The 55,746-nt window shown below is 65.1% G+C and carries 56 protein-coding genes (2 of these 56 only partly in view); 49 read left to right on the top strand and 7 right to left on the bottom strand.

Annotated elements, in window-relative coordinates; genetic code table 11:
• The 9 genes from BUB09_RS02815 to rlmH all read left to right on the top strand — a co-directional run.
• Positions 1-2,018, top strand: partial view of a M3 family metallopeptidase gene (locus BUB09_RS02815; protein ID WP_072893758.1) — the 3' portion only. It extends 55 nt beyond the left edge of the window; the window shows 2,018 of its 2,073 coding nt (coding positions 56-2,073); its start codon lies off the left edge, out of view; its stop codon occupies positions 2,016-2,018.
• Between the two features lie 41 nt (positions 2,019-2,059).
• Entirely contained in the window at positions 2,060-3,613 is a 1,554-nt protein-coding gene (locus BUB09_RS02810) for a glycerol-3-phosphate dehydrogenase/oxidase (RefSeq protein ID WP_084083106.1), read from the top strand.
• Between the two features lie 248 nt (positions 3,614-3,861).
• On the top strand, positions 3,862-6,054 hold the full coding sequence (locus BUB09_RS02805) for a hypothetical protein (RefSeq protein WP_072893755.1): 2,193 nt from the start codon (positions 3,862-3,864) through the stop codon (positions 6,052-6,054).
• 50 nt (positions 6,055-6,104) lie between these two features.
• Complete coding sequence (locus tag BUB09_RS02800) at positions 6,105-7,934, top strand: DUF1302 domain-containing protein (RefSeq protein ID WP_072893752.1); 1,830 nt, start codon at positions 6,105-6,107, stop codon at positions 7,932-7,934.
• A gap of 186 nt (positions 7,935-8,120) precedes the next feature.
• The gene (gene holA, locus BUB09_RS02795) at positions 8,121-9,167 is read left to right on the top strand and encodes a DNA polymerase III subunit delta (protein WP_072893749.1); all 1,047 of its coding nucleotides are present in this window, start codon (positions 8,121-8,123) and stop codon (positions 9,165-9,167) included.
• Positions 9,164-10,459, top strand: coding sequence for a glutamate-5-semialdehyde dehydrogenase (locus tag BUB09_RS02790; protein WP_072893746.1), 1,296 nt, complete (start codon positions 9,164-9,166; stop codon positions 10,457-10,459). The genes holA and BUB09_RS02790 overlap by 4 nt, the downstream gene beginning before the upstream one ends.
• Before the next feature lie 20 nt (positions 10,460-10,479).
• Positions 10,480-11,184: a nicotinate-nucleotide adenylyltransferase gene (gene nadD, locus BUB09_RS02785; protein ID WP_072893743.1), complete on the top strand. Its 705-nt coding sequence runs from the start codon at positions 10,480-10,482 to the stop codon at positions 11,182-11,184.
• The gene (gene rsfS / locus BUB09_RS02780) at positions 11,162-11,512 is read left to right on the top strand and encodes a ribosome silencing factor (protein WP_072893740.1); all 351 of its coding nucleotides are present in this window, start codon (positions 11,162-11,164) and stop codon (positions 11,510-11,512) included. The genes nadD and rsfS overlap by 23 nt, the downstream gene beginning before the upstream one ends.
• A 15-nt stretch (positions 11,513-11,527) precedes the next feature.
• Positions 11,528-11,998 (top strand): 23S rRNA (pseudouridine(1915)-N(3))-methyltransferase RlmH, encoded by a 471-nt coding sequence (gene rlmH / locus BUB09_RS02775; RefSeq protein WP_072893738.1) that lies wholly within the window; start codon positions 11,528-11,530, stop codon positions 11,996-11,998.
• 7 nt (positions 11,999-12,005) lie between these two features.
• Here the strand turns inward: rlmH and BUB09_RS02770 are convergent, their stop codons facing one another.
• Positions 12,006-13,004, bottom strand: a complete 999-nt coding sequence (locus BUB09_RS02770) for a helix-turn-helix transcriptional regulator (RefSeq protein WP_072893736.1) — start codon at positions 13,002-13,004, stop codon at positions 12,006-12,008.
• A 142-nt stretch (positions 13,005-13,146) separates the two neighbouring features.
• Here BUB09_RS02770 and BUB09_RS02765 point away from each other — a divergent pair, with 142 nt between their 5' ends.
• The 3 genes from BUB09_RS02765 to BUB09_RS02755 all read left to right on the top strand — a co-directional run bounded on the left by BUB09_RS02765 (position 13,147) and on the right by BUB09_RS02755 (position 15,093).
• Positions 13,147-13,767 carry a DUF1134 domain-containing protein gene (locus BUB09_RS02765; RefSeq protein ID WP_072893735.1) on the top strand — a complete coding sequence of 207 codons (621 nt, stop codon included), beginning with the start codon at positions 13,147-13,149 and terminating at the stop codon, positions 13,765-13,767.
• A 179-nt stretch (positions 13,768-13,946) separates the two neighbouring features.
• Positions 13,947-14,657: a Bax inhibitor-1/YccA family protein gene (locus tag BUB09_RS02760; protein ID WP_072893732.1), complete on the top strand. Its 711-nt coding sequence runs from the start codon at positions 13,947-13,949 to the stop codon at positions 14,655-14,657.
• A gap of 85 nt (positions 14,658-14,742) precedes the next feature.
• The gene (locus tag BUB09_RS02755) at positions 14,743-15,093 is read left to right on the top strand and encodes a DMT family protein (protein ID WP_072893731.1); all 351 of its coding nucleotides are present in this window, start codon (positions 14,743-14,745) and stop codon (positions 15,091-15,093) included.
• Positions 15,094-15,117: 24 nt separating this feature from the next.
• On the opposite strand, the gene BUB09_RS02750 is transcribed toward BUB09_RS02755, so the two are convergent.
• Together BUB09_RS02750 and BUB09_RS02745 are read right to left on the bottom strand one after the other, a co-directional pair.
• The gene (locus BUB09_RS02750) at positions 15,118-15,900 is read right to left on the bottom strand and encodes a TatD family hydrolase (RefSeq protein WP_072893728.1); all 783 of its coding nucleotides are present in this window, start codon (positions 15,898-15,900) and stop codon (positions 15,118-15,120) included.
• Positions 15,897-17,627 carry a DCC1-like thiol-disulfide oxidoreductase family protein gene (locus BUB09_RS02745; RefSeq protein WP_072893725.1) on the bottom strand — a complete coding sequence of 577 codons (1,731 nt, stop codon included), beginning with the start codon at positions 17,625-17,627 and terminating at the stop codon, positions 15,897-15,899. The genes BUB09_RS02750 and BUB09_RS02745 overlap by 4 nt, the downstream gene beginning before the upstream one ends.
• 149 nt (positions 17,628-17,776) lie before the next feature.
• On the opposite strand from BUB09_RS02745, the gene BUB09_RS02740 reads away from it, so the two are divergent.
• From BUB09_RS02740 to BUB09_RS02700, 9 genes are all read left to right on the top strand, one after another.
• Positions 17,777-18,379, top strand: coding sequence for a TetR/AcrR family transcriptional regulator (locus BUB09_RS02740; protein WP_072893723.1), 603 nt, complete (start codon positions 17,777-17,779; stop codon positions 18,377-18,379).
• Between the two features lie 60 nt (positions 18,380-18,439).
• A complete protein-coding gene (locus BUB09_RS02735) occupies positions 18,440-19,345 on the top strand; it encodes a metal-dependent hydrolase (RefSeq protein ID WP_072893721.1) in 906 nt (301 codons plus the stop codon).
• Entirely contained in the window at positions 19,342-19,839 is a 498-nt protein-coding gene (locus tag BUB09_RS02730) for a styrene oxide isomerase (RefSeq protein ID WP_072893719.1), read from the top strand. The genes BUB09_RS02735 and BUB09_RS02730 overlap by 4 nt, the downstream gene beginning before the upstream one ends.
• A gap of 44 nt (positions 19,840-19,883) precedes the next feature.
• A complete protein-coding gene (locus tag BUB09_RS02725) occupies positions 19,884-20,573 on the top strand; it encodes an alpha/beta hydrolase (protein WP_072893716.1) in 690 nt (229 codons plus the stop codon).
• A gap of 108 nt (positions 20,574-20,681) precedes the next feature.
• Positions 20,682-21,341: a hypothetical protein gene (locus tag BUB09_RS02720; RefSeq protein ID WP_084083103.1), complete on the top strand. Its 660-nt coding sequence runs from the start codon at positions 20,682-20,684 to the stop codon at positions 21,339-21,341.
• Positions 21,342-21,368: 27 nt separating this feature from the next.
• Positions 21,369-21,815 (top strand): tellurite resistance TerB family protein, encoded by a 447-nt coding sequence (locus BUB09_RS02715; RefSeq protein WP_072893710.1) that lies wholly within the window; start codon positions 21,369-21,371, stop codon positions 21,813-21,815.
• Positions 21,808-25,491: a response regulator gene (locus tag BUB09_RS02710; protein ID WP_175550087.1), complete on the top strand. Its 3,684-nt coding sequence runs from the start codon at positions 21,808-21,810 to the stop codon at positions 25,489-25,491. Before BUB09_RS02715 ends, BUB09_RS02710 begins: the two co-directional genes overlap by 8 nt.
• Before the next feature lie 14 nt (positions 25,492-25,505).
• Positions 25,506-26,339, top strand: coding sequence for a CheR family methyltransferase (locus tag BUB09_RS02705; protein ID WP_072893707.1), 834 nt, complete (start codon positions 25,506-25,508; stop codon positions 26,337-26,339).
• A 98-nt stretch (positions 26,340-26,437) separates the two neighbouring features.
• Positions 26,438-27,496, top strand: a complete 1,059-nt coding sequence (locus BUB09_RS02700; protein ID WP_072894075.1) for a diguanylate cyclase domain-containing protein — start codon at positions 26,438-26,440, stop codon at positions 27,494-27,496.
• A gap of 50 nt (positions 27,497-27,546) precedes the next feature.
• Here BUB09_RS02700 and ygfZ read toward each other — a convergent pair whose 3' ends face one another.
• Complete coding sequence (ygfZ, locus tag BUB09_RS02695; RefSeq protein WP_072893704.1) at positions 27,547-28,476, bottom strand: CAF17-like 4Fe-4S cluster assembly/insertion protein YgfZ; 930 nt, start codon at positions 28,474-28,476, stop codon at positions 27,547-27,549.
• 140 nt (positions 28,477-28,616) lie between these two features.
• Between ygfZ and BUB09_RS16875 the strand changes: the two genes are divergently transcribed.
• The 8 genes from BUB09_RS16875 to BUB09_RS02655 all read left to right on the top strand — a co-directional run bounded on the left by BUB09_RS16875 (position 28,617) and on the right by BUB09_RS02655 (position 34,108).
• Positions 28,617-28,901, top strand: coding sequence for a DUF1674 domain-containing protein (locus BUB09_RS16875; RefSeq protein WP_217650210.1), 285 nt, complete (start codon positions 28,617-28,619; stop codon positions 28,899-28,901).
• Between the two features lie 96 nt (positions 28,902-28,997).
• Positions 28,998-29,399, top strand: coding sequence for a succinate dehydrogenase, cytochrome b556 subunit (gene sdhC, locus BUB09_RS02685; protein ID WP_072893700.1), 402 nt, complete (start codon positions 28,998-29,000; stop codon positions 29,397-29,399).
• A 15-nt stretch (positions 29,400-29,414) separates the two neighbouring features.
• Positions 29,415-29,792 carry a succinate dehydrogenase, hydrophobic membrane anchor protein gene (sdhD, locus tag BUB09_RS02680; protein ID WP_072893697.1) on the top strand — a complete coding sequence of 126 codons (378 nt, stop codon included), beginning with the start codon at positions 29,415-29,417 and terminating at the stop codon, positions 29,790-29,792.
• 35 nt (positions 29,793-29,827) lie between these two features.
• Positions 29,828-31,645, top strand: a complete 1,818-nt coding sequence (gene sdhA, locus BUB09_RS02675; RefSeq protein ID WP_072893695.1) for a succinate dehydrogenase flavoprotein subunit — start codon at positions 29,828-29,830, stop codon at positions 31,643-31,645.
• Between the two features lie 57 nt (positions 31,646-31,702).
• Positions 31,703-32,488: a succinate dehydrogenase iron-sulfur subunit gene (locus BUB09_RS02670; RefSeq protein WP_072893693.1), complete on the top strand. Its 786-nt coding sequence runs from the start codon at positions 31,703-31,705 to the stop codon at positions 32,486-32,488.
• A 339-nt stretch (positions 32,489-32,827) separates the two neighbouring features.
• Positions 32,828-33,067: an FAD assembly factor SdhE gene (locus BUB09_RS02665; RefSeq protein ID WP_072893690.1), complete on the top strand. Its 240-nt coding sequence runs from the start codon at positions 32,828-32,830 to the stop codon at positions 33,065-33,067.
• Positions 33,036-33,527, top strand: coding sequence for a protein YgfX (locus BUB09_RS02660; protein ID WP_139250074.1), 492 nt, complete (start codon positions 33,036-33,038; stop codon positions 33,525-33,527). Before BUB09_RS02665 ends, BUB09_RS02660 begins: the two co-directional genes overlap by 32 nt.
• A 104-nt stretch (positions 33,528-33,631) precedes the next feature.
• Positions 33,632-34,108 (top strand): lipocalin family protein, encoded by a 477-nt coding sequence (locus tag BUB09_RS02655; protein WP_245793069.1) that lies wholly within the window; start codon positions 33,632-33,634, stop codon positions 34,106-34,108.
• A 4-nt stretch (positions 34,109-34,112) separates the two neighbouring features.
• Here the strand turns inward: BUB09_RS02655 and BUB09_RS02650 are convergent, their stop codons facing one another.
• Together BUB09_RS02650 and nadB are read right to left on the bottom strand one after the other, a co-directional pair.
• Positions 34,113-35,039, bottom strand: coding sequence for a TIGR01777 family oxidoreductase (locus BUB09_RS02650; protein WP_072893681.1), 927 nt, complete (start codon positions 35,037-35,039; stop codon positions 34,113-34,115).
• Position 35,040: 1 nt separating this feature from the next.
• Positions 35,041-36,705 (bottom strand): L-aspartate oxidase, encoded by a 1,665-nt coding sequence (gene nadB / locus BUB09_RS02645; protein ID WP_072893678.1) that lies wholly within the window; start codon positions 36,703-36,705, stop codon positions 35,041-35,043.
• Positions 36,706-36,801: 96 nt separating this feature from the next.
• Here nadB and rpoE point away from each other — a divergent pair, with 96 nt between their 5' ends.
• The 13 genes from rpoE to acpS all read left to right on the top strand — a co-directional run bounded on the left by rpoE (position 36,802) and on the right by acpS (position 47,835).
• Positions 36,802-37,374 (top strand): RNA polymerase sigma factor RpoE, encoded by a 573-nt coding sequence (gene rpoE / locus BUB09_RS02640; protein WP_072893675.1) that lies wholly within the window; start codon positions 36,802-36,804, stop codon positions 37,372-37,374.
• A gap of 135 nt (positions 37,375-37,509) precedes the next feature.
• Positions 37,510-38,139 (top strand): sigma-E factor negative regulatory protein, encoded by a 630-nt coding sequence (locus BUB09_RS02635; protein WP_072893672.1) that lies wholly within the window; start codon positions 37,510-37,512, stop codon positions 38,137-38,139.
• Between the two features lie 191 nt (positions 38,140-38,330).
• Entirely contained in the window at positions 38,331-39,875 is a 1,545-nt protein-coding gene (locus BUB09_RS02630) for a Do family serine endopeptidase (RefSeq protein WP_072893670.1), read from the top strand.
• Positions 39,875-40,132 carry a glutaredoxin family protein gene (locus tag BUB09_RS02625; RefSeq protein WP_072893667.1) on the top strand — a complete coding sequence of 86 codons (258 nt, stop codon included), beginning with the start codon at positions 39,875-39,877 and terminating at the stop codon, positions 40,130-40,132. Before BUB09_RS02630 ends, BUB09_RS02625 begins: the two co-directional genes overlap by 1 nt.
• Before the next feature lie 106 nt (positions 40,133-40,238).
• Positions 40,239-42,053 carry a translation elongation factor 4 gene (gene lepA / locus BUB09_RS02620; RefSeq protein ID WP_072893664.1) on the top strand — a complete coding sequence of 605 codons (1,815 nt, stop codon included), beginning with the start codon at positions 40,239-40,241 and terminating at the stop codon, positions 42,051-42,053.
• A gap of 36 nt (positions 42,054-42,089) precedes the next feature.
• Positions 42,090-42,926 (top strand): signal peptidase I, encoded by an 837-nt coding sequence (gene lepB / locus BUB09_RS02615; protein ID WP_072893661.1) that lies wholly within the window; start codon positions 42,090-42,092, stop codon positions 42,924-42,926.
• Positions 42,927-42,939: 13 nt separating this feature from the next.
• The gene (locus tag BUB09_RS02610) at positions 42,940-43,326 is read left to right on the top strand and encodes a DUF4845 domain-containing protein (protein WP_072893658.1); all 387 of its coding nucleotides are present in this window, start codon (positions 42,940-42,942) and stop codon (positions 43,324-43,326) included.
• An 11-nt stretch (positions 43,327-43,337) separates the two neighbouring features.
• A complete protein-coding gene (rnc, locus tag BUB09_RS02605; RefSeq protein ID WP_072893656.1) occupies positions 43,338-44,024 on the top strand; it encodes a ribonuclease III in 687 nt (228 codons plus the stop codon).
• 53 nt (positions 44,025-44,077) lie between these two features.
• Positions 44,078-44,965, top strand: a complete 888-nt coding sequence (gene era / locus BUB09_RS02600) for a GTPase Era (protein ID WP_072893654.1) — start codon at positions 44,078-44,080, stop codon at positions 44,963-44,965.
• Between the two features lie 24 nt (positions 44,966-44,989).
• The gene (gene recO, locus BUB09_RS02595) at positions 44,990-45,691 is read left to right on the top strand and encodes a DNA repair protein RecO (protein WP_072893651.1); all 702 of its coding nucleotides are present in this window, start codon (positions 44,990-44,992) and stop codon (positions 45,689-45,691) included.
• Between the two features lie 119 nt (positions 45,692-45,810).
• Entirely contained in the window at positions 45,811-46,551 is a 741-nt protein-coding gene (locus BUB09_RS02590) for a hypothetical protein (RefSeq protein WP_072893648.1), read from the top strand.
• An 84-nt stretch (positions 46,552-46,635) separates the two neighbouring features.
• Entirely contained in the window at positions 46,636-47,373 is a 738-nt protein-coding gene (locus tag BUB09_RS02585) for a pyridoxine 5'-phosphate synthase (protein ID WP_072893645.1), read from the top strand.
• Complete coding sequence (acpS, locus tag BUB09_RS02580) at positions 47,374-47,835, top strand: holo-ACP synthase (RefSeq protein ID WP_217650209.1); 462 nt, start codon at positions 47,374-47,376, stop codon at positions 47,833-47,835.
• 17 nt (positions 47,836-47,852) lie between these two features.
• On the opposite strand, the gene BUB09_RS02575 is transcribed toward acpS, so the two are convergent.
• On the bottom strand, positions 47,853-50,168 hold the full coding sequence (locus BUB09_RS02575) for an ATP-binding protein (protein WP_072893642.1): 2,316 nt from the start codon (positions 50,166-50,168) through the stop codon (positions 47,853-47,855).
• A 55-nt stretch (positions 50,169-50,223) separates the two neighbouring features.
• Here BUB09_RS02575 and cysM point away from each other — a divergent pair, with 55 nt between their 5' ends.
• The 7 genes from cysM to BUB09_RS02540 form a co-directional block, all read left to right on the top strand.
• Positions 50,224-51,114 (top strand): cysteine synthase CysM, encoded by an 891-nt coding sequence (gene cysM / locus BUB09_RS02570; protein ID WP_072893639.1) that lies wholly within the window; start codon positions 50,224-50,226, stop codon positions 51,112-51,114.
• Positions 51,115-51,145: 31 nt separating this feature from the next.
• Positions 51,146-51,946, top strand: coding sequence for a 3'-5' exonuclease (locus tag BUB09_RS02565; protein ID WP_072893636.1), 801 nt, complete (start codon positions 51,146-51,148; stop codon positions 51,944-51,946).
• Positions 51,946-53,268 carry a 23S rRNA (uracil(1939)-C(5))-methyltransferase RlmD gene (gene rlmD / locus BUB09_RS02560; protein ID WP_072893633.1) on the top strand — a complete coding sequence of 441 codons (1,323 nt, stop codon included), beginning with the start codon at positions 51,946-51,948 and terminating at the stop codon, positions 53,266-53,268. The genes BUB09_RS02565 and rlmD overlap by 1 nt, the downstream gene beginning before the upstream one ends.
• Positions 53,269-53,315: 47 nt before the next feature.
• On the top strand, positions 53,316-53,789 hold the full coding sequence (locus BUB09_RS02555; protein ID WP_072893630.1) for a CYTH domain-containing protein: 474 nt from the start codon (positions 53,316-53,318) through the stop codon (positions 53,787-53,789).
• Positions 53,770-54,261 (top strand): L,D-transpeptidase, encoded by a 492-nt coding sequence (locus BUB09_RS02550; protein WP_072893627.1) that lies wholly within the window; start codon positions 53,770-53,772, stop codon positions 54,259-54,261. The genes BUB09_RS02555 and BUB09_RS02550 overlap by 20 nt, the downstream gene beginning before the upstream one ends.
• Before the next feature lie 84 nt (positions 54,262-54,345).
• The gene (gene nagZ, locus BUB09_RS02545) at positions 54,346-55,323 is read left to right on the top strand and encodes a beta-N-acetylhexosaminidase (RefSeq protein ID WP_245793067.1); all 978 of its coding nucleotides are present in this window, start codon (positions 54,346-54,348) and stop codon (positions 55,321-55,323) included.
• Positions 55,320-55,746: the 5' portion of a hypoxanthine-guanine phosphoribosyltransferase gene (locus tag BUB09_RS02540; protein ID WP_072893625.1), read on the top strand. The gene runs 170 nt beyond the window's last position; 427 of the gene's 597 nt are visible here — the first part of the coding sequence; the start codon lies at positions 55,320-55,322; its stop codon lies beyond the right edge, outside the window. Before nagZ ends, BUB09_RS02540 begins: the two co-directional genes overlap by 4 nt.

Raw genomic sequence — 55,746 nt, 5'->3', positions numbered from 1 at the left:
AGTTGCCCGACTTCGCCGCGCTGGCCCCCGAGCAGGCCGAGCCGGCGATCGACCAGTTGATCGCCGCCAATCGCGCCGCGCTGTCCGAGTTGCTGGAACGCCAGGCCCAGCCCAGCTGGACAACGCTGATCGAGCCGCTGGAACAGATGGGCGAGGCGCTGAGCCAGGCGTGGGGGCCGGTGTCGCATCTGTTCGGCGTCCGCGCCACCGCGGGTTGGCGTGCGGCGTTCAACGCCTGTCTGCCAAAGATGACCGAATACGGCCTGGAGCTGTCGCAGTCGGCGCCGCTGTGTGCTGCCTATCGCGCCATCGAGCAACGCGCCGATTTCGCCGAGCTGTCGCCGGTTCGACAGAAAGTGATCCGCGATGCCCTGCGCGACTTCCGGCTGTCGGGCATCGACCTGCCCGCCGAGCAGCAGGCGCGGTACAAGGAGATCGCGATGCGTCTATCCGAAGTGCAGACGCGCTTCGAAGAACACTTGATGGACGCGATCCAGGCCTACGGCAAGCTGGTCACCGACGAAGCGCTGCTCGACGGCATGACCGAGGCCGGCAAGCAGCAGGCGCGCGAGAAAGCGGCTGCAAAAGGACAGGACGGCTGGCGCTTGACGCTGGACTATCCGAGCTACGACGCCGTGATCACCTACGCGCGCAACCGCGCGCTGCGTGAAGAGCTGTACACCGCGTTCACGACGCGCGCCTCCGATCAAGGCCCGCTTGCGGGCCAATACGACAACGGTCCGTTGATGGCCGAGATTCTGGCCCTGCGCGCCGAGGAAGCGAAGTTGCTGGGCTTTGCGCATTACGCCGACCTGTCACTGGCCACCAAGATGGCCGACAGCGCCGATGAGGTCGAGCGCTTCTTGCTCGATCTGGCGCGGCGCGCCCGTCCGCGTGCATTGGCCGAGCTGGATGAGTTGCGCGCTTATGCCCGCCAGCTCGATGGTCTCGACGACCTGCAGCCTTGGGATATCGCGTACTACTCCGAGAAGCTCAAGGAATCCACGCTAGGCCTGTCCGACGAAGAGCTGCGTCCCTACTTCTCGCTGCCCTTGGTGCTCGAAGGCTTGTTCGGCGTGATTCATCGCCTGTACGGACTGCGCGCCGAGCGTATCAACGGCGCATCCGTCTGGCATGCCGACGTTGCGTTGTATGGCTTGAAGAACGAGCAGGGTGACATCGTCGGCCGCTTTTATCTCGATCCGTTCGCCCGGGACGAGAAGCGCGGCGGTGCTTGGATGGACGAGTGCCACAACCGTCGCCGCACCCCGCACGGGCTGCAGACGCCGGTGGCGTATCTAGTCTGCAATTTCCGTCCGCCGGTCGGCGATCAGCCGGCTTTGCTGACGCACGACGAAGTGGTGACGCTGTTTCATGAGTTCGGTCACGGGCTGCACTTGCTGCTGACGCAAGTCGACGAAGCGGCGCTGGCCGGTATTCATGGCGTGGAATGGGACGCCGTTGAACTGCCGAGCCAGTTCATGGAGAACTGGTGCTATCACGAGGCGACGTTGCGTGGCTTTGCGCGCCACTGGCAGACCGGCGCCGCTTTGCCGGACGCACTGTTGCAGAAGCTGCTGGCCAGTCGCGTGTTCCAGACCGGCTTGTCGACGGTCCGCCAAGTTGAATTCGCGCTGTTTGATCTGCGTCTGCACCGCGACTACGACGCGGCGCGCGGTGCTCGCGTGCTGGAAACGCTCGATGCCGTTCGCGACGAAGTGTCGGTGCTGCGCCCGCCGAGCTTCAATCGCATGCCGATGAGCTTCTCGCACATCTTTGCCGGCGGCTATGCGGCGGGCTACTACAGCTACAAGTGGGCCGAAGTGTTGTCGGCGGACGCATTCGCCGCTTTTGAAGAAAGTGGTTTTGCAGCGGAGACCGGCCGTCGATTCCGCGACACCATCCTGGCCAACGGTGGCTCTCGTGAGGCGCGCGTGCTATTCCGCGAGTTCCGCGGTCGTGATCCTCAGGTCGACGCTCTGTTGCGCCACAACGGCTTGCTCGCGGACGCCGCCTGACGTCCCCGCGCAACGCGCTCGACGCAGGAGAACATCGCCGCATGGCCGCTGCCTATCCTTTGGTCCGTGACATCGCGGCGTTGCGTAACGGCGCGCCCTTCGATCTGCTGGTGATCGGCGGTGGCATCTACGGCGCATGGACCGCTTATGACGCCGCACAGCGCGGCTTGCGTGTGGCGCTGATCGAGAAGAACGACTGGGGCAGCGGCACGTCGAGCGCATCGAGCAAGCTGATTCACGGCGGCTTGCGATACCTGGAGCATTTCGAGTTCAAGCTGGTGCGACATGCGCTGGCCGAGCGCCGCGTGCTCACCGACATCGCGCCTCATCTGGTTCGACCGCTGCGTTTCATGGTGCCGGTCTGGAAAGGCGCGCGTGCGGGCCGCTTGAAGCTGACGGCCGGTCTGATGCTGTACGACCTGCTCGCCGGACGTGATCAACCGGTCGAGCCGCATCGCCGCTACTCGCGTCACGCACTGCTGCAGCGGCACGCGTACTTGAACGACGCAGGCTTGCAGGGCGGTCTGTCGTACGGCGATTGTCAGGAGGACGATGCGCGGATGACGCTGGCCGTGGTCGCTGCGGCGCAGGCGGCCGGCGTGGTCGTGGCCAACCGTATCGCCGCGACGAGTCTGTTGAAGACCGGCAAGGACGTGGTCGGCGCATCGGTACGGGATTCCGAGTCCGGGCAGGAGTTTGATATCGGCGCTGCATCGGTCGTCGTGGCGGCCGGCCCGTGGTCGCATGCGCTGATCGGCCGCGAGGCGCCGCGCGTCAAGCTGGTCAAAGGCGTGCATCTGGTGATGCCGCCGATCCCAGGATGTACCGATGCCTTCTTGCTGACCGCGCCGCAGGACGGGCGTGTGTACTTTCTGATTCCTTGGTACGGCTGCACGCTGCTCGGCACGACCGAATCCGAGGTTGGCGATCCGCAGCAGGCGATCGTCAAGGATGACGACGTGCGCTATCTGCTCGACGCGGTTCGTCATGCGATGCCGCAACTTAATTGGTCATCGAAGGATGTGCTGGGCAGCTTTGCCGGTGTCCGCACACTGCAAGCCGATGATCAAGACAGCCTGTCGGCGGTGACTCGAGAATTCGTCGTGCTACGGCCTGCGCCTGGCCTGGTGGTTCCGGTGGGTGGCAAGTACACGACGGCGCGTGTTGACGCGGTCGATATCGTGGATGCGGTTTATCAAGTGCTCGGCCGCAGTCGCGTGGCATCGAGAACACACGAGCAGCCGTTGCCCGGTGCGCCGCCGGCGCAGGACTTCGATGCCTGGCTGATCGGCGCGATAGCGCGCCTTCGGCAGCACGGCGTTGTCGACGAGCCGACGGCGCGTCAGTTGGCGCTGCGTCATGGCACCCGCATCGAGCGCCTGATCGAGTTGTTGCAAGAGAATCCAGCGTGGTCGGGCGCCGTGCTGCCGCAGAGCCCGTTCATCGATGCCGAAGTCGTGTTGGCGGCTCGTGACGAGATGACCTTGTCGCTCGACGATTTGTTGCGCCGCCGCATGCCGATAACGCTGTTGCGCACGCCCTCCGAGGCACAACAAGCGCGAATCGCAACGCTATTTGCCAGCGCCGTGTCGTAGCGAATCGACCGACGGCGTCGATCAGTCGATGAAGTGCGGTGGCAGCAAAGCTTGCGCCGCACAATCGAGATTTCCCCTGCTCGATCTGATTGTGCGTAGCATCATGACGCGCCAGTCGTGAGTGATTTTTTTCAGTTGCCGACAGTAGGCTTACCTCTGAGACTGCGCGACAGATTCACATAAGCGGCCGCACGTTCGTGCGACCTAAATGGACAGGACGTCCTAAATAGCGATCGAGGAGAGGCTCAATGTTGGTACGAAACGCTTTGACCGCGTTTGCGGTGCTGTGCGGTTCGCTCGCGGTGACCGCTTGCGGACGAGGTGGCGATGATGGGGCGGGTGATGTGGTCGGCAGCGGCGTGTTTTCGCTGTTCGATCCGGTCGCCGCCAGCGCCACGGTCCCATTCCCGTTTGATGGTTTCTTCTCCGGCTCGACCGATGGGACGCTGAACATTCCCAACGGCAGCAATGCACCGTTCGTCACGCAGGCGAATCTGCAAGACGGTTTTTCCACCTCGGCTTCGGCATTCACCGACCTGCTCGGCAAGCTCGACTACAGCTCGCTCGCGCAAGGCATGCTCGTGGTCAATAGCGCCACGGGTACGGTGTTGGTACCCGGCGTCGACTATCGCGTGCAGCCTTCGGTTGCGACGTCACGCAATCCCTTGTCGGGTCAGGTCGAGCCGATCAGCGCATTCCGTTCGCGCGTGCTGATCGAGCCGCTCAAGCCGCTGGCGCCGGCGACGCGTTATGTCGTCGTGCTGACCAACCGCGTCAAGTCGGAAAGCGGGCAGGCTGCCAAGCCCAGCGAGTTGTTCCGTGTCGTTCGATCGGCAACGCCGGTCGACCAGCAGACCGTGCCGGTACTGAGCGCATTGACGCCGACGCAGAAGGCAACGCTCGAGACGCTGCGCAGCACCTTGATCCGCCCGATCGTCGAACAGCTTGCCGGCTTCGGCTTGGCGGAGACCGACGTTGTGCTGACGTGGAGCTTCACCACGCAGTCGATCACCAACACGCTGGAGCGGCTGCAAGCCAATGCAGCGGCCACACAGGTCGCAGCGCGTAACACCGGCGCCACGCTCGCCACGTTCAATCCGGCGTTACCGCCGATTGCTAACGTCTACTTCGGCACGGCGAGCCTGCCGTACTACCTCGGTGTTGGCGACAGCCCCGCATCTGCCGCGCCGCTGACGCAGTTCTGGCTGGCCGATGCGACGCGTCCGGACACCAGCAAGAGCTTCCTCGGCCGCGTGCCCTGCGGCGCGTTCGTCACCGCTGGCACGGGCCTATCGGCGCCAGTGTCGACCACGGGTTGCTTCCCCGATCCGGTCAAGCGCACCGATGTGACGGTGCCGGTGATCATCACGCTGCCCAACGCCAACAGCGGCCGCACGATGCCGGCCAATGGTTGGCCGGTCGTGATCTTCCAGCACGGCATTACCGGCAATCGCTCGCTGGCCCTGGCACTGGCGCCGGCGCTGTCGCTGGCCGGCTTTGCCGTCGTGTCGATCGACTTGCCGCTGCATGGCGTGCCGGACAGCAGTCCGCTGCACATCAACGGCGTCAACGAGCGCACGTTCAATCTGGACTTGGTCAACAACACCACGTCGGCGCCCGGTCCGGACGGCGTCGCTGATCCGTCGGGTACGCACTTCATCAACTTGTCCAGCTTGATCACCAGCCGGGACAACGTGCGTCAGGCGGTGTCGGATCTGATCGTGATGTCCAAGTCGGTCGGCGGCACGATTCTGGTCAGCACCGGTGGTGCGCCGGACGGCAACAAGCTCGATGGTTCTCAGATCCGCTTGGTTGGCCATTCACTCGGCGGCATCGTCGGCGGCACCTTGCTGGGCGTGAACACCGAAATCGGCGCCGCCACGTTGGCGATGCCCGGTGGCGGTATCGCCAAGCTGCTCGACGCATCGGTGGCGTTTGGCCCCCGGATCTCGGCCGGTCTTGCGGCAAGCGGCCTGATCGAAGGCAGCGACGACTACGAGACCTTCCAGCGCTTCGCGCAGACGCTGCTCGATTCCGGTGACCCGATCAACTACGCCGCAGCGGCCAGCGCCAAGCATCCGATCCACATGATCGAAGTCGTCGGCAGCGACACTTCGCCGGCCGACCAGGTCGTGCCCAACGACGCGCCAGCAGGCCCGGCGACGGCATCCAACGACAAGGTCACGATCACCGGCTTCCTGTCGGGTACCGATCCGCTGTTCCAGACGATGGGTCTGACGCCGCAGGTGTTCACCGGCACCGCCAACGTGCTGCTCGGTGCCGCGGCTCGCAGCAATGTCGTTCAGTTCACCACCGGCGATCACGGCTCGATCCTGAGTCCGACAGCGTCGGCAGCGGCGACGACCGAAATGCAGCGTGAAACTGCGAGCTTTCTGGCCAGCAATGGCCTGTGCCTTCCGATCGGAGGGTCGTGCCCATGACGCATGCACACCCGACGACCGACGACTCCCGCACTCAAAAGGACAGGCACATGAACGGCATCAATCTGATCCGCAAGACCGCGCTGGCCGTGGCGGCTGCGAGCTTTGGCTGCATCTGGGCGCCGCTGGCGCAAGCATTGGAGTTCGAACCCGGACACGGCGTCGAACTGCGCGTCGACAGCAAGCTGACGGCCGGTGCCGCGTGGCGCATGGGCAGGCCGGACGAGCGCAACATCGGCATCAGCAACGGTGGCGAGGCGTATTCGACCAACAACGACGACGGCAACTTGGCTTGGGATCGTGGCGACATGGTCGCCTCGGTGCTCAAGCTGACCAGTGACGCGACACTGACGTACGGCAACTACGGCGTGTTTGTTCGCGGCAGCTACCTGTACGACCACACGCAGAAGAACAAGCGCTACTTCAACCCGGACAACTACGGCCGTCCGGGCAAAGAAGCGCCGACGTCCGAGTACCAGCAGCGCACCCAGGACGTGCGCAATCATCTGGGTAACGACTTCGACTTGCTCGACGCGTACGTCTACGGCAGCAATCAGGTGTTCGATCGCACGCTGACCTACAAGCTCGGTCGGCAGATCCTGAACTGGGGCGAGTCGACGCTGGTGCAAAACGGCTTGAACAGTTTGGTCGCCGCTGACGCCAACCAGCTGCGCGTGCCCGGCTTCGAAATCGACGAAGTGGTGCGCCCCGCCGGCATGCTGTTCATCGGCTACGACCTGATCGAGAACGTCAGCGCCGAAGCCTTCTACCAGTTCGAGTGGCGCCGCACGGACCCGGATGTTGCCGGCGGCTATCTGTCGACCAACGACTTCGCCAGTATCGGCGGCACGCGCGCCAACATTTCGTTCGCGATCCCCGGCGAGAACGACATCGGCAGCACGATCCCACGCGTCGCCGACCGCAATCCGTCTGACGGCGGCCAGTACGGTGGTGCGCTGCGCTTCTACATCCCGCAGCTCAACGGCATCGACATGGCGTTGTACGCGGCGAATTATCACAGCCGCACGCCGCTGATCAGCGGTACATCCGGCGCCGAACCACTGCGCCCGTTCGGCAGTAACTATTTCGTCGAGTACCCCGAAGACATCCGCATGTACGGCATGTCGTTCAGCTCGACCTTGCCGCTGGGCCTGGCGCTGCAGGGTGAGTACAGCTACAAGGTCGGACAGCCGCTGCAGATCGACGACGTCGAAATCCTGTTGACCGGTCTGGGCATTCCGAGCCAGCTCAACCCGGTGCTCGGCGGGGCCTCGGGCAGCCAGCCGCTGCGCGGTTATCGCCGTCACGACGTGTCGCAGTTCGACTTCTCGATCAGCCGGCTGCTCGGCCCGACGCCATGGCTGTTCAACGACCAGACGATCCTGGTCGCCGAATTCGCCTACGACTACATCCACGGTCTGCCGTCGGCCAACGAGCTGCGTTACGACGCACCCGGCACGTTCTTGCCGGGTTACGACCCGGCAACCGACGGTCCGTCGCGTGCCGGCTTCGTGGTCAATCGCGGCAAGGTCAACCCGAACGATCCGGACGGTCGCGATGATCTGCCGTTCGAAACCAACAGCTACGCCACGTCTGCATCGTATGGCTACAAGCTGCTGGCACGTCTGAGCTACAACAACGCCATCGGCGCTGTGGCGCTGAACCCGACGATCCGCTTCGACCACGACTTGCACGGCTATACGCCGACGCCGATCGGTAACTTCGTCGAAGGCCGGCGCCTGGTCAGTGTCTCGGTGGGCTGGACATACCACGCGGCTTGGAGCGGCAGCGTCGGCTACGTCAACTACTTCGGTGGCAATCGGCAGAACCTGCTGGCCGACCGCGACTACCTGGACGCGAGCATCGCTTACTCGTTCTAAGGCGGTCACAAGGTTGCGACGCCGGCGGACCGGGCCCCATCAGCCCGGCCCGCTGGTGCCCAACCCCTTGTCGCAGGGCCTCTCATCCTGCGTACGGCCGGGCCTGTGTCCGGCCGTATTTTTGCGTTTGTCGTCCGGCGCCGCCGGGCGGGTGCCAGGAGTCGGCCGGTCTGGGACAATGCGGGTATGAAGCTCAATCCCGCGCAGGTCTCCGCCCATCTGTCCCGAACGCTCGCGCCGGTCTACGTCGTTGCCGGCGACGAGCCGTTGTTGATCCAGGAAACGCTGGACCAGATCCGTGCCGCCGCGCGCCAGCGCGGCTATAGCGAGCGCGAGGTGCTCGACGTCGACCGCAGCTTCGATTGGTCGCGCGTCAGCCAGGCCTGCGGCAGCCTGTCGTTGTTTGCCAGCCTGCGCATCGTCGAGCTCCGGATGCCCAACGGCGCGCCGGGCACCGAGGGCGCTGCCGTGCTGCAAAAGCTGGCCGAACAGCCGCCGCAGGATGTGCTGTTTCTGGTCGTTTGCGGACCCCTGGAGACCAAGCAACGAAATTCCGCGTGGTTCGCCGCGCTCGAAGGCGCTGGCGCCAGCGTCTATGCCTGGCCGATCGCCAGCGGCGAGTTTGCCGGCTGGCTCGATGAGCGCATCCGTGCGGCCGGACTGATCGCTGACGCCGATGCACTGCAACTGCTGGCCGAGCGGACCGAGGGCAACACGCTGGCGGCAGCGCAGGACATCGCCAAGTTGTCGCTGCTGTTTCCCGGCAGGACGATCGGCGTCGACCAGGTGCGTGAGGCCGTTGCCGACAGTGCCCGCTTCGACGCGTTCGATCTGACCGAGCGCATGCTGGCTGGCGATGCCAGCGGCGTCGTCCGCAGCCTGTCGCATTTGCGCGAGGAGGGCGTCGAGGTGCTCGAACTGCTTGGTGCGCTGACCTACGGCCTGCGCCAATGGGCCAACGTGCAGACCGCCTTCGCCAGCAGTGGCGATGTACAGCGTGCCTGCGAGGCCGCTTATGTGCCGCGCCCGCGGCAGGCGCCGTACCACAAGGCGCTGCGCCGCACCCGGCTCCCGCAGATCTACGGCTGGATGCGCAAGACTGCGCTGATCGACCAACTCGCCAAGTCCACCGGGGGCAAGGAACAGGCCTGGGAAGAGTTGCTAACATTGCTCATGGCCGCCGCTGGCGCGGCGCCCCGTCTCACCACCACAGGCAGCAGTCAACGAGCATGAACGCGCAGGTCGCCAACAAGGCAGGCAAAACCTCACCGGAAGAGGTGCTGAACTACATGCGCGAACGCGGTGAGCGGGCTCGAGGTGCGGCCCGTCACGTAGCGCGTGCCGATACCGGCACCAAGAACGCCGCCTTGTTTGCGTTGGCCCAGCTGCTGCTCGATGAACGCAAGGCGATCCTCGCCGCGAACGCCGAAGATATGCGTGCCGGTCGCGCGGCCAAGCTCGACGCGGCGATGCTTGAGCGACTGGAACTCAACGACGCCCGCATCGATGCGATGGCCGACGGTGTGCGCCAAGTGGCGGCCTTGCCCGACCCGATCGGCGAGATGACCGATATGAAGCTGCGTCCCTCCGGTATTCAGGTCGGACGGATGCGCGTGCCGCTGGGCGTGGTGGGCATCATCTATGAGTCGCGCCCGAATGTGACGGCCGACGCGGCCAGCCTGTGCCTGAAGTCCGGTAATGCCGCGATTCTGCGCGGCGGCTCCGAGGCGATGAACAGCAACCAGGCGATCGCGCGCTGCATCCAGCGCGCACTGCGTGATGCCGGCCTGCCCGAAGATGCGGTGCAAGTGCTGACGATCACCGATCGCAGTGCTGTCGGCGCGATGGTGTCGATGCCCGAGTACATCGACGTGGTGATCCCGCGCGGTGGCAAGGGGCTGGTCGCCGCGGTATCAAACGGGGCGCGAGTGCCGGTGATCAAGCATCTCGACGGCGTCTGCCATGTGTTCATCGACGCCGATGCGGATTTGGACAAGGCGATCCCGATCTGCGTCAACGCCAAGACGCAGCGCTACGGTACCTGCAACACGATGGAAACGCTGCTGGTCGATGCGCCGATTGCCGACCGCGTGCTGCCGAAGCTGGCGCAGATTTATCGTGAAGCCGGCGTCGAATTGCGCGGCTGCGAGCGCACGCGCCGCTTGGTGTCCGAAGCGCGGCCCGCGACCGATGCCGACTGGAGCGAGGAATACCTCGCGCCGGTGCTGGCCGTGAAGATCGTCGACGGGCTTGATGCGGCGATCGACCACATCTCCCGCTACGGATCGGCTCACACCGATGCGATCGTCACCGAAAACTACACCCGCGCGCGCCGCTTCCTGCGCGAAGTCGATTCGTCGTCGGTCATGGTCAATGCCTCGACCCGGTTCGCCGACGGCTACGAATACGGACTGGGTGCCGAAATCGGCATCAGCACCGACAAGTTCCACGCTCGTGGCCCGGTCGGGCTCGAAGGCCTGACGTCGCAGAAGTGGGTTGTGCTCGGTGATGGCAACGTACGTTGAGCGGGCGATGACCGCAGGGCCTGGCCGCTGATGACGGCCACCGGCCCGGAGCGGCTGCGCTGAACACCGCGCTCGGCATTTTTGGCGGTACGTTCGCGCCGCTGCACAACGGGCATCTGCGTCTGGCGCTGGAACTCAAGGAGCGTCTAGGCCTTGCGCTCGTGCACGTGATTCCGAGCGCGCAGCCTCCGCATCGCGACCGCCCGCAAGTCAGCGCCGAACGGCGTATGGACTGGGTCCGCTTGGCCTTGCAGCACGAGCCGTCGTTGGTAGCCGACGATCGCGAACTGCGTCGGTCCGGCCCCAGCTACACCTACGACACGCTGGCGAGTTTGCGAGACGAGCATCCGACGCGACCATTGGTGTTGTTGCTCGGCGACGATGCCGCCAACCAGTTTCACACCTGGCACCGCTGGCGCGAGATCAGCGATCTGGCGCATCTGGTGTTCGTCGAGCGTCCGTATGAGCCGCCAGCGCCGGCACCCGAGCTGGTTGCGCATCTGCGAGGGCGTCGGGCTGCGCAGATCGATCAATTGCATATGCAGCCGGCCGGCCTGTGGCTGTCGGCCCACATTCCGCCGCTGGCGATTTCTTCCACCCGCGTCCGCCGTCTGCTCAAGGCGGGCCGTTCCGTCCGCGGGCTCGTTCCCGAGTCCGTGATCGCTTCATTCACCCATAAGGACATCAGCCTTCTCACACACGATGAAGAACCCGCCATTGACTGACCTCGCCCGCAGCGCCCTTGAAGACCTCAAGGCCATCGACCTGAAGATTCTCGACGTCCGTGGGCTGACCACGATCACCGACGTGATGATGATCTGCACGGGAACATCGAACCGACATGTCGTGTCGCTGGCACGCCATGTCTATGACACGGTGCGCGAAGCCGGCCATCCGGTTCTCGGCATCGAAGGCCTCGACGAAGGCGAATGGGCATTGGTCGATCTCGGCGATGTCGTCGTGCATGTGATGCAGACGCAGACGCGCGCGTTCTACCAGCTCGAAAAGCTGTGGGACATGAGCGAGCCGCGTTCGCGCGTTGCCAACGGCTGAGCGGCTCCGCCCGGCATGCGTCTGCGCTTGATCGCAGTCGGTGGCCGCATGCCGGACTGGGTGCAGGCCGGATTCGACGACTACGTCAAACGCTTGCCGCGCGAAGTGCGGCTCGACTTGGTCGAGATTCCGCTGGCGGTGCGCGGCAAGAACGCTGACATTCCCCGGGCACGCCAGCAGGAGGGCGAGCGCGTGCTCAAGGCCGTGGCCGACGGCATGCGCACCGTTGCGCTGGACGAGCGCGGCGCCGCTTGGAGCAGCACTGATCTGGCCGAGCAGCTGCGACGCTGGCAACTCGACGGCCGCGATGTGGCACTGCTGATCGGCGGGCCCGACGGCCACGCGCCCGACGTGATCCGGCGCGCCGACCAGAAATGGTCGCTGTCACCGCTGACCTTGCCGCACGCGCTGGTGCGCGTGCTGATCGCCGAGCAGATCTACCGCGCGACGACGCTGCTGGCCGGGCATCCCTACCATCGCGCCTGAGCGGCGTTCAGGACGGGCGGTCGCTCGGGTGGACCAAGGTGGCCAGTTCGGTGCGGCTGCAGACGCCGAGCTTGCGATAGACCCGGTACAGATGATTGGCAACCGTCGACGGCGCGACACCGATTTTCTTGGCGGCCTGCTTGAACGACAGGCCCTGTGCCACGGCGTTGACCACTTCGCGCTCGCGGACGGTCAGCCGGTCCAGCGGGCCCGCCGTCCAGATATGAATCAAGTACAGATCACCCAAGGCTTCGCACTTGACGCCAAGCCCGCCGATCAAGCCGCTGCTACCGACTTCGGGTAGTGCGAACGGCAGCGCTTGCGGCCGCTGCGGATCGGGGTAGTGGGTTTCGAGCAGATCGAGAAAGCGCGGCTGCGCTTCGTGGAACTGGCCTGCGCTGTCCACAACGGCGGCACCGCTGCCCGGCGGCCGATCGCTGCGATGCAACTCATGGACGAAGAACACATGCGATGCGGCGTTGAACAAATGGAACGTGATGCGCCGCTGCCATTCCTTTTCCTGATCGGTGAACTGCTCGTCCGGATTGCGACGGTACAGCGTGACCAGGCTGTAGAGCCCGCTGCGTCGCTCCAGATGGCCGGTCGATAGAATCCGCTCGATCCCGAGCGGCTGGAACACGCGCCGGTAGACCTCAGTCTGATGGAACGCCTCGTCCGACAGCACGCTGGCCATATCCACCGGCCGCTCCAGGTTGGCCATGATCCTCGGCAGCAAGGGGTTGATCTGGTGGGTGGCTTCCAACTGTGACGGAAACTCTTCCGGCAGACCGACGACGGTGCGCGTGTAGAACCGACCGAGCGCAGCGCTACCGCTTCCCCATAGCGCTCCATCGTGTGGGATCACCCGCGCCAGCGTCTCCAGCGCCCAAGCGCGATAACGCTCCGGCGGAACCGCGAGCCCGGATCGATACAGACGGGCGATATAGCGATCAACGACCAGGTCGGCGGGGTCCGTGGCTTGAGGCGTCTGCGCGGCTGCCTGCACCGGATCTCCTTCTGTTGTCGGCGGTGCGACAATGTAACAGCGCACTGGCGGCTGTATGAAGCCTTACCAGCGCTGCCGCATGTTCAGTCGGCGCTCATCCGTCGAGGAAAGACTGAGCCACCTTTTTTTGGGAGCTTCTTCAATGAGACAGCTGATGCTGGCCGTGATGTCGACGGTGTTGGTGTGCGCGGCCGTGGTGGCCGGTGCGCAGTCGGATCCGGTTCCGGTCGAATCACCGTCGGACGAGCCGTCCCGTGCCGCTGGCCAGCCGGTCAGCCAGGACACCTACAGCGCCGAGGAGATCGTATCCAAGGGCCGCGACTTCTTCGGCGCCACGACCGAGGGTCTGGCCAAGGCCATCGAGAAGGTCTTTGCCGAGCAGGGCCAACCCAACGCCTACATCCTGGGTGAAGAGGGCAGCGGCGCCATCATCGTCGGCTTGCGCTACGGCAAGGGCACGCTGAACTACAAGGGCGGCGGCGGTCTGCCGTTGTTCTGGCAGGGACCGTCGGCCGGCTGGGATTTCGGCGGCAACGCGAGCAAGGTGTTCACGCTGGTCTACAACCTGCGCACCACCGACCAGATGCTGCAGCGTTTTCCCGGTGTGGACGGCAGCCTGTATGTCGTTGGCGGCATCGGGGTGAACTATCAGCGCAGCGGCGAGATTACGCTGGCCCCAATCCGCACCGGCGTCGGTTTGCGCGCGGGCGCCAGCATCGGCTATCTGCACTACACGCTGAAGCGGTCGCTGATCCCGTTCTAACCCGCCGTCGATCGCCCGCGTCTACTGTCGCAGCGCGGGCGTCTTGATGAACTGCGAGCTGCCACCATGGTCTATGGGTCTCGGCAGTACGGCGCTGTGCCGGCTGCTAGACTGCCGCTGAGTCCGGACCTCGAGCGTCCGGCCCCATCTGCCACTTGGCCAGCTTTGGAGACGATGTCATGAAGCAACTACCGACCCAGTACCGTAGTCCGTCCACGATCGGTGGATTCGGGCAAGGCGTTTCGGCCATTTCGGCCCACAAGGTTCTGCGTCAAACCTATCTGCTGCTGTCGATGACGCTGCTGTTCAGCGCGGCGATGGCCGGGGTGTCGATGGCGATCGGCGCGCCCTATGGGCTCAGCCTGGTCTGCTCGCTGGTGTCGATGGGGCTGTTGTGGTTTGTTGTGCCGCGCACCGCCAACTCGGAAGCGGGCATCTGGGTCGTGTTCGCTGTCACCGGCCTGCTCGGCTTTGGTCTGGGGCCGATCCTGAATCGTTATATGGCGATGGCCAACGGCACGCAGACGGTGATGACCGCGCTCGGCCTGACCGGTGCGATCTTCCTTGGCTTGTCCGCCTACGCGGTCAAGACGCGTCGCGACTTCAGCTTCATGCGCGGCTTCCTGGTCGGCGGCATCATTCTGGCGTTCGTGCTCAGCATCGGCCTGCTGGTGGCCTCGCTGTTCGGCGTCTACCTGCAGCCGCTGTCGCTGGCGATCTCGGCGATGTTCGCGCTGCTGATGTGCGGCATGATCCTGTATCAGACCGGCGACATCATCAACGGCGGCGAAACCAACTACGTGCTCGCGACCGTGTCCCTGTATCTATCGATCTACAACCTGTTCGTCAGCTTGCTGCAGCTGCTCGGATACGCCAACAGCGACGATTGATCGCCTGCCGCTGGTGACGAGGCCCCGCTACGGCGGGGCCTTTTGTTTGCGGCGTCGACTGCCTCACGTCAACACGGAGCTCACGATGAACTGGTCCATCGTCGGTCAGACGGCCGGCCTGCTGGTGCTGTCCAATATCTTCATGACGATGGCCTGGTACGGCCATCTGAAGGACCTGCGCGACAAGCCCTGGTTGATCGCGGCGCTGATCAGCTGGGGCATCGCGCTGTTCGAATACCTGCTGCAAGTACCAGCGAACCGAATCGGTTACGGCACCTTGAGCCTGCCGCAGCTGAAGATCATGCAGGAGGTGATCACGCTGCTGGTGTTCGTGCCGTTTCTGGTTGTGGTGATGAAGCAGCCGCTGCGCCTGGATTTTCTGTGGGCGGCGCTGTGCATGGTCGGCGCGGTCTACTTCGTGTTCCGCGGCATCTGACCGGCCTCGTGCCGGCCGGGTCGGTTACAAGCGAAAGAACCGGACCGCGTTGGCCGTCGTCGATGCGGCCAGTGTCGCGTCGTCGACGCCGCGTGCTGCTGCAATCGTGCGCAGCACGTAGGGCAGGTAGGCGGGTTCGTTGCGTCGGTGCGCAACCTTGGGTGCGGTTCGCGGCAACAAATACGGCGCGTCGGTTTCGATCAGCAGCCGTGTTTCAGGAATGTCGCGAACCGATTCAAGTAGATGCCGGCCGCGGCGCTCATCGCAGATCCATCCGGTGATGCCGATATGGCAGTCGAGCGCCAGGTAATCGGCCTGGGCCTGGGCGGTGTCGGTGAAGCAGTGGACCACGGCGTCCACCAGTGACGGCCGATACTCGCGCAGGATCGCGACGAAGTCGTCGTGCGCGTCGCGCTGATGCAGAAACACCGGTTTGCGCAGCGCAACGGCCAGATCGAGCTGAGCGGTGAAGGCTCGACGTTGGTCGTCACGCGGCGACAGGTCACGAAAGTAATCGAGGCCGCATTCGCCGACGGCGACGACGCCCGGTTGCTGCGCCAGCGACATCAGCGTTGCTGACAGCTCGGGCTGCCATTCGCTGGCGTGATGCGGATGCAGGCCGGCCGTGCCATATAGAAAGCCGGGATGTGCCAGAGCCAGCGCCGCGGCGGCTTCACTGCTGGCCAGCGAGCTGCCGGTGACGACGATACGACCCAATCCAGCATCGCGCGCTCTTTGCAGCACCGCGTCGCGATCGTGGTCAAAACTTTCATGGGCCAGATTGGCGCCGATGTCGACCAGCGTCATGGAGCAGGGCAGTCGTAGCGGCCGAGCACGCGCTGTTCGGCTGCGTTGCCGGGGATCGAGATCAGCTTGAGATCGACGATGCGGTCGCGCGACTCGGCTGGCAGCGGCGCGTTCCAGCGCTGGCACAGCCGCTCGGCCCAGCGCGCCCTCGCGGCGTCGAGCCCCGGCTCGGTCATGTGCTGACGCCAGGTCTGCCATCGCAGGCTGTCGTCGTCGGCGGGCAAGCGCAAATCGAAGCGCAATGCGTCGCGGCGGCGCAATGCATCGACTTCGCGGCCATCAGCGAGATGGGCCGCAGCGATCCAGTAGTCTCCGCTGGGTGCGGACGCCGGCCAGTAGCCATCCCAGCGCTGATCGAGCCGCAGCAGTTGCAGCGGTGTGCCGAGCAGCGGCCGCAGCGGCGTTGATGTGGTGCTCAAATCGAACAGGTTCCAGACCAGCAACAGCGTCGCGATCAGCCCAGCAGTGCGCTGTAGGCCAATGCCCGGCGAAAACCGCAGGGGCCGTTCGGGCAACCAGCGCTCGGCGCGTCGGGCCCACAGCGGTCGTTGGCGGGCGACCGCTTCGTAGGCCGCGTCGGCCCATCGTTCGATGAACGGGACCCGCAGCGCGCCGCGCGCCCATCCAAGCAGCGGCGAGCGCTGCATCAGACGTAACAGCGCCACGCCTTTCAGGTGCGCACTGTCGTCATGGTCGATCACGACCCAGGATTGTTGTGCGCGCATCAGCGAATCGGCGCGGCGGTTCTGCTGTGCCGGCAGCAACTGCGCATGCGGCAGCGCCAGCATCACGGCGATCACCCGCACGCACTTGAAGCAGAACGCACAGTCACCGTCGTAGTACACGCGCAATTCGCCTTGGCCACTGTCGCGGCGCAGCCGGGCTTCGCGCTGATCCCAGAAGCGCGGGCCAACCAAGGCGAGCAGGCTCACGGCCTGAACCAGCGGCAGCAGACCCGTGCGCTGCGTCAGCGCCGTCAACACGGTGACGGCCAGCAGTTGCAGCAGCAGGACGATCCGCATGCCGTGTACAAAACGGCCGTCACGCCACGTCAGCAGCAAGCCGGCGCTGAGTACCGCGTAACGCTCGAACAGGCCGAGCGCATCGGCGAGTTCGGGATAGCCCTGCAGCCATAGGCCGACGCTGGTCAGGCCGGCCGACGGCGGTGGCTTGAGCCAGGCACCGACGGCGAACACCGTCAGCACCTGCAGCAGCAGTGCGGCGCTGGCCCATGACGTGTGCCGGTGATCGGCGGGTATCGCCGATGGACTCAGTGCGCGGTCGAGACTCCAGCGTGCTGCCGTCGGGAGGAACCAACACCACAGCAGCAGAGCGGCGATCAGCAGATCGGCGCTGCCGACGACGTGATCGTTGCGATGGATCAGTGACACCGTCAGCGCCCACGCCAGCAGATTGGCGCTGCGCGCGTTCCAGCCCAGCGCCATCGCCACAGCCGCGCCTGCCAGCAGCATTTGCAGCACGGCGGCGTAGACCCAGCTGCCGTTGGCCAAGTGCAGCGACAGTGCGACAGCGGGTGCTTCCAGCGTCTGCAGCGACCGGGGCCAGACACCGGCGTCGGTGACGAAGTCGCCCAGGGTGGCCAGCTGCATCAAGGTTTGGAGCAGCAGAACCAGGCCCAGCCCGGCGCGCAGCGCGGCCAGCGAACGCAGGTCGAGCGCGAACGCACGGCCAAGGCGGTCGGTCCAGGGGCGGGAAGGGGGTGTCATGCCAGCCGAATGCTACATCAGCGCCCATTGCCATTGGGCGGTGATGTCATGGGTGCCGTTCCCCGGACTCGGCGGGCAGCAGCTCCGATGTGGGTGTGTTGACGCTGTTAACTTAATGGTGTCAACTCGACGTCATGGCCCGTACCGCAATGACCCAACCCGAAGTCGAGCTGCGTCGCGACGAGATTCTCGAAGCGGCGCTGGCGCTGTTCGAGCACGGGGGGATCGAGGCCGTCAGTTTTCGGCGGATCGCAGCCCAACTCGGGTGCAGCTACACGGCGCCGTATCGTTACTTCGCCAGCAAACATGAGCTGCTGACCGCGCTGCGCGCGCAAGCGTTTCGCTGGATCGAGCGCCACATGGCGGCGGCGATCGCCTCGCAAGGCAGCCCGATCGAGCAACTGCGCAAATTGGCGCGCGCCTACATCGAGGCTGCGCTCGACCAGCCTGATCGTTATGCGCTGATGTTCTTCGACATCGGCGAAGACGACCGCGAGCCGCCGGCCGAACTGGTCGAAGCCAAACGCGCCGCGCTGGACGTCTGCACGCAGGTCGTCCGCGCTGCCGAGGCGGCCGGGCAGCTGAGCTTGCGCGTCGACGCGCTCAGCGCCAGCCATTTGTTCTGGTGCGGCGCTCACGGATTGGTGTCGTTGCAGGTCGGTGGCCAGTTCATGATGGGCCGCGACATCGCCACGCTGACGCCCATGATGATCGACACGCTGATCGCCGGCCTGGCGGATGTCTCGCGCTGAGCCCGTGTCGTCAGCACCGCTGGACCACAGCGCTACCGCGCATTGTTGCAGGGGGAACCGATGAACCCGTCCGAGTCCTTGTCACGCTCCGCGATCGTCCCGCGTCGCATTGCCTTCGAGTTTCCTGACGACATCGCGCCCCACTGGATACCCGGTGAGGCGGAGTTGTCGCAGATGATCAACGGTGCGTCGCTGGTGATGCCGTATCTGGAGCCTTTTCTGATCCGCACCATCCGCCAGGCGCTGCCGCAGCTGAGCGATCCGGGCCTGGTCGCCGACGCTCAGGCCTTCATGGCACAGGAAGGGCAACACTTCCGGGCGCATCGCCGCTTCAATGAGGTGCTCAAGAGCAAGGGCTACCCCGAACTGGCACAGATCGAAGATGCAATGACCGCCGCGTATGCCCGGCTCGACCGCTTGCCGCTGTCGCGCAAGCTGGCTTACGCGGCCGGGTTCGAGTCGATGACCATCGGCCTGACCCAGTGGCTGGTCGGCCAGCGGCACCGCTTGTTTGCGGGCGCCGACTCGCGCATCGCCTCGTTTGTGCTGTGGCACATGGTCGAGGAGACCGAGCACAAGACGGTGGCGTTCGACGTCTACCAAGCGGTTCAGGGCGGCTACTGGCTGCGCGTGCTCGGCGTGCTGCACGGCTCGCTGGACGTGATGCGGTTTTCGCGACGCGCCTATCACCAGCTGCTGCGCACCGACGGCCTATGGAACAACTTGCGCTCACGGCTGCGCCTGGCCTGGCAGCTCGGGCGCTTCCTCGCGCACACGACGCCATCGCTGCTGGCGGCGATGGTGCCGGGACACAATCCTCGTCAGGTGCGAGACCAGCCCTGGACCGTCGAATGGCTGCGCCGCTCGATCGCGCTCGGCGACGCCGCGCCGGTCCCCTTGATCGACACCGCCGATCCGGCGATGCCGGTACCGTTTCCGATGGTCGAACCGAGCCGCGTGTCATGACGGCGACGACGAGCCTCAAACCGATTCAGCGTCGGCTGATCGGTAACGGTGCGGCGCTGATCTTCGTCGCCGGCACGATCGGCTTCGGCTTTCTGTTCTTCCTGCTCGGCGAGATTCGCTTGTGGCCGTTCCCCGGCACGATCTCCTTGCAGTTGCCGGGGTCGGTCAAAGCCTGGCGCATGGCGCACCTCGAAGGCGTCATCAACGGCTTGATCCTGTGGCTGACCGCGCTGCTGCTGCCGCTGCTACCGTTTTCGCAGGTCGCCAGTCGCCGCGTCGCCAACGGCATGATCGCCGTCGGTTGGCTGTTTACGCTCGCCTCGCTGATCGATGCCCTGTTTCCGAATAGCCGCGGGCTGGCGATGGGCGGACCCTGGACCAACAGCCTGGCCTTCCTGATGTTCTACGTCGGCGTGCTGATCGTGATGGCGGTGATGGCCATCATTGCGTGGAAGACGCTGGTCGCAAAGGCGCCCGACAACGCCAACGACTGACCCGCTACGGTCGCGGCGGTGGCCATCGCTAGTAGAATCCGGCGATGGACACCGCCCATCCCGACCGCGCTCACCCCGACCTGCCGGCGCCCGGCGCCGCCCTGGATCTGCTGCTGCCGGGTGAGGCCGGCGATCTGGACGTGATCCTCGCCGCACCGCGCGAGCCGGCCCGTGGCATCGCGGTGATCTGCCATCCGCACCCGCTGTATGGCGGTGCAATGAACAACAAGGTCACGTACACGCTGGCCGCGATCGCGCTCAAAGCCGGCTTTTATGCGCTGCGATTCAACTTCCGCGGCGTCGGCCGCAGCCAGGGCGCCCACGATGAAGGTCGTGGCGAAATGCGCGACACGCTGGCGATGGCGAACTGGCTGCGTGAGCGTGTGCCCTCGTCATTTCCGCTGTTGCTGGCGGGTTTTTCGTTCGGCGGTTACGTCAGCGTGATGGCGGCCGATCAAGCCGATCCGGCGCTTCTGATATCGGTGGCCCCGCCGTTCGGAGGCCGCTTTGCCTACAGCGTGAGGCCGCCGCAGCCGCGTTGCCCGTGGCTGGTGATCCACAGTCGTGACGACGACGTCGTCGCCTTCGACGCCACGGCCGAGGCACTCGGCCAGTACCCGACGCCGCCCGAGTTGCACGTGGTCGACGGCGCGGGGCATTTCTTCAACGGTCGTCTCGGCGACATCCAACAAGCGGCTGCGGACTTTTTGCAACGCCACCCGCCGACGCGCTGAGCTATTCTGCCGCCGCTGCCCACGTCCGTTCACCCTGTCGCTGCATCGCCCGGAGACCCCATGAAACGTCTGTTACTTGCTGCTTGCTGCATGGCTGCCACCCCCGCCATGGCGATTGACTTCGATATCGAAGTGCCCGACCAGAACGCGTTCGATGCCGTCTCCAAGGACCTGGTCGATGCCTACAGCTACAAGGCACTGGGTCCGGCCGAAGCCACCGGCATCACCGGCGTCGGCGTCGGTACATTCGCCACCTACATGTCCGCCGACGAAGACGCGTGGCAGCGGCTGACCGGCGAGGATGTGTCGGAGCTGGGCCTGGTCGGTCTGCGTGCGCACAAGGGGCTGCCGTTCGGCGTCGATGTCGGCGCGTTCTACGGCTGGGTACCGACCGCCGACGCCAGCGTCTACGGCGGCGAGATTCGTTATGCGTTTCTCGAAGGTGGCGTTGCGACGCCGGGCGTCGCCATACGCGGTGCTTTCACGCAGTCGACGGGCGTCGACGACATCAAGCTGACCACCTACAGCGTCGACGGCACGGTGTCGAAGGGCTTTGCCTTCCTGACGCCTTACGCCGGCGCCGGCTACGTCTGGGGCGACGTCAAGGTCCAGGGCGGTTTCGAAGATCTGCTCGACGATGCCAGCGTCAGTCATGCTCGCGTGTTTGCCGGTCTGCGCCTGTCGGCCGGATTCCTCGAGATCACGCCTGAGTACGAGCGTATCGGCGACAACGACGTGTTCAATCTGCGCCTCGGCTTTTCGATCTGACATCCGGCGCACAGGGGCCGAATCCATATGTGGCGCAAGCTGCTGAAACAATTTGAAACGCCCCCGGTCGATCACGCGGCGCGCCAGCGTGTTGCCGTTGCGGTATTGCTGCTGGAGTGCGCACGCGCCGACTTCGAGCACAGCGAATCCGAAATCGCGGCCGTGCGTGAGTCGCTGGCGGCCTATCTCGGCGTTACCGGTGCCGGCCTCGATCAGCTGTTGACCGAGGCCGGTGAGCAAGCGCGTCAGTCCGTCTCACTGCACGATTTCGTGCAGCGGCTGAATCAGTCGATGCAGCCGTCGGACAAGGTCGAGCTGTTCCGGATGCTGTGGCGCGTGGCTTATGCCGACGGCCGCCTCGACGCTCACGAAGAGCACTTGCTGCGTCGATTGTCGGATCTGCTGTTCCTGCCGCACGCCGATTTCATCGCGACCAAACTTCAGGCCGAGGCGCGACAGACGCCGCATGGCTGAGGCGCCTTCGCCGGATCCGATGCACGCCGCGGCACCTGCCGCGCCGCGCTCGGCGCTGCGTCGCTGGTTCGTCAATCTGTCGCTGCTGGCCAAAGTCAGGCTGATCATTCTTGGCCTGTTGGTGCTGTTCCTGGCCGCTTGTGCCGGCTTTCTGTCGGTGCAGCAGCGGGAGAAGGTTGCGCGTTCTCTGACGGTTCATACGTATCAAGTGCTGTCGGGTGCCGAACGCGCCGAAGGTGCGTTGCTCAATATGCGGCGCTTCCTGCGCGATGGTCTGCTCGGCGCGGACCCTTCGAAGATCGATGGCTACCAAAGCGAAAGCGAACGCTACGATACGCTGGTTGCCGAGCTGCGTGAGCTGCTGTCCGACAGCCCGCTGCAGCTGCAGCGACTTGATCGAGTCGATCAGCTCAAAGCCAGCTGGGACGACCGATTCGCGCGGCCCGCAGCCGATCATCTGCGTTCATTGATGCCGCAGTCGGATGGCCTGTCGCCCGAACAACTGAGGGAGATGGTCAACGGCGGCAATGTGCCGCTGGATCAACTGCAGGCCGAGCTCGCTCAGATTCGTGCGGTCGAGCAGGGCCTGCTGGCCAACCGCGTTGCTCAGCTCGACATGGCCGCAACGCTGGGCGTCGATCTTGTGCTCTCGGCGGCTTTGCTTGGCTTGCTCGGCTCGCTATACGCGTTGGTAATCGCACGTCGAGTGTTGGCCGAGCCGCTGGCGCAATTGACACATCTGATTCCGCACATCTCGGCAGGCGGACACATCGACGACGTGCCCTATCGATGGCGTCGCGACGAAGTCGGCGAGTTCGCGCGCTCGTTGTCGGAGCTGTCCAAGCTGGTCACCGAGCGCAGCGGCGACGACTGGATCAAAACTCGTCTGGGCAATCTCGCCGGCCTGCTGCAGCTGGCCGATACCCACGAGGCTTTCGGCGATGCGCTGCTGCGGACGCTGTGCCCACCGCTGGCGGCTGGTTTTGGCGTGGCCTACCGCTGGGATGCCGATAGTGGCGAGCTTCACGCTTGCGCCGGTTACGGCGTTCCCGCGTCGGAGTTGTTGCAGCGCCGCTTCAAGCCGGGGCAGGGCTTGGTCGGACAGTGCCTGCTGGAATGCAGGACGCTGGAGCTGTCACCGGTACCAGATCACTATCTGCGCATCGTGTCGGGCTTGGGGTCGGTGCAGTCGCATTCGATCCGATTTGCACCGCTGTACTCGCGCGGCGAATACGTCGGCGCGATCGAGCTGGCCCTGCTCGATCCGCTGAACGCACAGCAGAGCGACTTGCTTGAACGTGTATTGGCGCCGACGGCGCTGGCGTGGCAGACCTTGGCGCGCAGCTTGAAGACCGCCGAGCTGCTCGACATTACGCGCAGCCAAGCCGAAGAACTGCGCGCATCCGAAGAATCGTTGCGCATCCAGCAAGAGGAACTTCAAAGCACCAACGAGGCCTTGCGTACCCGTAGCGGATTGCTCGAACAGCAAAGTGCGCAGCTGATGACGTCGGAAGAAGAGTTGCGCGCACAAGCGGAAGAACTACGGATGGCCAACGACGCGCTGCGCGAGCGCAGCGAGGCGCTCAAAGCGCGTCAGGCCGAGCTCGAAGCCGCGCGTAGCAAGCTCGAACGCCACGCGATGGAACTGGAGCGGGCGAGTCGCTACAAGAGCGAGTTCCTCGCCAACATGTCGCATGAGCTGCGCACGCCGCTGAACAGTCTGCTGATTCTGTCCAAAGGTCTGGCCGACAATGAGACGGGCAATCTCGATGCAGACCAAGTGGAAAGCGCGCGCATCGTTCACGATGCCGGGCGTAGCCTGCTGCAGCTGATCAACGACATTCTCGATCTGTCGAAGGTGGAAGCGGGCCGCATGCTGCTGGTGCCCGAGACGCTGAGCTTGCGCGGATTCGCGGCGCTGCAGGAGCGCAACTTCCGTCACGTTGCGCGCAGTCACAACCTGGAGTTCGTCGTTGATGTTGCGGCTGATGCGCCCGAGACGATGCTGACCGACAGCACCCGGCTGGGGCAGATCGTCGTCAACCTTCTCGCCAATGCATTCAAGTTCACGCAGCAGGGCCGCGTACAGCTGCATATCGGCCGGCCCGACGCCGCTGCGCTGGACCGTGCCGGGCTTGCCGGCCTGGCGCCGGACCACGCCGTCGCGCTGACCGTCAGCGATACCGGCATCGGCATTCCGCCGGACCGGCTCGACGCGGTGTTCCAGCCGTTCGAGCAGGTCGATTCCAGCACCAGCCGCCGCTATGGCGGTACCGGGCTGGGTTTGTCGATCGCTCGCGGCATGTCGGGTCTGCTCGGAGGCAGCCTTCAGGCTCGTAGCGAGCTGGGCAAGGGATCGAGCTTTACGGTGATCTTGCCCGAGCGGCTGGAGCTGCAGCGGCACGATGCGCCGATCATCGACGGCCTGACGCCTGCCGCGCCGGCATCGCCACCTGCGACGTCGGCCGATACTGCCACGCGCAATGCTGCGGATGCCGTGCCGAGCGGTGATCCGGTGTTGTTGATCGTCGAGGATGATCCGGCGTTTGCGTCGGTGCTGATGCAGCTCGCCACTCGCAAGGCGATTCCGGCGCGCGTGGTCTCCACCGGCGAGCAGGCGCTGAGCGTGGCGCGACAGCAGCCTTTGCTCGGCGTCTTGCTCGACATCGGTCTGCCCGACGTCAGCGGCTGGCAGGTTCTGCAATATCTGAAAGCCACACCGGCCACCGCGCAGGTACCGGTCCACATCATTTCGGCGGCCGACGATCTCGGTCGAGGTTTGGCACTGGGCGCCGTCGGCGTATTGACCAAGCCGGTCACGCGGGAGTCGGTGCTCGCCGCGCTCGATCGCGTCCTGCTGCCGCAGGCGCCGATCGATGCGGCGCCGGGGCCGCGCCGCGTATTGCTGGTCGACGACGACATCGGGTCGCGCGCGGCAGTGCGCAAGCTGCTGGAGCCGGAAGCCGCGCAGATCCACGAAGCACAGAACGCGGCTGAGGCCACCGAGGCGCTGCGAGCCGGGGCCTTCGACTGCCTGATTCTCGACCTGGGTCTGCCTGACGTATCGGGCCTGGATCTGCTCGACCAGCTCTCGGCCGCACGCGTGCCGCTGCCGCCGGTCGTGGTCTATTCGGCCCGCGAGCTGAGCAATGACGAGACGCTGCGCTTGCGTCAGTACACCGAAAGCATCGTCATCAAGGGCGCGCGCGCGCCGGAACGTCTGCTCGACGAGGTATCGCTGTTCCTTCATTCGCTGGCGCCGCCGCGTCAGTCCGTCGCCTCGGCGCCGAGCGAGACCGTACGCGACGTGGCCGGGCGCCATGTACTGATCGTCGACGACGACATGCGCAACATCTTCGCGCTGTCCAAGGCGCTGCGGTCCCGCAAGCTGCAAGTGACGATGGCGCAGGATGGCTACAAGGCGCTCACGCAGCTGGAAGCCAATCCCGGCATCGAGCTGGTGCTGATGGACATCATGATGCCGGGCATGGACGGCTACGAAACGATACGCCGGATCCGTGAGCGCGACGCCTGGAAGAAGCTGCCGATCATCGCCGTCACCGCCAAGGCGATGACCGGCGATCGCGAGCGTTGCATCGAGGCCGGGGCCAACGATTACTGCGCCAAGCCGATCGACATCGACCAGCTGATGTCGCTGATTCGGGTCTGGGTATAGCGGCCCCAGCAGCGATGGACCTGCATGAGCGCCAGCGCATCGAGATCCAGTTGTTCCTGCAGGCCTTGCAGTTGCGCCACGGCTACGACTTTTCGGGCTATGCGCCGGCATCGCTGGGCCGGCGCGTGCGGGCGCTGGCGGAGGCGACGCAAGCCCGCAGCATCAGTGCGCTGACCGAACGCGTGATCCACGACGACGCGTTTCTCACCGAGGTGATCGGCCGGCTGTCGGTGCCGGTGTCCGAGATGTTCCGTAACCCGCCGGTGTTCGATCTGCTGCGTCGCGAAGTGCTGCCGCTGCTGGCCAGCTACCCGCAGATCAATATCTGGCAGGCCGGATGTGCGCGCGGCGAAGAGGCCTACTCGATGGCAATCCTGCTCAAGGAGGCAGGCTTGTATGCCCGTTCGCATATTTGGGCCACCGACATCAGCGAGAGCGCGCTGGCTCAAGCACGGGACGGGATCTATCCGCTGCGCGAAGCGCGGCTTTACTCCAACAACTATCTGCAGGCCGGTGGTACGGGGTCGCTGTCGGACTGGTACACCGCGGCTTATCAGCACATCAAACTCGATGAGTCGCTGGCCGAGCGGATCACCTTTGCTCATCACAACCTGGCTGCCGACGGCGTATTCGGCGAGATGCATTTGATCCTGTGCCGCAATGTGCTGATTTACTTCGGTGACGAGTTGCAGCAGCGCGCGCTGCGCTTGTTTCGCGACAGCTTGGTCCGGGGAGGCTTCCTTTGCCTGGGCGACCGCGAACGGCCCAACGACACCCGCTTCACGGCCGATTTTCGTCCGCTCGCCTCGGGCGCGAGCGTGTTCCGTCGCGTCGATGGCCGTGCTTGATCCACGATGACCAACCGCCCTTTTTGCGCTCGACCGAACTCTTGGGTGATGCTGACGTCGATGATCAGGCAACAACGGGCAGGGACATGGAGGAACTGATGCCGTCGGATGCGACCGGACTGCAGCCGCTGCCGCGGCCCAAGATCTTGATCGTCGACGACACGCCGGCCAATCTGGTGGCGATGCGTCGGCTGCTGTCGAAGATCGATGCGGACTTGATATTGGCCGCATCCGGCAATGAAGCGCTGGCGGCCTGTCTCGATCACGAGTTTGCGTTGGTGCTGCTCGACGTACAGATGCCGGACATAGACGGCTTCGAGGTGGCCGGTCTGTTGTCCGGCGAGGCCCGCACTGCCGATACGCCGATCATTTTCGTGACGGCTGCGTTTTCTGACGACGTCAACCGCTTGCGCGGCTATCACTTCGGCGCGGTCGACTACATTGCCAAGCCGATCAATGACGTCATCCTGCTGGCCAAAGTCCGCGTGTTTCTCGACTTGTACCGAGGCCGCCAGGAACTGCAGCGCTTGGTCGCCGAACTTGACGCACGCAACCGGCAGCTCGAAGTCGAGATTGCCGAGCGCAAACGCGCCGAACAAGAAGTCCGCCACCGAGCGACGCACGATACGCTGACCGAGTTGCCGAACCGCGCGCTGTTCATGGACCGCGTCGAACAAGCCTTGCAACGTGCGGATCGTCAGCGAAGCCAGCTGGCATTGCTGTACTTGGATATCGACGGGTTCAAGCCGGTCAACGACACGCTGGGCCACCATGCGGGCGACCTGCTGCTGCAGCAGATTGCGCAGCGGCTCGGCAGCGCCGTCCGCAAGTCGGACACGGTGGCGCGGCTCGGCGGCGACGAATTTGCCGTGGTCGTACAGGACACGGCCGAGAGTCCTGATTCGGCCGAGCAGCTGGCCCGCAAGCTGCTCGATATCCTGGCGCTGCCGTTCGTGCTCGACTTGGGGCCGTCCGGGCCGGCGCGCGTGATCATCGGTGCCAGCATCGGTATCTCGCTGTTCCCGGATCACTGTCGCGGCGTCACCGACCGCCGCGAAGCGCTGATCCGGGCTGCCGACGGCGCGATGTATGCGGCCAAGCAGGGTGGCAAGAACCGGTTGGTCGTTGCGTCCGTGGTCAGCGTCAGCACACCCTGAGGTCTTGTGGGGCCCGACGCGCGACGCCCGGCCCGTCGGCCGGTTCCCGGTCAGCCCTGCATGTAGTCGTACTGTGTCGGCACGCTGAGCGAGGTCTCGCCGACGCGCAGCGTCGTGGCAGCGGCCTGGCTGATCTGCAGCACCACGGCCGCGACGAAGCCGTCACCCTCCGGCGCCGGGGCTGCGAGTGCCACTTCGCCGACCGCCTGAGGTTCGCTGCCGTCGTAGACCGGCGCGCCGGCTTCCGGCGCCGGCCCCTGACCACGGCAGCAGTACATGCGCCGCTTCAATTGCCCGAGGTAATGCAGCCTCGCCACGATTTCCTGGCCGGTGTAGCAGCCCTTGTCGAAGCTGATGCCGTCGAGACGGTCGAGGTTGGTCATCTGCGCGACGAAATGATCCTGCGTGGCCGGGAGCACCACCGGGACGCCGGCGACGACATCGTCGTAGCGCCACAGCGGCTCGTCGGCGCCGCTGGCGCCGCTGAGCAAGCGTCGTACTGCATCGAGTCGGTCGGCGGAGCCGTATAAGGAGTAGCGAGGCAGTGATCCGAAACGTCGCATCACGCGCAGTCCGTCCGCAGGGTCGGTCTGCAACGGCAGCGACGGCACCGGCAGGCCGGCAGCGGTCAACGCTGCGCTGGCACCGGGGCCGCGCAAGCCCAGCAGCGACAGCGGCGCGTCGGCGATCTGGACCTTGGACCGAAGTACGAACATCCGCAGCCGCCGGGCGATGGCCTCGGCCAGCGGACGCGGCAGTTCGATATCAACGGCGCTGGCGTCGACGTCCCGGCTCAGCGTCATCGTGGCCAGCATGCGGCCTTTGGGGCTGCTGTAGCTGCTGATCTGCGATTGACCAGGGCTGAGTTTGCGCAGGTCGTTGCCTAGCTGACCCTGCAGGAAGGTGTCGGCGTCGGCGCCGGAGACTCGAAGCAGGGCCCAACTCGAGGACAGGTCGATCAGATGCAGGTCGGAGCGCATGACAGTGATTGAATTTTCTGGGCTTAACGATCGGTAAAGGCGATGGAAACAATGGGTTTATTGCATTGCCACTATCGATATGACTTTGTCACACTATGCCGGTTTCGCCACTCCACCACCGTTTACAGAACGCGAACAACGTGACCAGCTCAGTCGATCCTACGATGTCTTCATCGGCTCCGGTGCGCCGGGCTGCGGAGACGATCGTGCGCTTCGATCCGAAGGCCAAGCCTGCCCAGCGGCAGGCCAAACCGGAAGACAGCCTGGCCAAGCCAGCCGCTGTTGCGGGTTGGGAGTTGCCGAAACCCGTTCCAAGCCTTCATGACGGCCTTGTTCCCGTTCGCGAGATCGGCGGTCGTAAAGACGGAACTGAGCCCACTCGTTATGGCGATTGGGAAAAAAACGGTCGCTGCATCGATTTCTGATCCAGCGGCACTTTCAATTCGAAGCAGTACCCGTGGTCGCACCGCGCAAGTAAGCGCGTCACATCTTCACGTCCCAGACCTTTTTAGGGAGTCGGAATGAGCACCAGCAAGTCGGTCGACAAACGACCGCTGTCCCCCTTCATGATCGGCCCGTTCTATCGGCCGCAGCTGACGTCCATGCTGTCGATCACCCATCGCCTGACCGGCCTGGTCGTGACCCTCGGCTCCTTGTTCGTCACGGGGTGGCTGATCGCGTTGGCTGCCGGCCCCCAGTGGTATGGCCTGTTCTCCGGCGTGATGCTGGCTTGGTACGGCCAGGCGCTGCTGTTCGCGTGGAGCTGGGCGATCCTGTTCCACCTGTGCAACGGCATCCGGCATCTGGGCTGGGACTGGGGCTTCGGGCTGGACATCAAGACCGCCTACCTGACCGGCTACTCGGTGGTCGCCGCCTCGGCCGTCCTGACGATCGCCGTCTGGGTCGTTGCTTACGCCGCCTGATTCCGGAGCCCTGACATGAGCCTTCGTTCCCCGCTTTCCCGTGCCCGCGGTCTGGGCAGCGCCAAGTCCGGCGTCCATCACTTCACCGTGCAGCGCCTGAGCGCAATCGCCCTGATCCCGCTGACGCTGTGGTTCGTGTTCTCCGTGGCCCGCCTTGCTGGCGGCAGCTATGAGGCGACGTATCTGTGGGTGCAGTACCCGCCGTATGCGATCGGCCTGGTGCTGTTCCTGGCCACCGCGTTCTACCACGCCGTATTGGGCGTGCAGGTGGTCATCGAAGACTACGTCACGCCGGAAGGCTGGAAGATGGCGCTGCTGGTGCTGGTCAAGTTCGGCCTGGCGCTGCTCGGCGTCGCCAGCATCTTTTCCGTGCTCAAGGTCGCGCTCTCCTGAGCCGCGGCTGATACCCAGATCGACTAGAGACTGACATGGCACAAGCCGAAATCCCGTTCCCGAAGACTCGTCCTGGCTACGAGATCGTTCATCACGAATACGATGTGGTCGTCGTCGGCGCCGGCGGCGCCGGCTTGCGCGCGACGCTGGGCCTGGCCGAAACCGGCCTGAAGACCGCCAACCTGACCAAGGTGTTCCCGACGCGCTCGCACACGGTTGCCGCTCAGGGCGGCATCTCGGCGGCGCTCGGCAACATGGGCCAGGATGACTGGCGCTGGCACATGTACGACACCGTCAAGGGCTCCGACTGGCTCGGCGACCAGGACGCGATTCAGTACATGTGCCGCGAAGCGATCCCCGCGATCATTGAACTCGAGCACTACGGCCTGCCGTTCTCGCGCACGCCGGAAGGCAAGATCTACCAGCGTCCGTTCGGCGGTATGACGACCCACTGGGGTGAAGGCACTGCGCAGCGCACCTGCGCTGCGGCCGACCGCACCGGCCACGCGATGCTGCACACGCTCTACCAGCAGAGCCTGAAGGCCCGCGCGCAGTTCTTCATCGAATACTTCGCGCTTGACCTGATTATGGACAAGGGCGAGTGCAAGGGCGTGATCGCCTGGGACATGGCCACCGGCAAGCTGCACCGCTTCCGTGCGCAGACCGTGATCCTGGCCACCGGCGGCTACGGCCGTGCGTACTTTTCGGCCACGTCGGCGCATACCTGCACCGGCGACGGCAACGCGATGGCGCTGCGCGCCGGCGTCCCGCTGCAGGACATGGAGTTCGTGCAGTTCCACCCGACGGGCATCTACGGCTCGGGCTGCCTGATCACCGAAGGCGCACGTGGTGAGGGTGGTTACCTGACCAACTCCAAGGGCGAGCGCTTCATGGAGCGTTACGCGCCCAACCGCAAGGATCTGGCGTCGCGTGACGTGGTGTCGCGTTCGATGACGATCGAAATCCGCGAAGGCCGCGGCGTCGGCCCCGAAGGCGATCACATCCATCTGCATCTCGAACACCTCGGCGCCGATGTGCTGCACGCGCGTCTGCCGGGCATCTCCGAGACGGCGAAGATCTTCGCTGGCGTCGACGTCACCAAGGAGCCGATCCCGGTGCTGCCGACCGTCCACTACAACATGGGCGGCATTCCGACCAACTTCTACGGCGAAGTGGTCACGCTCAAGGATGGCAACCCGGATACCGTGATCCCCGGTCTGATGGCCGTCGGCGAAGCGGCTTGCGTGTCGGTGCACGGCGCCAACCGTCTCGGCTCCAACTCCTTGCTCGACCTGGTCGTGTTCGGTCGCGCTGCTGCGATCCGCGCCTCGCAGGTCGTCAAGAAGGGCGCGCCGCACAGCACGGTGTCCAACGAATCCGAAGACATGTGCCTGGATCGCCTCGACAAGCTGCGTCACGCCAAGGGCACGCGCAAGACCGCCGAGCTGCGCCTTGAAATGCAGAAGATCATGCAGACCCACGCCGCTGTGTTCCGCACGCAGGAATCGATGGACGAGGGTCTGGCCAAGATCACCAAGACCATCCACGGCTTCCGCGATGTCCAGGTGTCGGACCGTTCGCTGGTGTGGAACAGCGATCTGGTCGAGACGCTGGAACTCGACAACCTGCTGGGTCAGTCGCTGGTCACGCTGGCCTCGGCCGCCAACCGCAAGGAATCGCGTGGCGCCCATGCTCACGAAGATTTCCCCGAGCGCGACGACGTCAACTGGTTCAAGCACAGCCTGGCCTGGCGCACCGGCGAAACCGAGGTCGTGCTTGATGGCCGGCCGGTTCACATGAACACGCTCGACGACGAGATGCAGGTCGTCGCCCCGCAGAAGCGCGTTTACTAACGCGCCGTGGTCCCTGCGGTTTAACGAACAGACGCTTTACAGAAGGAGCGAGCCGAAATGGTTCAGTTGACCCTGCCGAAGAATTCGACGATCGACAAGAAGGCCGGCAAGAAGTACGCAGCCCCGGCCGGTGCCAAGAACGTCCGCAGCTTCAAGATCTATCGCTACGATCCGGACACGGGCGCCAATCCGCGCGTCGACACCTACGATCTGGATATGGACGCTTGCGGGCCGATGGTGCTCGACGCGCTGATCAAGATCAAAAACGAAGTCGATCCGACGCTGACGTTCCGCCGTTCCTGCCGCGAGGGCATCTGCGGCAGCTGCGCGATGAACATCGACGGTACCAACACGCTGGCTTGCACCAAGGGCTGCGACGAGATCAAGGGCGACGTCAAGATTTACCCGCTGCCGCACATGCCGGTGGTCAAGGACTTGGTGCCCGACCTGACCCACTTCTACGCCCAGCTCGCGTCCGTCGAGCCCTGGCTGAAGACCGACAGCCCCGCGCCGACTCGCGAGCGTCTGCAGTCCGAAGAAGATCGCGCCAAGCTCGACGGCCTGTACGAGTGCATCTTGTGCGCGTGCTGCTCGACCAGCTGCCCGAGCTACTGGTGGAACGGCGACCGCTACCTCGGCCCGGCCGTACTGCTGCAGGCCTACCGCTGGATCATCGATTCCCGTGACGAGGCCACCGGTGAGCGTCTCGACGCGCTGGAAGACCCGTTCAAGCTGTATCGCTGCCACACGATCATGAACTGCTCCAAGACCTGCCCGAAGGGTCTGAACCCGGCAGAAGCGATCGCTAAAACCAAAAAGCTCCTCGTCGAACGACAGGGGTAAGGCGAACCCTTGATGCCATGAATGGCATCAAGGGTTCGCCGAACGCCCGGCCATGGATGGCCGGGCCGGGCTCCGATTCTCAGTTGTCGTCGCGCCATGGACGGCGATCCATGATGTTGTTGTGTGGCAGTGAATGGCATCAAGGGTTCGCCGAACGCCCGGCCATGGATGGCCGGGCCGGGCTCCGATTCTCGACTGCAGTTGCGCCATGGATGGCGATCCACGATGCGCCTGTCGGTCGACCCTGCCGGGACGATTGCTGCGCCGGTTGGCGACGTTGTGCGGCACCCCGCGTGAAAAGACGGTTGTTGTTGTGCGCTGGCCCCACCGAGCAATTCGATGACCGATGAAAATCCCCGTCTGCGCTGGCTGCTTCGTCGAGGCATGAAGGAGCTCGACATCGTCGTCACGCGCTATTACGAGCATCACTTCGCGACAGCCAGCGAAACTGAGCGCGCTGCTTTTGTCAGCCTGCTGGAAACGGCAGAAGAGCCGGATATCTGGGCCTGGGTGATGGACTACGCCCCGGTTCCGCCGCAGTACGCTGATGTCATTCGCCAGTTCCGGGTCCACGTTTGACGCAACGCTGGACTTGAGGCTCACGCCATCGGCGCGAGCCCTGCGATGGCTGTATGCGCTGCACATCGTGCCGCTGATGCTGATTTCGTTCGCGATGCCGCCCGGCCTGCCGATGCTCGGTCTCGCGGTCGGGTTCGGCCTGAGTTGGTTCCATCTGCGGCGTCACACCGCGTTCGGCTACGGGCCACGCAGCATCACGCGCTTGCTCTGGCAAGCCGATCGCGGCTGGCAGCTGTGGCAGGCCAATGGCGCCCATGCCGAGGCCGATCTCGCGGCCGACAGTTTTCTCGGCGATCGTCTGATCATTCTCAATCTGCGCTATACCAGCGGCGGGGCAGCGGGTCGCCGCAATAGCCGTGTCTTGCTCGGTGACGAGTTGACCGCAGACGCCCAACGAAGATTGCGCGCGTTACTGCTGTTGCATCGTCGACGCGCATCCGCGGCAGGTCGCAAGCCGTAACTGACATCGATGCCATTTCAACGAGATACGACACCATGCGTGCAATTCTGGCGTTACTGCTTGCGGCGAGTCTTTCGGCCTGCGCCGGCTTGGGAGGCAACACGATGAAACCAACACCGCTGATGGACAGCGTCGATCTGCAGCGTTTTATGGGGCCTTGGTATGTGATCGCGGCGATTCCGCTGCCGCCCGAGAGCAAGGCCTACAACGCGATCGAAACCTACACGCTGCATCCGGACGGCTCGATCAAGACCGAGTTCCGCATGCGCAAGGGCAGCTTCGATGCGCCGGTCAAGATCTACCATCCGACCGGCTACGTCGTCGAAGGGACGAACAACGCCGAGTGGGGAATGCAGTTCATCTGGCCGTTCAAGGGCGAATACCGCATCGCATTCGTCGAGCCGGACTATTCGGCAACGATCGTGGCGCGCAACAAGCGTGACTATGTCTGGCTGATGGCACGCACACCGTCGATCAGCGCGGGCGACTACGCTCGCTACGAGAAGATGATCGCCGACATGGGCTACGACACTGCCAAAATCCGCAAAGTGCCGCAGCAGTGGCCTGAAGCGGCGCCCTGAGTCTTCAGCGGCCGATGATCTGTCGCAGCGCGGTTGCCAACGCCGGGTAGCGGAACACGTAGCCGGATTCGAGTGCGAACGTCGGCAATACGCGCTGGCTGACCATAAACAGTACTGACATCTCGCCGCTGAGCTTGAGCAGTGATGCCGGTACCCGCAGCCAGCGCGGGCGCTTCAGGACGGTTGCGAGTATGTCCATCAGTTCGCGTTGCGTCACCGGTTCTGGCGACGTGGCGTTGAACGGGCCGCTCAGGGTCGGGTGATCGATCAAGTGCAGGATCAGCCCGATTTCATCGTCGATGTGGATCCAGGGCTGCCACTGCCGGCCATCGGCAAACACCGCGCCCAGGCCCAGCCGGCTCGACAGCAGCAGCGGTGCCAGCAGGCCGCCGCCGGCACCCAAGACCAGGCCCGTGCGCAGCAGGCACACGCGCACGCCGAGCATGTCGGCACGTCGCGCTTCGGCTTCCCACTGCTGGCACAGCGTCGACAGGAATTCGTCGCGCGGTCCATCGCGCTCGTCGAGCGTGTCGTCGCCGCGCTCGCCGTAGTAGCCCACCGCCGAGCCGTTGACCAGTACCGCCGGTGGTGACGCCAGGCGTTCGAACAGGTCGATCAGCTGGGCGGTCGTCTGCACGCGGCTGTCGACGAAACGCTGTTTGCGCGCGGCACTCCAAGGCCCGCCGGCGAGCGGCTCGCCGGCCAGATTGACGACGGCGTCGATTACCGCCGATGGCGCAATCTGCGCCAGGGACTCAACGATCTGCACGCGCGCGCCGAGCTTGCGCCGCGCCTTGGTCGCATTGCGGCTCAGTGCAACGACCGAGTCGCCGCGTGCCAGCAGTTGCGCGACCAGCGCGCTGCCGATGAAGCCGGTGGCGCCCGTGACCAGCACGGTGCGCGACGGGTTGGGCTTGCTCGTTGTGTTCATGTCAGCGGGCTCCGATGCCGAGACGTCGGCCGGGCAGGATCGTCGGCAGTGCCTGCGGCAGCGTCTGAGGATAATCGAGCGTGTAGTGCAAGCCGCGCGATTCGTGACGCGCCAGCGCCGAGCGCACAATCAGATCGGCGCAAACGGCCAGATTGCGCAACTCGATCAAGTGGTGATCAACGCGATAGTTGCCGTAAAAATCCTGGATTTCCTGTTGCAGCAGCGAAATGCGGTTCAACGCGCGGACCAGGCGCTTGGTCGTGCGCACGATGCCGACGTAGTCCCACATGAACGTGCGCAGCTCCAGCCAGTTGTGCGACACGACCACATCTTCGTCGGAATGCGAAACGCGCGACTCATCCCAAGGCTGTAGCGGCTGCATCGGCGGCATCGTCAGCAAACTGTCGGCGATGTTGTCCGCCACGGCTTCGCCAAACACCAGGCATTCGAGGATCGAATTGGACGCCAGGCGGTTGGCGCCGTGCAGCCCGGTGCAGGCGGTTTCGCCAGCGGCATACAAGCCTTGAACATCGGTGCGGCCGGCAAGGTCGGTCAGCACGCCGCCGCAGGTGAAATGGGCGGCCGGCACCACTGGAATCGGCTGCCGTGTGATGTCCAAGCCCAGCGACAAACAGTGGGCGTGAATGCTCGGAAAATGCTCTTCGATGAAGGCCGGGCTTTTGTGCGTGATGTCCAGATGCACGTACGACAGACCCAGTCGCTTCATTTCGTGGTCGATCGCGCGGGCCACGATGTCGCGCGGTGCCAGTTCTTCGCGAGGGTCGAAGCGCGGCATGAAGCGCTCGCCGGTCGTCGGCAGCCGCAGGACCGCCCCTTCGCCGCGCAGCGCTTCGCTGATCAGGAACGAGCGCGCGCCCTGGGCCGGAGCGGCCCCGCCGTTGGCGGCGCCACCGCTGGCGCTGCCGCCGAGACCCGGGTTGTACAGGATCGTCGGATGGAACTGCATGAATTCCATGTTGGCGACGCGGCAGCCGGCACGCCAGGCCATCGCGATGCCGTCGCCCGATGCACCGAACGGGTTGCTCGAATACAGGTACACCTGGTTGGCGCCGCCGCTGGCCAACACCACGCATTGCGCTGGCACTGCTTCGACGCGGCGGGTTCGCCGGTCGTACAAATAAGCGCCGATCACCCGCTCGCGATGCGCATCGAGGATCAGATCCAGTGAAATCGAGCGCTCGCGCACGTGGATCAGCGGATTGGCGGCAGCCAAGCCCGCCAGCGTCGTTTCAACCGCGTGGCCTGTCGCATCGGCGGCATGCACGACGCGCCGATGGCTATGGCCGCCTTCGCGCGTCAGGTGCAGACGGCCGTCGCTGCCGTTTTCGCGTGTGAAGTCGACGCCCGATTCCTGCAGCCAGCGCACGACACCCGGCCCGCGCTCGACGGTGAAGCGCACGGCGGCGTCTTCGCACAGGCCGGCGCCGGCGATCAGCGTGTCGCGCACATGCGCTTCGAGCGAGTCGTCCTCGTCGAACACCGCCGAAATGCCGCCTTGGGCCCACAGCGTCGCGCCCGATTCGAGTTGGGCTTTGGATACCACCGTGCTCGCGATGCCGTGGCGCGCAAGCTTCAGTGCACAGGTAAGGCCGGCGGCACCGCTGCCGATGATCAGAACCGGCGGGCGCTCCTTGGGTTCACTCATGGTCTGGATTCGTTAGACTAATGTGCTGGCCGCCCGGGGCGCGCGGTCTCCATTCATTTTAGCGTCATAGACAAGGCGAAGGCCGCGCGGCCGCGCATGAGCGAAGACAACGTCGACGAGCAGTTGGTGGAGCGAGCCCAGCAGGGCGACAAGCGCGCTTTCGAACTGCTGGTGCGGAAGTACCAATACAAGATCATCCAGTTGGTCAGCCGCCTCGTGGGCGACGCCGACGCCCCGGATGTGGCTCAGGAAACCTTCATCAAGGCCTACCGCGCGCTCAATGGCTTCCGCGGCCAGAGCGCGTTCTACACCTGGCTGTACCGGATCGGCATCAACACTGCCAAGAACTACATCGTCGCCCGGGGTCGCCGGCCGTCCACGCAGGACATCGACGTCGGCGACGCCGAGCAGTACGGCCACACCGAGCACTTGTCGGACGTCGACACGCCCGAATCGATGCTGCTGTCCGACGAACTCAAGCGCAAAGTCGCCGAAACCATCGCCAAGCTGCCGCCCGACCTGCGTCAGGCGATCACGCTGCGCGAGCTCGACGGACTGTCGTACGAGGAGATCGCCGAGGTGATGAATTGCCCGATCGGAACGGTGCGTTCGCGCATTTTCCGGGCTCGCGAGGCCATTGACGCCGTGGTCCAGCCGCTGCTGAACTGATCCGTCTGGAGCTCGCCGCGACGGATCGCAGCCGGAACATTTTGTAACAAGCTGGAACTTAGTCGCCGGAAAGTGGTTTAGCCTGTACCTGCGCTGAATCGCGCGTCCGGTCCACGTCTCACAGGTCGAGAACGAATGTCCCAAGAATCTCTGTCTGCTCTTGTCGATGGCGAATGCAGCGATGCCGAACTGGACCGCTTGCTGGCTGAGATGGATCGCCAGCCCGGCCTCGGGCAGCAGTGGAGCCGTTGGCATCTGAGCCGCGAGGCTGCCGAAGGGACTCGCGTACTCGACGGCCAGCCCTGCATCTGTGCCGGCGTCATGGCGGCGCTCGAAGAGCCGCGCCGCACGGGGCGCGTTGTCGACTTGGCGGCGTTCCGTCGCCGCGTCGCCACGCTGCCGTGGCGACCGGCGGTCGGGCTGGCGGCTGCCGCCTCGATGGGCGCGGCGGCAATGCTGTTCCTGGCCCCCCAACAACACGATGCCGGCTTTGCTGCCGGCGGCGCTGGCGAAGGAGCCGGTGCCAGCGTCCGTGTCGGCAACCCCTTGGCCGGCACGATCAGCCTGCCGGTTGGCCGCAGCATGGGGCGCCTGCAGGCCGTATCGCTGACCGGCGATAACAACGGCACGACGTTCGCCGACGAGGAATATGCGGCGCTGCTGCGCGACTACATCGCCAGCCGCAATGCGGCCGCTGCCTACGGCGACGGCGCCCGGTACGTCCGCTTCGACACCAGCGCGCTGGCCGCTGAAGCCTCTCGCTGATACCTCGTTCGCAGGGTGGGGGGCAGGGGCCGCGCGATGCGGCCCTTTTGCTGTCCGGCTTTTGTCGGGTTGCCGCGACCGCGAAACGGTGGTTTCCCGCCGCGCCGCGTTTCTTTCGTCCCCGAACGCCCTAGAATGACAACCCTATTGGAATGCCCGACCGGGCGCGCGGGCCACGGAGTTTGACCCCCATGATCGAAGTTGCAGGCCAGCCGCGGCGGATCCTGACCGCGTTGGTCGGGTTCTTGTCGCTATTGGCGCTGTCGTCCTGTTCGCGTCCTTCCTCCACTGGCGGTTATCCCGATTTTGCCGACCTGGTCGAGCGCGCCAGCCCGTCGGTGGTCAATATCAGCACCGTGTCGGCACTGCCGGGCTCGGGCCCGGCGCTGGGTGGCGGCAGCGAATCGGAAGACGGCCTGCAGAACGCGCCGGAATGGTTCCGCCGCTTCCTCGAACAGAACGGTGCTGAGCCACCAGACGGCGCGCTGCCGTCGCCGGCCTACCCGGACGGCCCGCTGGGCGAACTGCAGCCCGACGACGGCGGCGATGCGCCGTCCGGCGCGCCGCAGCCGCTGGGCTCGGGATTCATCCTGTGGGAAGACGGCTATGTGCTGACCAACTACCACGTCGTCCAGGACGCCAAGGAAGTGATCGTGCGCCTGCTCGACCGGCGTCAGTTCACGGCGCAGGTGGTCGGCTCGGACGAACGTAGCGACATCGCACTGCTGAAGATCGACGCCAAGGGTCTGCCGGCGGTCAAGCTTGGCGAATACTCCAAGCTGCGTCCGGGCCAATGGGTGCTGGCGATCGGCTCACCGTTCGGCTTCGACTACTCGGTCACGGCCGGCATCGTCTCGGCCAAGGGACGTAACCTGGTGTCCGAGCAGTACGTGCCGTTCGTGCAGACCGACGTGGCAATCAACCCTGGCAATTCGGGCGGTCCGCTGTTCAACCTCGACGGCGAAGTCGTCGGCGTCAATTCGCAGATCTACTCGCAGTCGGGCGGCTACCAAGGCGTCAGCTTCTCGATTCCGATCGACGTGGCCGCCAAGGTCGCGCGCCAGCTCAAGGACCGGGGCCGTGTCACACGCGGTTGGCTCGGCGTCGTTGTCCAGGAAGTCGACCGCAATCTGGCTCAGACCTTTGGCATGGAACGTCCGGTGGGTGCCTTGGTGGCCCGCGTGATGCCCGGTAGTCCGGCCGAGCGCGCCGGCATCAAGGCGGGCGACGTGATTCTCAGCTTCAACGGCAGCGAATTGCAGGTTTCCACCGCGCTACCGCCGCTGGTCGGCAATGTTGATCCGGGCGAGGTCGTGCCGCTGGTGATGCAGCGCGACGGCAAGCAGGTGACGATCAAGGTCGAAGTCGGCGAGCTCGACAATCAGGATCGCGAAGTCGCCGACGGCGCCGACAGCGCGACCGGTCCGGTCGAGCCGCCCCCGGTCGCGCCACTGGCGCTGCTGGGACTCAAGGTGATCGAGATCCCTGAGGAAATCCGGCGTCGCGCGCACTTGGTCGGTGCCGGTGTGCTGGTCGAGAGCGTCACCCCGGGCGCTGCGCAGTCAGCCGGCATCCGCCGTGGCGATATCCTGCAGTCGATCGCTGGCCAGGAAGTCGGGTCGCCGCAGCGGCTTGCCGAGATCATCGGCCTGCTGACGCCCGGCGTGACGGTCCCCGTGCTGATCAACCGCAACGGCGTGCCGTCGTTCTTGCCGCTGGACGTGCCCACCCGCTGATGTCGGCGCCCGGCCTGCTGTTGCTGAGCCGCTCCGGCTGCCATCTGTGCGAGCAGCTGGTCGTCGACCTTCTGGATCGCTGGCCGGATTTGGTGGGCTGCCTGGCCGAAGCCGACGTCGACAGCCGGGATGACTGGCAACGCCGCTACGGGCTGAAGATTCCGGTACTGCTCGACGCCCAGGACGGCACCGCGGTGTGCGTCAGCCAGCTCGACCCGGACGCGATCGCCGACTGGCGCCGCGCGCGTGGTTGCTAGCCCGATCGGGCGCTGACCGGCCTCCGATGGGGCCAGCCCGGTATACTGCGCCACCCCTCTTTTCTTGCGTGGCATCCGGCCGGGTGCGGCGCTTTCGCAGCGGTCTATGAAACAGTCGAACATCCGCAACTTTTGCATCATCGCGCACATCGATCACGGCAAGTCCACGCTGGCCGATCGCTTCATCCAGATCTGCGGCGGCCTCGAGCTGCGTGAAATGCAAGCCCAGGTGCTCGACAACAACCCGATCGAGCGCGAACGCGGCATCACGATCAAGGCCCAGGCCGTGTCGCTGGAATACAAGGCGCGCAACGGCGAGGTCTATCAGCTCAACCTGATCGACACGCCCGGCCATGTCGACTTCAGCTACGAAGTGAGCCGCTCGCTGGCCAGCTGCGAAGGCGCGCTGCTGGTCGTCGATGCCAGCCAGGGCGTCGAGGCGCAATCGGTTGCCAACTGCTACACGGCGCTTGAGCTCAATCTCGACGTGCTGCCGGTGCTGAACAAGGTCGACCTGCACAACGCCGAGCCCGAGCGCGTCGCCAAGGAAATCGAAGACGTGATCGGCATCCCGGCGCAGGACGCGCTGCGGATTTCGGCCAAGACCGGCCTGAACGTCCCCGACGTGCTCGAAGCGGTGATCGCGAACCTGCCGCCGCCGAAAGGCATCGAAGACGCGCCGCTGCAGGCGCTGATCGTCGATAGCTGGTTCGACAACTATCTGGGCGTCGTCTCGCTAGTCCGCGTCATCAATGGCCGCATCCGCAAGGGCCAGAAGATGCGCGTGATGTCGACCGGCAAGGATTACGAAATCACCTCGCTGGGCGTGCACACGCCCAAGCGCGTGTTCAAGGACGCACTGGAAACCGGCGAAGTCGGCTTTCTGATCGCCGGCATCAAGGACATCTTCGGCGCGCCGGTCGGCGACACGCTGACCGACCCGTCTCGCCCGTGCGCCGAGCAACTGCCGGGCTTCAAGAAGGTGCAGCCGCGCGTGTTCGCCGGCATGTTCCCGATCGACGCCGATGACTTCGAAGATTTTCGCGAGTCACTGTCCAAGCTGCGCCTGAACGACTCGGCACTGCAGTACGAGCCCGAGAACTCCACCGCGCTGGGTTTCGGCTTCCGCGTCGGCTTTCTCGGCATGCTGCATATGGAAATCGTGCAGGAACGCCTGGAGCGCGAGTACGACATCAACATGATCACCACGGCGCCGTCGGTGGTCTACGAGATCACCGGCACCGACGGCGAGATCCGCAAGATCGACAATCCGGCGGAGTTACCCGAAGGCAGTGAATTCGAGGACATCCGCGAACCGATCATCAACTGCCGCGTGCTGATGCCGCCGGACTACGTCGGCCCGGTGATGCAGTTGTGCATGGAAAAGCGCGGCACGCAGCGCAACCTCAAGTACTTCGGCAACCAGGTGCAGATGGAAGTCGAGATGCCGATGGGCGAGGTGGTGCTCGACTTCTTCGATCGACTCAAGAGCGTGTCGCGCGGTTACGCCAGCTTCGAGTACGAGTTCCTGCGCTTCCAGGAAGCGCCGCTGGTCAAGCTCGACGTGTTGGTCAATGGCGATAAGGTTGATGCGCTGGCCACGATCGTGCATCGCGACGCGGCTTATGCGCGAGGCCGGGATTTGTGCGAGCGTATGCAGGAACTGATTCCGCGGCAGATGTTCGACGTCGCGATTCAGGCGGCGATCGGCTCGAAGATCATCGCCCGGTCGACGGTCAAGGCGATGCGCAAGAACGTGCTCGCCAAGTGCTACGGCGGTGACATTTCGCGCAAGAAGAAGCTGCTAGAAAAGCAGAAAGAGGGCAAGAAGCGCATGAAGCAGGTTGGCGCCGTCGAGATTCCGCAGGAAGCATTCCTCGCTGTGCTGGGTGTCGAGCGCAAGAGCAGCAAGGCCGATTGAGACCGCGAGCGGTCAGAAGGGAGGCAGGGCCACACGATGTCCAACGACGTACATTTCGACTTTGCAGTGTTGCTGACGCTGCTGACGTTTATTACCGGCATCGGCTGGGCGATCGACAAGCTGTTTCTGGCGCGCCGCCGCAGTGCGCTGATCGGCGGCGACGACAAGCCGGGCTGGATCATCGATTTCTGCCGCTCGTTCTTCCCGGTGATTGTCGGCGTGCTGGTGCTGCGCTCGTTCATCGCCGAGCCCTTCCGTATTCCGTCCGAGTCGATGCTGCCGACGCTGATCAAGGGTGATTTCATCTTGGTCAACAAGTTCAGCTACGGCTTGCGCGACCCGGTTTTTCATCATCGCTTTTTCGGTGACGGCACGCCGCAGCGTGGCGACGTGGTGGTATTCCGTTGGCCGCGCGATCCGTCCAGCGATTTCATCAAGCGCATCGTCGGCGTGCCCGGTGATCATCTGGTCTACAAAGACAAGACGCTGTACGTCAACGGCGAAGTCGCCGCGCTGGAGGCCGACGGTGTCTACGCCGCATCGGGTTCCTCGTCCGATGTCCGCTACCGGATGCGCGAGACCATCAACGGCGTCGAGCACCACATCTTGGTCGACCCCAATCGTCCGGTCGACAGCTTGTGCGGCCCGGACAGCAGCGGCGCCAACCAGGCGCTGTGCAGCGGCGAAGAGTTGGTATTGCCGCCCGGTCAGTACTTCGGCATGGGCGACAATCGCGATGGCAGCTTCGACAGCCGTGGCTGGGGCACGATCCCCGAGCGCAACTTGGTCGGCCGCGCCTTCTTCATCTGGATGAGTTGGGACGCGCAGAGCAAGCGGCCGTTCTTCTCGCGCATCGGTACGACGATCCGCTGACGGCGGGCCCGCGATGAGACCCTTTCCCAAGCACCAGTCCGGCCTGACGTTCATCAGCTTGCTGCTGCTGTTGCTGGTGATCGGATTCTTTGCGACGGTGACGATCAAGTGCCTGCCGCTGTACTTGAATCAGATGAAAGTATCGCGATCGCTGCACGCGATCGCCGAAGACGCCGAACTCAGCAGCAGCGACGCGGTGACGATCCGCGAGCATTTGCATCGGCGCTGGCTGATCGACAGCGTCGACGGGCTGCGCCCCGAGGACGTCAAGGTGCGCCGCAGCGCGGCGGCTCGCTCACTGGTCTACGCCTACGAAGCGCGCACATCGCTGTTCTACAACATCGACGTTGTGATCCGCTTCAGCGGTGATGTGCCGATCCGCCTGCCGTCCATCGAATAAGTGGGCCACGTATGACGGCCAAGCTGGTCCAGAATCTCTGCGATACGCTCGACTATCGCTTCAATGATCCGCTGCTGATCGACTGCGCGCTGACCCATCGATCGCACGCGGCCGTCAACAACGAGCGGCTCGAGTTTCTCGGCGACGGCCTGATCAACTTCATCATCGGCGAGAGCTTGTACCGGCTGCGGCCGCAGGCCGAGGAGGGTGCGCTGTCGCGGCTGCGTGCCAGCCTCGTGCGCGAGGAATCGCTGGCGCTGCTGGCACGCCAGCTCAAGCTGGGCGAGGCCATCAAGTTCGGCGAAGGCGAACTCAAGAGCGGCGGCTGGCGCCGTGATTCGATCCTGGCCGACGCGTTCGAGGCGATCATCGGCGCGATCTTTCTCGATGGCGGCTTCGAGCCGGCGCGCCGCGTCTGCCTGCAGTGCTTCGATGGGCTGCTCAAACAATTGCCCGACCCCGAAACGCTGAAGGACCCCAAGACCCGGCTGCAGGAGTGGCTGCAGGCGCGCGGCCGGCCGTTGCCGATCTACGAAGTGCTGTCCGAGTCGGGGCCGCCGCACCGACGTCAGTTCGTGGTCCGGAGCCGCTTGCTCGACGCCGATGTGACCACCGAAGCTTTTTCCAACAACCGCCGCGGTGCCGAACAGAAAGCCGCCGAACTGCTGCTGCAGCGGCTGACCGCCGTCACGCCCTGAGCCGGGCCGCGCCGCCGCGCGGTACAATCCGGCTTTACGCAGGCGTACCCCTCATGCAAAGCGGCATTGTCACGATCATCGGCCGGCCCAATGTCGGCAAAAGCTCGATTCTGAACGCGCTGATCGGCCGCAAGGTCAGCATCGTCTCGCACAAGCCGCAGACGACCCGGCATCGCATTCAAGGCGTGCTGCATGACGACCGCGGTCAGATCGTGTTCGTCGATACGCCCGGTCTACATCGCGGCGAGAAAAAGAAGCTGAACAAGCTGATGAACCAAGCGGCGTCCGGATCGATTCATGATGTCGATCTGGTGCTGTTCGTCGTCGAAGCCGGCGCGTTCCGCGACGAAGACCAAGCCGTACTCGACAAGCTCAAGGATGTCGCCGGCCCGGTGGCGCTGCTGGTCAACAAGATCGACCAGCAGAAGACGCGCGAACAACTGCTGCCGGAGCTGGCTCGGCTCGGCGCGATGCGCGACTTCGCGTTCGTGATCCCGGTCTCGGCGACCAAGGGCAGCAACCTCGACGCGCTGGTCAACGAAATCTTCGCGCGTCTGCCGGAAGGCCCCGAGCTGTATCCGCCTGACATGGTCACCGGCTACGACCATGGTTTCGAGGCCAGCGAGCTGATTCGCGAAAAACTGACGCGCGGCTTGCACCAGGAGCTGCCTTACTCGCTGACGGTATCGATCGACAGCTACGAGCGCGAAGGTCGGCTGCGCCGGATCAACGCCACGATCTGGGTCGAGCGTGAAGGCCAGAAATCGATCGTCATCGGTGAAGAAGGCGCCAACCTCAAGCGCGTCGGCACTGCAGCCCGCCGCGAACTCGAGCAGATCACCGGCGACAAGGTGTTTCTCAAGCTCTGGTGCAAGGTCAAGGAAAACTGGAGCGACGACTTGAAGGCCCTGCGCCAGCTGGGCTTCGACAGCGGCGAATAAAGGGCCCGCGATGCTGCGCTGCCGATGACGCGCGCCCGCATCCAGCTGACGCCGGGTCACGTGCTGCGCACCCAGCCGTACCGCGATACCAGCCTGCTGGTCGAAGCCTGGACCTACCACCATGGCCGCGTCGGACTGATCGCCCGCGGCAGCCGCGCACCGCGCTCCCGTACGCGGGCGCTGCTGCAGCCGTTCCAGCCGCTGCTGCTGTCGTGGAACGAACAGGGCGATCTGGGCGCGCTGACCGGCGTGGAGGCCGACGGTCACGCTGCGGCCCTGCCGGGGGAGGCGATCTTCAGTGGCTGGTACTTGAACGAGCTGCTGATCCGCTTGCTGCCGCGTCACGATCCGCATCCGGATCTATACGCAGACTACGTCGTCGCGCTAGCGCAGCTGCCATCGGCGCTGGAAGCTGCGCTGCGCATCTTCGAGAAGAACCTGCTGACCGAGCTGGGCTACGGCTTGCAGCTGGACGACGACTTGGACCCGGCCACGCCGTACCGCTACGACACCGAGCTGGGGCCGGTCGTCGCCGATAGCGGCGATGGCGATGCCTACGCCGGCAGCAGCCTGATCGCGCTGCGCGACGAACAGCTCGACGACGAGACCGCGCTGCGCGATGCGCGGCGGCTGCTGCGTGCGCCGCTGCGCAGCCTGCTCGGCGACAAGCCGCTGGAAACCGCGCGTCTGCTGCGACAAATCCGCAAATCCCGCCCAACGGCGTGAAGCGGTTGACCTGGCTCCCGTTCCGGGTAGATGGCTCTGGCACAATCAATGGGCACGGCTTGGCACGGGGGCAAGGCGCCGGCCGTCTGCATCAATATCCATCTCATGAGGAGGGCGTGATGAAGTTGACCCAACGGGGTACAGCAGCGGCGTTGATTCTGGCTGCGGCCGCTGCTTGCAGCGGCACCGCACAGGCGGCAACGGCGGTGGCAGGCGGTCTGCGCGTCGGAACGCTGGGTCTGGGCGCCGAGGGCACGATCGGGCTGACCGACCGGCTCAATCTGCGTGTTCCTTTCAACGTGTTCAGCTACGACTACGATCAGACCGAAGACGGCATCGAGTACGAAGGCACGCTCGACTTGAAGAGCGTCGGCGTGCAGCTCGACCTGCATCCGTTCAAGGGCAGCTTCTATCTGAGCGCCGGCTTGTACAGCAACGGCAACCAGCTCGATCTGAAGGCGTCCGATCCCAGCGGCACCGAGGAGTACGAGGTCGGCGGCGGCACCTACGTGTCGGATACCACCGATCCGCTGCGTCTGAACGGCGGCTTGGACTTCAACTCGGCCGTACCGTATCTGGGCTTGGGCTGGGGCAACGCGATCCAGGGCGCATCGAACGTGTATTTCCGCTTCGAGTTGGGTGCGTACTTCCAGGGCGCAGCCAAGGTCAAACTCGACGCGTCCGGTAGCGCCGTCAATGTCGACACCGGCAACTCGTTCGACGTCGACGACGGATCGATCGAATCGCAGGTGTTCCAAGCCAACCTCGAAGCCGAGCGCGCCGACGTCGAGGATGATGCCAGCGACTACAAGATCTACCCGGCCATCAGCTTCGCGCTGGGTTATCGCTTCAATCTGTAAATGCGTTGACGGATCGCAGCTTGGCGGCCGCGCGCCGGCCAAGCTGCGGTCTACAATGCCGGCCCAATCCTGCAGGGTGCCGGTATGTCTCCTCCCGAACTGCGTCTGGGCGTCAACGTCGACCATGTGGCCACGGTCCGGCAAGCACGTGGCGCACCGTATCCCGACCCGGTGGAAGCGGCGCTGATCGCCGCACATGCGGGCGCCCATTCGATCACGGTGCACTTGCGCGAAGATCGCCGGCATATCCAGGACCACGACGTGCAGCGCCTGCTGGCCGTCAGCAAGGTGCCGGTTAATCTGGAAATGGCCGTCACCGACGAGATGGTGGCGATTGCGCGACGCTTGAAGCCCGCCTACGTCTGCCTGGTGCCCGAGAAGCGCGAGGAGCGCACCACCGAAGGCGGCCTCGACATCGCCGGGCAACTGCCGCGTATCCGCGCCGTTTGTGACGCCCTGGCCGATGCCGGCATCGTGACCAGCCTGTTCGTCGACCCCGATCCGCAGCAACTCGAAGCGTGCATCGCCAGCGGTGCGCCGCACTTGGAGATTCACACCGGGCGCTACGCCGACGCTGCGCATTTCGAAACGGCTGCTGCCGAATTCGTCGTGATTGACCAGTTCGCCAAGCTGGCCCACCAGGCCGGCATCGAGGTGCACGCCGGGCACGGTTTGAACCTGCACAACGTCGCTGCGGTGGCCGGCATCGCCGAGATTGTCGAACTGAACATCGGGCACGCGATCGTGGCCCGCGCATTGATGGTCGGTATCGGCGAGGCGGTCCGCGAAATGGCCGCCGAAATGCGCAAGGGACGCGGCTGAATGCGGTCGTCGGCGCGCAGTGGCTGTTATGCGCGCGGCGTCGCCCGTGCGCCGGCAGCCGCCGCCTCGGCAGCCGGTCCGGTGATCTACGGTACCGGCGTCGACCTGTTGCACATCTCGCGGATGGCGAAAGTATATGAGCGGCATCCGCAGCGGCTGGTGCAGCGGATGCTGCATCCGCTGGAGCGGGCGCGCTTCGACCAGGCGCGCGATCCGGTCAACTTCCTGGCCAAGTCATTTGCGGTTAAGGAGGCTTTCGTCAAAGCCTTGGGCACCGGCTTTCGCGGCATGGCCCACGACGATGTCGGTTGGACGCGGGTCCCGCTGGGGCCGCCGCAGCTCTGCGTATCGCCGCGTGCTGCCGCGATGCTGGCGGCACGCGGCATTGGTGCCATGCACTTGAGCCTGAGCGATGAAGTCGATCTGGTCTGCGCCGTCGTGACGCTGGAGCGTCAACGCTAGGCGGCGTGCGGGCCGGCTCAGCGCGCGGCGGCTTCGGAGGTTGGCGTCGTCGCGCCGATGCCGCCCAAGGTTTCGTAGAGCGCCGCCCGCAATCGCGTCAGCCCGCCGGCGGTGACGCCGCTGAAGGCAGACGCGGCCAGCTGTTGTTCCATGTCGCTGGCGACCGCTTTCAGCTGCGTCAGCTGATAAAACGCAGCGGTGCCATTGAGCGTGTGCGCCGCTGCGCGTGCCGCGATCGCGTCGCCTCGTGCGAATGCGTCTTCGAGGTCCTTGAGTTGCAACGGTAGTTCTTCGCGCAGCAGTTCCAGCAGCTCGGCATCCTGTGCCAGCCGTGATGGGCCGGGAATCAGCGTGAGCTCGCGTGCCAGCGTCGGCGTCAGCGCGCGCAGCAGCTGCGCTTCGTCGAACGGCTTGATCAGCACTTCGTCCGCACCGGCTTCGCGTAGCGCGTTGCGGTCCACCGGCGTCAAATGCGCGGACGTCGCCACCAGGCGCGTGCGCGGCCTTGCAAAGGAAGGATCGGCTTCGGCGATACGAATCTCGCGGATCACGCCGGCGCCGTCAGTGCCCGGCATCCGGTAGTCGATCAACGCGAAGTTGCAGCCCTGGGACCGCCAGATCTGCAGGGCTTCGTCGCCGTCGCGGGCTTCGAGTACCACGGCGCCCAGCTCACGCCCTAGCGCGGCCAGATAGCGCAGATTCGACGGATTGTTGTCGGCGATCAGCAGCGTCTGGCTGTCGAGCATCGGCTTGGCGCGGCCGATGCGCACCAGATCGCACAGTTCGCGGTACAGCTGCAGCCGTCCGACCGACTTGGGCAACGCGCGTGCGGCGCCCAGGTCGATTGCGTCCTGCTGGTCGGACGGCGAGGCCGAGCTCAGCAGCGTCAGCAGCGGTGGCTGGGCGTCCATGCACAAGCTGCCCAAGGTTTGCATCGCCTCTTGTTTCAGGTCGCCCGGCTTGAGGCCGACGATGATCAAGTCAGGCCGGTTGGCACGCGGCGCATGGCGCAGCCGCGATGTCAGCACGCCGACATCCTCGAACGGGCTGACGTCGATGCCCCAGAACTGCAGTGAATGGCTCAGAGCCAGGCCGGCGGTCGGATGGGTTTCGCAAGCCCAAATGCGCCGTCCGCGCAGATGGTCCCAGGCCTGTGTCGCGGTGTTGGCCGCGCCCAGTTCGAGCAGCACGCTGAACGTCGAGCCATGTCCGGGTTCGCTTTGCACGCTGATGCTGCCGGCCATCAAGTCGACCAGCTTCTTGACGATCGTCAGGCCCAGCCCGGTGCCAGGCTGGCGATTGACGCCTTGCATCTGTTCGAACGGCTGGAACAGCCGCTGCTGTTGCTTCTCGGTCAGACCCACGCCGCTGTCGGTCACCGACGCCCGGATCCAGACGCGGCTGCCTTGCTCGCGCTCCTTCATGACCCGCAGCACGACTTCGCCGTACTCGGTGAACTTGATCGCGTTCGACAGCAGGTTGGTCAGCACCTGGCGCAGCCGCTGCGCGTCGCCGTCGAGTTGCAGCGGCACGTCGTGATAGATGATGTGGACCAGTTCCAGCTGCTTCTCATAGGCCAGCGGTGCCAGCAGTGCGATCACGTCTTCGACCGCGTCGCCGAGGTCGAAACGCTCCAGGTTCAGCGTCAGCCGGCCGGCTTCGATACGGCTCCAGTCGAGCACGTCGTTGAGCATCGACAGCAGGCCGCGCGCGCTGCGGTCGAGCGTGGCCAGATAGTCGTCCTGATGCTCGGTCAGCCGGGTTTTACGCAGCAAGTCGGAAAAACCCAGGATCGCCGTCAACGGTGTGCGCAGCTCGTGCGTCATGCCGGAAAACCGCTCGGACTGCTGGCGAAACTCGGTTTGGATGCGGGTCAGCTGCAGCTGAGCCTGTCGCAGATCGGTCTTGGCTTGCTCCAGGTCGGAGCGCAGGCGACCGACGGCCGTCTGCATGCGCAGCTCCAGTTGGTCGCGGTAGCCCAGCATCTGCTGGCTGATCTGGTTCAGACGATGGCCGATCTGCTGCGCACCCGGTGGCAGCGTGCGCGTCAGTCGCGCTTCGAGCCGACCTTGCGCGATGTTGCGCAGCGTACTGTCGAGGTCGCGCAGCACTTGGTTCCAGCGCAGCAGCTGATACAGATTCAGCGCCAGAATCGCCGCCAGATTGAATCCCAGTAGCAGGCCCAGCCACGACGGCCGCGGCTCGTCGATCAGCCACCACAGCACGGCGCTCATTACCGTGGTCAGCACCGACGGCGCCAGCCAGCCGAGGGCGTGAAGCAAGCGGCGCAGTACGCCACGCCAGCCGGCGGGTGGGGGCGGAAGCGCGCTCATCGGCGGTCACACAGGGGCATCGGCTAAACTCCATTTATCTGACATGACCACATCCATGAAAAGCCACCCGCTCGCCGATTTTATCGGCAATACCCCGCTGGTCGAGTTGCGGCGTCTGCCGGGTATCGGCAGCAACCGGCTGCTGGCCAAGCTGGAAGGCAACAATCCGGCGGGTTCGGTCAAGGACAGGCCGGCGTATTCGATGATCCGTCGCGCCGAGGAGCGCGGCGAGATCAAGCCCGGCGATCTGCTGATTGAAGCCACGTCGGGCAACACCGGCATCGCGCTGGCGATGGCCGCCGCGATGCGGGGTTATCGCATGCGGCTGATCATGCCCGCTCATATGAGCGCCGAGCGGCGTGCGGCGATGAAGGCGTTCGGCGCCGAAATCGTACTCGTCAGCAAGGAAGAGGGCATGGAGGGCGCGCGCGATCTGGCGCAGCGGATGCAGGCCGAAGGGCAGGGACGTGTGTTGGATCAGTTCGCCAACCCGGACAACCCGCGCGCGCACTACGAGGGCACTGGCCCCGAAATCTGGCGCGACACCGACGGCAGCATCACGCACTTTGTCGCGACGATGGGCACCACCGGTACGATCATGGGCACCGGGCGCTTCCTCAAGGAGCAGAACCCGGCGATCCAGATCGTCGGTGTGCAGCCGCAGGGCGAAAGCTCGATCCCCGGCATTCGCAAATGGCCGGAGGAATACCTGCCCAAGATCTTTGATCGGCGCCGCGTCGACCGCGTCATCGAAGTCACTGCCCGCGACGCGGAAGCCACGATGCATGCGCTGGCGCGTACCGAGGGCATCTTCTGCGGCCCGTCGTCCGGTGGCTCGGTCTGGGCGGCGCTGCAGCTGTGCCAGACGCTGGAGCACGCGACGATCGCCTGCATCATCTGCGACCGTGGCGACCGCTACATCTCCACTGGCGTTTTCCCCGACTGACCGCCTGCGCCGCCGAGGCGGTGCCACTGCCATGACCGAACCGACGCTGGTCTTCGACATCGAGACCATCCCCGACATTGCCGGCGCCCGCCGCATTCTCGAAATGCCGGACGCGCCGGACGACGAGGTGTGGATGGCGCTGCGTGCGCAGCGCTGGGCGCGGCGCGGCAACGACTTCATGCCGGCGCATCTGCAGAAAATCGTCGCAATCTCCTGCGTGTTGCGCACCGCAACCGACCTGCGCGTGTGGTCGCTCGGTGACGAGAGTGCCGGCGAAGCCGAGCTGGTGCAGCGCTTCTTCGACGGCATCGAACGCTACCGGCCGACGCTGGTGTCGTGGAACGGCGGCGGCTTCGACCTGCCAGTGCTGCACTACCGCGCGCTGGTGCACGGCGTACAAGCCAAGGCCTACTGGGACAACGGGCTGTTCGACCGCGACAGCAAGTGGAACAACTATCTCAAGCGCTACGAGTTCAAGCACACCGATCTGATGGATGTGCTGGCGCTGTACAGCGGCCGCAACAACGCGCCGCTGCATGAGATTGCGCTGTTGCTCGGCTTCCCGGGCAAGCTCGGCATGGACGGCTCCAAGGTGTTCGACGCCTGGCGCAGCGGCGGCATTGCCGATATCCGCGCCTACTGCGAAACCGACGTGCTGAACACTTGGCTGGTTTATTTGAAATTTCAGCGCATGCGCGGCCATCTGACGGCCGACGAGCTCCTCACCGAGCTCGATCGCGTGCGCGATTACCTTGCCGCCTCCGACGAGCCGCACTGGGCCGAGTTCGCCGTCGCGTGGGACCCGGCGTTCGAACCGGATGAAGATCACTGATGGCGCGTCACCGTCGCAAACCCCTCCCGACCGGCGAGTTCGTCGCCGACGTTGTTGATCTGGCCGAGGATGGCCGTGGCGTTGCGCGGCTCGACGGCAAGGTCGTGTTCATCGCCGATGCCTTGCCGGGCGAGCAGGTGCGCTTCCGCTATGTCCGCGTGTCGCGCGACGTCGATGAAGGCCAGACCGTGGGCGTCGACCGGGCCTCGCCGGATCGGGTGTCGCCGCGCTGCGCGCATTTTGGTGTCTGTGGTGGCTGCGCCTTGCAGCATCTGTCGCCCGAGGCCCAGGTGCGCTACAAGCACAAGCAGCTGATCGAAGCGCTGGCCCGGATCGGCAAGGTGGCGCCGGTGCAGGTTGCCGAGCCATTGACTGGACCGGTCTGGGGCTACCGGCGCCGCGCGCGACTCGGCGCCAAGTACGTCGGCAAGCGCGACACGGTATTGGTCGGTTTCCGCGAGCGCGAAAGCTCGTTTCTGGCAGCGCTCGAATCCTGCGTGGTGCTCGATCCTCGCGTTGGCGAACGGCTGAGGGCGCTCGGGAGCTTGATCGCCGGCCTGAGCATCCGTGCCCAGTTGCCGCAGATCGAAGTGGCGACGGCCGAGCCCGTGGCGCTGGTGTTGCGTGTGATGGCGCCGCCGACCGAATCCGACCTCGCCGCGTTGCGCGCCTTCGCGATCGAGCACGATGTCGAGTTTTATCTGCAGCCGGGCGGACCCGACACCGTTGCGCCGCTGACGCCGCCACCGCGTGAGCTGTCGTATGCGCCGCTGCAGGAACCCGACCGCTTGCACTTCCGGCCGACCGATTTCATCCAGGTCAACGGCGAGCTGAGTCGCAAGGCGGTCGCGCAGGCGATGGACTGGCTGGCGCCGCAGCCGGGCGAGCGCGTGCTCGAGCTGTTCAGCGGCCTGGGCAACTTCACGATTCCGCTGGCGCGGGCCGGCGCGCAGGTGTTTGCCGTCGAAGGCGAGGCCGCACTGGTACAGCGGGCCCGCGACAACGCCGAACGCCTCGGACTGACGATCGAATTCGATCGCGCCAATCTGTTCGAGCCTCAGGCCGATGCGCCGTGGGCCGTGCGTGACTACGACGCGGTGCTGCTCGACCCGCCGCGCGCGGGTGCGCAGGAAATCCTGCCGCTGCTCGGCCGGCTCAAGGCGCGGCGCATCCTGTACGTGTCATGCCATCCGGGCACGCTGGCGCGTGACGCCGGCTTGCTGGTGCACGAACACGGCTATCGCCTGGTGCGTGCTGGCGTAATGGACATGTTTCCACATACGGCCCATGTCGAGAGCATGGCGCTGTTCGAGCGGGCCTGAGCCGGGCGCGACCCATACAATGCCGCTTTGCCGCTGAGTACCTGACGATGGCGCTGGAAATCGAACGCAAGTTTCTGGTCACCGGCGACGGCTGGCGCACGCAGGCGCACAAGCGCATCGCGATGCGACATGGCTACCTGACGCCGCAAGACGGTCCGGCATCGGTGCGCGTGCGCGTCGAAGGCGACGTGGGCAAGCTCAACGTCAAGCAGGCGATCGTCGGCATGTCGCGTGCGGAATACGAGTACACGATCCCTGCTGACGAAGCCGAGCAGATGATCAACACGCTGTGCCGCGGTCTGATCCTGAAGACCCGTCACTACGTCGATCATGGCGGCCATCTGTGGGAAATCGACGAGTTCGAAGGTGACAACGCCGGCTTGGTCGTCGCGGAAGTGGAACTGCGCAGCGAGACTGAAACCTTCGCGCGGCCCGACTGGCTCGGCGCCGAAGTGACGTCCGAGCACCGCTACTACAACAACGCGCTGGCCAGTCATCCGTATGCGCGCTGGTCTGCCTGAACTGCATGTCGACCTGCGGCACCAGCGGCTGAGCTTGCGCCGCGATGGCGCGACGCTGCGCGAGTACCCGGTGTCGACCGGCATCAACGGCGTCGGCGAAATCGGTGGATCGGGCATGACGCCGCGCGGCTGGCATCAGGTGCGCGCGCGAATCGGTGCCGGCGCGCCGCCCACTGCCGTGTTTCGCGGTCGTCGCCCAACCGGCGAAGTCTGGTCGCCGGCTTTGCACCACGCCCACCCGCAGCGCGACTGGATTCTGGGCCGCATCCTGTGGCTGTCGGGCTTGGAGCCGGGACGCAACCGGCTCGGCTGTGTCGATACGTTTCGCCGCTATATCTACATCCATGGCACGCCGCCGGTGCAGCCGCTGGGCGTACCGGCGTCGCATGGCTGCGTGCGCATGAGCACCGATGATGTCGTCGATCTGTTTGACCGGGTGCCGGCGGGTACCCGCGTGCTGCTGCACGAATAGCCATCGATTGCCGGTACCGTATTGTCGTTCCCTGTCGCATCGATTCCTCTACCCGTTACTCCACAGCCAAAGAACCGCAAGCGCATGGCGTCTTCCAAACTGATCGGCCCGATCATGGCCGACATCTCCGGCCACGAACTCAACGCCGAGGACCGCGAGTTGCTGCGCCATCCGCTGGTCGGCGGCGTGATTCTGTTCACGCGCAACTATCACGACCCCGTGCAACTGGCGGCGCTGTGCAAGGACTTGCTGGCGCTGAAATCGCCGCGCCTGTTGCTGGCCGTGGACCATGAAGGCGGCCGCGTGCAGCGCTTTCGTGTCGGCTTCACGCGCGTGCCGGCGATGGCGACGCTGGGCCGCCTGTATCTGGAAGACGCGACGCGCGCCTGCCATGAGGCGCAGCACTGGGGCGCGACGATCGGCCGCGAGCTGGCGGGCTACGGCTTCGACCTGTGCTTTGCGCCGGTACTCGATGTCGACACCGGTATCAGCCAGATCATCGGTGATCGCGCGTTTTCGTCCGACCCGCAGACGGTGATCGCACTGGCGCGCGCGCTGCGCGCTGGTTTGCGCAGCGCCGGCATGGCGTCCACCGGCAAGCATTTTCCGGGGCACGGCAACGTCGTCGCCGACTCGCATCTGGAACTGCCGATCGACCGCCGGCCGATGGCGACGATCGAAGCGCTGGACCTGGCACCGTTCAAGGCGCTGATCGACGACGGCATCGAGTCGCTGATGATGGCGCATGTGCGCTATACCGCGCTCGACGCCACGCCGGCCTCGTTGTCGCGCAAGTGGATCGCCACGCTACTGCGTCGCAAGCTCGGCTTCCGCGGCGCGATTTTCTGTGACGACCTGTCGATGAACGGCGCGGCGGTCGTCGGCAACATGGAAGAGCGCGCACGGATGGCGCTCGACGCCGGCTGCGACATGCTGCCGGTGTGCAACGACCGCGCCGCGTGTGTGTCGCTGCTCGACGCGCTGAGCCCCACCCTCAAACCCAAACGCAGCAGCTCGCAGCGACTGGCTGCGCTGTATCGACAGGAGACTGGCAGCCGATGAAACCCAAAACCCCGCATGTCGATCTGCAGGCGCAGATCGCCGCCACGCTGGCCGAAGCCCGCGCCGTGATGGCCGAGGCGGATTGCCTGCACGACGCCGCAGCGGTCAAGGCCGCGTATGACCGGCTCGGTCACGAGATCACCGCGCGATATGCCGACCTCAATCCGCTGATCCTGACCGTGATGAACGGCGGCCTGCTGCCGACGGCCGAAATCGTCAGCCGCCTGCCGTTCGCATTCGAACAGGATTATCTGCACGCGACGCGCTATCGCGGCGCCACCACCGGTGGCGGCTTGGTGTGGAAGCGTCAGCCCGACGCCAAGCGCATCAGCGGCCGGCACGTGCTGGTCATCGACGACATTCTCGACGAGGGCTATACGCTGGTGGCGATTCGCAAGGCCCTGCTGGAATTCCAGCCCGCGA

It is taken from the genome of Hydrocarboniphaga daqingensis, from assembly GCF_900129825.1.
Classification (GTDB): domain Bacteria; phylum Pseudomonadota; class Gammaproteobacteria; order Nevskiales; family Nevskiaceae; genus Hydrocarboniphaga; species Hydrocarboniphaga daqingensis.
This window is presented reverse-complemented; position numbering and strand designations above follow the sequence as displayed.

Coding starts and splice junctions, on each gene's coding strand:
- BUB09_RS02810 (WP_084083106.1), top strand. CDS start 2,060: ATGGCCGCTGCCTATCCTTTGGTCCGTGACATCGCGGCGTTGCGTAAC.
- BUB09_RS02805 (WP_072893755.1), top strand. CDS start 3,862: ATGTTGGTACGAAACGCTTTGACCGCGTTTGCGGTGCTGTGCGGTTCG.
- BUB09_RS02800 (WP_072893752.1), top strand. CDS start 6,105: ATGAACGGCATCAATCTGATCCGCAAGACCGCGCTGGCCGTGGCGGCT.
- holA (WP_072893749.1), top strand. CDS start 8,121: ATGAAGCTCAATCCCGCGCAGGTCTCCGCCCATCTGTCCCGAACGCTC.
- BUB09_RS02790 (WP_072893746.1), top strand. CDS start 9,164: ATGAACGCGCAGGTCGCCAACAAGGCAGGCAAAACCTCACCGGAAGAG.
- rsfS (WP_072893740.1), top strand. CDS start 11,162: ATGAAGAACCCGCCATTGACTGACCTCGCCCGCAGCGCCCTTGAAGAC.
- rlmH (WP_072893738.1), top strand. CDS start 11,528: ATGCGTCTGCGCTTGATCGCAGTCGGTGGCCGCATGCCGGACTGGGTG.
- BUB09_RS02765 (WP_072893735.1), top strand. CDS start 13,147: ATGAGACAGCTGATGCTGGCCGTGATGTCGACGGTGTTGGTGTGCGCG.
- BUB09_RS02760 (WP_072893732.1), top strand. CDS start 13,947: ATGAAGCAACTACCGACCCAGTACCGTAGTCCGTCCACGATCGGTGGA.
- BUB09_RS02755 (WP_072893731.1), top strand. CDS start 14,743: ATGAACTGGTCCATCGTCGGTCAGACGGCCGGCCTGCTGGTGCTGTCC.
- BUB09_RS02750 (WP_072893728.1), bottom strand. CDS start 15,900: ATGACGCTGGTCGACATCGGCGCCAATCTGGCCCATGAAAGTTTTGAC.
- BUB09_RS02745 (WP_072893725.1), bottom strand. CDS start 17,627: ATGACACCCCCTTCCCGCCCCTGGACCGACCGCCTTGGCCGTGCGTTC.
- BUB09_RS02740 (WP_072893723.1), top strand. CDS start 17,777: ATGACCCAACCCGAAGTCGAGCTGCGTCGCGACGAGATTCTCGAAGCG.
- BUB09_RS02735 (WP_072893721.1), top strand. CDS start 18,440: ATGAACCCGTCCGAGTCCTTGTCACGCTCCGCGATCGTCCCGCGTCGC.
- BUB09_RS02730 (WP_072893719.1), top strand. CDS start 19,342: ATGACGGCGACGACGAGCCTCAAACCGATTCAGCGTCGGCTGATCGGT.
- BUB09_RS02725 (WP_072893716.1), top strand. CDS start 19,884: ATGGACACCGCCCATCCCGACCGCGCTCACCCCGACCTGCCGGCGCCC.
- BUB09_RS02720 (WP_084083103.1), top strand. CDS start 20,682: ATGGCGATTGACTTCGATATCGAAGTGCCCGACCAGAACGCGTTCGAT.
- BUB09_RS02715 (WP_072893710.1), top strand. CDS start 21,369: ATGTGGCGCAAGCTGCTGAAACAATTTGAAACGCCCCCGGTCGATCAC.
- BUB09_RS02710 (WP_175550087.1), top strand. CDS start 21,808: ATGGCTGAGGCGCCTTCGCCGGATCCGATGCACGCCGCGGCACCTGCC.
- BUB09_RS02705 (WP_072893707.1), top strand. CDS start 25,506: ATGGACCTGCATGAGCGCCAGCGCATCGAGATCCAGTTGTTCCTGCAG.
- BUB09_RS02700 (WP_072894075.1), top strand. CDS start 26,438: ATGCCGTCGGATGCGACCGGACTGCAGCCGCTGCCGCGGCCCAAGATC.
- ygfZ (WP_072893704.1), bottom strand. CDS start 28,476: ATGCGCTCCGACCTGCATCTGATCGACCTGTCCTCGAGTTGGGCCCTG.
- sdhC (WP_072893700.1), top strand. CDS start 28,998: ATGAGCACCAGCAAGTCGGTCGACAAACGACCGCTGTCCCCCTTCATG.
- sdhD (WP_072893697.1), top strand. CDS start 29,415: ATGAGCCTTCGTTCCCCGCTTTCCCGTGCCCGCGGTCTGGGCAGCGCC.
- sdhA (WP_072893695.1), top strand. CDS start 29,828: ATGGCACAAGCCGAAATCCCGTTCCCGAAGACTCGTCCTGGCTACGAG.
- BUB09_RS02670 (WP_072893693.1), top strand. CDS start 31,703: ATGGTTCAGTTGACCCTGCCGAAGAATTCGACGATCGACAAGAAGGCC.
- BUB09_RS02665 (WP_072893690.1), top strand. CDS start 32,828: ATGACCGATGAAAATCCCCGTCTGCGCTGGCTGCTTCGTCGAGGCATG.
- BUB09_RS02660 (WP_139250074.1), top strand. CDS start 33,036: ATGTCATTCGCCAGTTCCGGGTCCACGTTTGACGCAACGCTGGACTTG.
- BUB09_RS02655 (WP_245793069.1), top strand. CDS start 33,632: ATGAAACCAACACCGCTGATGGACAGCGTCGATCTGCAGCGTTTTATG.
- BUB09_RS02650 (WP_072893681.1), bottom strand. CDS start 35,039: ATGAACACAACGAGCAAGCCCAACCCGTCGCGCACCGTGCTGGTCACG.
- nadB (WP_072893678.1), bottom strand. CDS start 36,705: ATGAGTGAACCCAAGGAGCGCCCGCCGGTTCTGATCATCGGCAGCGGT.
- rpoE (WP_072893675.1), top strand. CDS start 36,802: ATGAGCGAAGACAACGTCGACGAGCAGTTGGTGGAGCGAGCCCAGCAG.
- BUB09_RS02635 (WP_072893672.1), top strand. CDS start 37,510: ATGTCCCAAGAATCTCTGTCTGCTCTTGTCGATGGCGAATGCAGCGAT.
- BUB09_RS02630 (WP_072893670.1), top strand. CDS start 38,331: ATGATCGAAGTTGCAGGCCAGCCGCGGCGGATCCTGACCGCGTTGGTC.
- BUB09_RS02625 (WP_072893667.1), top strand. CDS start 39,875: ATGTCGGCGCCCGGCCTGCTGTTGCTGAGCCGCTCCGGCTGCCATCTG.
- lepA (WP_072893664.1), top strand. CDS start 40,239: ATGAAACAGTCGAACATCCGCAACTTTTGCATCATCGCGCACATCGAT.
- lepB (WP_072893661.1), top strand. CDS start 42,090: ATGTCCAACGACGTACATTTCGACTTTGCAGTGTTGCTGACGCTGCTG.
- BUB09_RS02610 (WP_072893658.1), top strand. CDS start 42,940: ATGAGACCCTTTCCCAAGCACCAGTCCGGCCTGACGTTCATCAGCTTG.
- rnc (WP_072893656.1), top strand. CDS start 43,338: ATGACGGCCAAGCTGGTCCAGAATCTCTGCGATACGCTCGACTATCGC.
- era (WP_072893654.1), top strand. CDS start 44,078: ATGCAAAGCGGCATTGTCACGATCATCGGCCGGCCCAATGTCGGCAAA.
- recO (WP_072893651.1), top strand. CDS start 44,990: ATGACGCGCGCCCGCATCCAGCTGACGCCGGGTCACGTGCTGCGCACC.
- BUB09_RS02590 (WP_072893648.1), top strand. CDS start 45,811: ATGAAGTTGACCCAACGGGGTACAGCAGCGGCGTTGATTCTGGCTGCG.
- BUB09_RS02585 (WP_072893645.1), top strand. CDS start 46,636: ATGTCTCCTCCCGAACTGCGTCTGGGCGTCAACGTCGACCATGTGGCC.
- acpS (WP_217650209.1), top strand. CDS start 47,374: ATGCGGTCGTCGGCGCGCAGTGGCTGTTATGCGCGCGGCGTCGCCCGT.
- BUB09_RS02575 (WP_072893642.1), bottom strand. CDS start 50,168: ATGAGCGCGCTTCCGCCCCCACCCGCCGGCTGGCGTGGCGTACTGCGC.
- cysM (WP_072893639.1), top strand. CDS start 50,224: ATGAAAAGCCACCCGCTCGCCGATTTTATCGGCAATACCCCGCTGGTC.
- BUB09_RS02565 (WP_072893636.1), top strand. CDS start 51,146: ATGACCGAACCGACGCTGGTCTTCGACATCGAGACCATCCCCGACATT.
- rlmD (WP_072893633.1), top strand. CDS start 51,946: ATGGCGCGTCACCGTCGCAAACCCCTCCCGACCGGCGAGTTCGTCGCC.
- BUB09_RS02555 (WP_072893630.1), top strand. CDS start 53,316: ATGGCGCTGGAAATCGAACGCAAGTTTCTGGTCACCGGCGACGGCTGG.
- BUB09_RS02550 (WP_072893627.1), top strand. CDS start 53,770: ATGCGCGCTGGTCTGCCTGAACTGCATGTCGACCTGCGGCACCAGCGG.
- nagZ (WP_245793067.1), top strand. CDS start 54,346: ATGGCGTCTTCCAAACTGATCGGCCCGATCATGGCCGACATCTCCGGC.